The organism is Pleomorphomonas oryzae DSM 16300 (assembly GCF_000422965.1).
GTDB lineage: Bacteria > Pseudomonadota > Alphaproteobacteria > Rhizobiales > Pleomorphomonadaceae > Pleomorphomonas > Pleomorphomonas oryzae.
Genome location: NZ_KE383965.1, coordinates 48126 through 101761 on the forward strand (window position 1 = coordinate 48126; position 53636 = coordinate 101761).

61 protein-coding genes and 1 pseudogene (1 of these 62 only partly in view) are annotated in these 53636 nt (G+C 63.5%); 31 read left to right on the forward strand and 31 right to left on the reverse strand.

All coding sequences use genetic code 11. From position 1 onward, the window contains the following. Positions 1 to 106 precede the first annotated feature (106 nt). Positions 107 to 1585 (forward strand): hypothetical protein, encoded by a 1479-nt coding sequence (locus tag G522_RS0124345; protein WP_026793244.1) that lies wholly within the window; start codon positions 107 to 109, stop codon positions 1583 to 1585. A gap of 6 nt (positions 1586 to 1591) precedes the next feature. Here the strand turns inward: G522_RS0124345 and G522_RS0124350 are convergent, their stop codons facing one another. Genes G522_RS0124350 through G522_RS0124365 form a run of 4 tightly spaced genes read right to left on the reverse strand, consistent with a single transcriptional unit; the run spans position 1592 to position 2910 of the window. Beyond that, positions 1592 to 1885 carry a 1-deoxy-D-xylulose-5-phosphate synthase gene (locus tag G522_RS0124350; RefSeq protein ID WP_245586731.1) on the reverse strand — a complete coding sequence of 98 codons (294 nt, stop codon included), beginning with the start codon at positions 1883 to 1885 and terminating at the stop codon, positions 1592 to 1594. A gap of 27 nt (positions 1886 to 1912) precedes the next feature. Next, the gene (locus G522_RS28620; protein ID WP_245586732.1) at positions 1913 to 2257 is read right to left on the reverse strand and encodes a hypothetical protein; all 345 of its coding nucleotides are present in this window, start codon (positions 2255 to 2257) and stop codon (positions 1913 to 1915) included. A gap of 45 nt (positions 2258 to 2302) precedes the next feature. Continuing rightward, positions 2303 to 2584, reverse strand: a complete 282-nt coding sequence (locus tag G522_RS0124360; RefSeq protein ID WP_026793246.1) for a helix-turn-helix domain-containing protein — start codon at positions 2582 to 2584, stop codon at positions 2303 to 2305. Further along, the gene (locus G522_RS0124365) at positions 2581 to 2910 is read right to left on the reverse strand and encodes a type II toxin-antitoxin system RelE/ParE family toxin (protein WP_210162979.1); all 330 of its coding nucleotides are present in this window, start codon (positions 2908 to 2910) and stop codon (positions 2581 to 2583) included. The genes G522_RS0124360 and G522_RS0124365 overlap by 4 nt, the downstream gene beginning before the upstream one ends. Before the next feature lie 159 nt (positions 2911 to 3069). Here G522_RS0124365 and G522_RS28625 point away from each other — a divergent pair, with 159 nt between their 5' ends. From G522_RS28625 to G522_RS29355, 8 genes are all read left to right on the forward strand, one after another. Further along, positions 3070 to 3270, forward strand: coding sequence for a hypothetical protein (locus G522_RS28625; protein WP_036840878.1), 201 nt, complete (start codon positions 3070 to 3072; stop codon positions 3268 to 3270). Then, positions 3270 to 4973, forward strand: a complete 1704-nt coding sequence (locus tag G522_RS0124375) for a portal protein (RefSeq protein ID WP_026793248.1) — start codon at positions 3270 to 3272, stop codon at positions 4971 to 4973. The genes G522_RS28625 and G522_RS0124375 overlap by 1 nt, the downstream gene beginning before the upstream one ends. Before the next feature lie 272 nt (positions 4974 to 5245). Then, positions 5246 to 5611 (forward strand): Bbp19 family protein, encoded by a 366-nt coding sequence (locus G522_RS0124380; RefSeq protein ID WP_026793249.1) that lies wholly within the window; start codon positions 5246 to 5248, stop codon positions 5609 to 5611. Then, a complete protein-coding gene (locus G522_RS28630) occupies positions 5604 to 6296 on the forward strand; it encodes a hypothetical protein (protein ID WP_156887052.1) in 693 nt (230 codons plus the stop codon). The genes G522_RS0124380 and G522_RS28630 overlap by 8 nt, the downstream gene beginning before the upstream one ends. A 7-nt stretch (positions 6297 to 6303) precedes the next feature. Further along, complete coding sequence (locus G522_RS0124390) at positions 6304 to 7353, forward strand: major capsid protein (RefSeq protein ID WP_026793250.1); 1050 nt, start codon at positions 6304 to 6306, stop codon at positions 7351 to 7353. A 166-nt stretch (positions 7354 to 7519) separates the two neighbouring features. Further along, positions 7520 to 7942, forward strand: a complete 423-nt coding sequence (locus G522_RS0124395; RefSeq protein WP_026793251.1) for a Bbp16 family capsid cement protein — start codon at positions 7520 to 7522, stop codon at positions 7940 to 7942. Further along, positions 7942 to 8259 (forward strand): hypothetical protein, encoded by a 318-nt coding sequence (locus G522_RS0124400; RefSeq protein WP_026793252.1) that lies wholly within the window; start codon positions 7942 to 7944, stop codon positions 8257 to 8259. Before G522_RS0124395 ends, G522_RS0124400 begins: the two co-directional genes overlap by 1 nt. A gap of 198 nt (positions 8260 to 8457) precedes the next feature. Beyond that, complete coding sequence (locus G522_RS29355) at positions 8458 to 10689, forward strand: glycosyl hydrolase family 28-related protein (RefSeq protein WP_051229227.1); 2232 nt, start codon at positions 8458 to 8460, stop codon at positions 10687 to 10689. A 40-nt stretch (positions 10690 to 10729) separates the two neighbouring features. On the opposite strand, the gene G522_RS0124410 is transcribed toward G522_RS29355, so the two are convergent. Beyond that, positions 10730 to 11101, reverse strand: coding sequence for a winged helix-turn-helix transcriptional regulator (locus G522_RS0124410; RefSeq protein WP_051229229.1), 372 nt, complete (start codon positions 11099 to 11101; stop codon positions 10730 to 10732). A gap of 106 nt (positions 11102 to 11207) precedes the next feature. On the opposite strand from G522_RS0124410, the gene G522_RS0124415 reads away from it, so the two are divergent. Beyond that, positions 11208 to 12026 carry an SDR family NAD(P)-dependent oxidoreductase gene (locus tag G522_RS0124415; RefSeq protein WP_026793254.1) on the forward strand — a complete coding sequence of 273 codons (819 nt, stop codon included), beginning with the start codon at positions 11208 to 11210 and terminating at the stop codon, positions 12024 to 12026. 268 nt (positions 12027 to 12294) lie between these two features. Here the strand turns inward: G522_RS0124415 and G522_RS0124420 are convergent, their stop codons facing one another. Next, positions 12295 to 13635, reverse strand: a complete 1341-nt coding sequence (locus G522_RS0124420) for a GAF domain-containing protein (RefSeq protein WP_026793255.1) — start codon at positions 13633 to 13635, stop codon at positions 12295 to 12297. Then, positions 13632 to 14102, reverse strand: coding sequence for a hypothetical protein (locus tag G522_RS0124425; protein ID WP_026793256.1), 471 nt, complete (start codon positions 14100 to 14102; stop codon positions 13632 to 13634). Before G522_RS0124425 ends, G522_RS0124420 begins: the two co-directional genes overlap by 4 nt. Before the next feature lie 209 nt (positions 14103 to 14311). On the opposite strand from G522_RS0124425, the gene G522_RS0124430 reads away from it, so the two are divergent. Next, positions 14312 to 15019 carry a hemerythrin domain-containing protein gene (locus G522_RS0124430; RefSeq protein ID WP_026793257.1) on the forward strand — a complete coding sequence of 236 codons (708 nt, stop codon included), beginning with the start codon at positions 14312 to 14314 and terminating at the stop codon, positions 15017 to 15019. A 680-nt stretch (positions 15020 to 15699) separates the two neighbouring features. Here G522_RS0124430 and G522_RS0124435 read toward each other — a convergent pair. The 4 genes from G522_RS0124435 to G522_RS0124450 are packed head-to-tail and all read right to left on the reverse strand — an operon-like array spanning position 15700 to position 19221. Further along, positions 15700 to 16704: a TRAP transporter substrate-binding protein gene (locus G522_RS0124435; protein ID WP_026793258.1), complete on the reverse strand. Its 1005-nt coding sequence runs from the start codon at positions 16702 to 16704 to the stop codon at positions 15700 to 15702. A gap of 24 nt (positions 16705 to 16728) precedes the next feature. Continuing rightward, positions 16729 to 18009: a TRAP transporter large permease subunit gene (locus G522_RS0124440; RefSeq protein WP_026793259.1), complete on the reverse strand. Its 1281-nt coding sequence runs from the start codon at positions 18007 to 18009 to the stop codon at positions 16729 to 16731. Between the two features lies 1 nt (position 18010). Beyond that, positions 18011 to 18610: a TRAP transporter small permease gene (locus tag G522_RS28640; RefSeq protein WP_084633390.1), complete on the reverse strand. Its 600-nt coding sequence runs from the start codon at positions 18608 to 18610 to the stop codon at positions 18011 to 18013. 23 nt (positions 18611 to 18633) lie between these two features. Then, on the reverse strand, positions 18634 to 19221 hold the full coding sequence (locus G522_RS0124450) for a gluconokinase (RefSeq protein WP_036840886.1): 588 nt from the start codon (positions 19219 to 19221) through the stop codon (positions 18634 to 18636). Positions 19222 to 19328: 107 nt separating this feature from the next. On the opposite strand from G522_RS0124450, the gene gntR reads away from it, so the two are divergent. From gntR to G522_RS0124460, 3 genes and pseudogenes are all read left to right on the forward strand, one after another. Beyond that, entirely contained in the window at positions 19329 to 20372 is a 1044-nt protein-coding gene (gntR, locus tag G522_RS0124455) for an HTH-type transcriptional regulator GntR (RefSeq protein ID WP_026793261.1), read from the forward strand. Positions 20373 to 20387: 15 nt separating this feature from the next. Next, a pseudogene (locus G522_RS30225) lies at positions 20388 to 20553 on the forward strand (IS5/IS1182 family transposase); the annotation flags it as partial. A gap of 866 nt (positions 20554 to 21419) precedes the next feature. Further along, positions 21420 to 22001, forward strand: coding sequence for a DUF805 domain-containing protein (locus G522_RS0124460; RefSeq protein ID WP_156887053.1), 582 nt, complete (start codon positions 21420 to 21422; stop codon positions 21999 to 22001). 261 nt (positions 22002 to 22262) lie between these two features. Here the strand turns inward: G522_RS0124460 and G522_RS28645 are convergent, their stop codons facing one another. Beyond that, positions 22263 to 22610, reverse strand: coding sequence for a Dabb family protein (locus G522_RS28645; RefSeq protein ID WP_036840889.1), 348 nt, complete (start codon positions 22608 to 22610; stop codon positions 22263 to 22265). A 397-nt stretch (positions 22611 to 23007) separates the two neighbouring features. On the opposite strand from G522_RS28645, the gene G522_RS28650 reads away from it, so the two are divergent. Together G522_RS28650 and G522_RS0124475 are read left to right on the forward strand one after the other, a co-directional pair. Then, on the forward strand, positions 23008 to 23547 hold the full coding sequence (locus tag G522_RS28650; protein WP_156887054.1) for a transglutaminase-like cysteine peptidase: 540 nt from the start codon (positions 23008 to 23010) through the stop codon (positions 23545 to 23547). A gap of 83 nt (positions 23548 to 23630) precedes the next feature. After that, positions 23631 to 24440, forward strand: coding sequence for a hypothetical protein (locus tag G522_RS0124475; protein WP_026793263.1), 810 nt, complete (start codon positions 23631 to 23633; stop codon positions 24438 to 24440). A 13-nt stretch (positions 24441 to 24453) separates the two neighbouring features. On the opposite strand, the gene G522_RS0124480 is transcribed toward G522_RS0124475, so the two are convergent. Further along, on the reverse strand, positions 24454 to 25422 hold the full coding sequence (locus G522_RS0124480; RefSeq protein WP_026793264.1) for a quinone oxidoreductase family protein: 969 nt from the start codon (positions 25420 to 25422) through the stop codon (positions 24454 to 24456). Positions 25423 to 25517: 95 nt separating this feature from the next. Between G522_RS0124480 and G522_RS0124485 the strand changes: the two genes are divergently transcribed. Both G522_RS0124485 and G522_RS0124490 read left to right on the forward strand, forming a co-directional pair. After that, the gene (locus G522_RS0124485; RefSeq protein WP_026793265.1) at positions 25518 to 26363 is read left to right on the forward strand and encodes a LysR family transcriptional regulator; all 846 of its coding nucleotides are present in this window, start codon (positions 25518 to 25520) and stop codon (positions 26361 to 26363) included. Positions 26364 to 26558: 195 nt separating this feature from the next. Further along, positions 26559 to 27077 carry a GNAT family N-acetyltransferase gene (locus tag G522_RS0124490; RefSeq protein ID WP_026793266.1) on the forward strand — a complete coding sequence of 173 codons (519 nt, stop codon included), beginning with the start codon at positions 26559 to 26561 and terminating at the stop codon, positions 27075 to 27077. 118 nt (positions 27078 to 27195) lie between these two features. On the opposite strand, the gene G522_RS0124495 is transcribed toward G522_RS0124490, so the two are convergent. Continuing rightward, entirely contained in the window at positions 27196 to 27573 is a 378-nt protein-coding gene (locus G522_RS0124495) for a hypothetical protein (RefSeq protein ID WP_026793267.1), read from the reverse strand. A gap of 207 nt (positions 27574 to 27780) precedes the next feature. Between G522_RS0124495 and G522_RS0124500 the strand changes: the two genes are divergently transcribed. After that, entirely contained in the window at positions 27781 to 28089 is a 309-nt protein-coding gene (locus G522_RS0124500; RefSeq protein ID WP_026793268.1) for a HigA family addiction module antitoxin, read from the forward strand. 30 nt (positions 28090 to 28119) lie between these two features. On the opposite strand, the gene G522_RS0124505 is transcribed toward G522_RS0124500, so the two are convergent. Genes G522_RS0124505 through G522_RS0124515 form a run of 3 tightly spaced genes read right to left on the reverse strand, consistent with a single transcriptional unit; the run spans position 28120 to position 30123 of the window. Then, a complete protein-coding gene (locus G522_RS0124505; RefSeq protein ID WP_026793269.1) occupies positions 28120 to 28773 on the reverse strand; it encodes a class I SAM-dependent methyltransferase in 654 nt (217 codons plus the stop codon). Positions 28774 to 28775: 2 nt separating this feature from the next. After that, a complete protein-coding gene (locus tag G522_RS0124510) occupies positions 28776 to 29669 on the reverse strand; it encodes an NAD(P)/FAD-dependent oxidoreductase (RefSeq protein WP_026793270.1) in 894 nt (297 codons plus the stop codon). Next, positions 29659 to 30123 carry an Rrf2 family transcriptional regulator gene (locus G522_RS0124515; protein WP_026793271.1) on the reverse strand — a complete coding sequence of 155 codons (465 nt, stop codon included), beginning with the start codon at positions 30121 to 30123 and terminating at the stop codon, positions 29659 to 29661. The genes G522_RS0124510 and G522_RS0124515 overlap by 11 nt, the downstream gene beginning before the upstream one ends. A gap of 134 nt (positions 30124 to 30257) precedes the next feature. Here G522_RS0124515 and G522_RS30600 point away from each other — a divergent pair, with 134 nt between their 5' ends. Further along, entirely contained in the window at positions 30258 to 30749 is a 492-nt protein-coding gene (locus G522_RS30600) for a hypothetical protein (RefSeq protein WP_245586733.1), read from the forward strand. 380 nt (positions 30750 to 31129) lie between these two features. Here the strand turns inward: G522_RS30600 and G522_RS0124525 are convergent, their stop codons facing one another. Together G522_RS0124525 and G522_RS0124530 are read right to left on the reverse strand one after the other, a co-directional pair. Continuing rightward, positions 31130 to 31744, reverse strand: a complete 615-nt coding sequence (locus tag G522_RS0124525; RefSeq protein ID WP_169453610.1) for an SEC-C metal-binding domain-containing protein — start codon at positions 31742 to 31744, stop codon at positions 31130 to 31132. 435 nt (positions 31745 to 32179) lie between these two features. After that, positions 32180 to 33295, reverse strand: coding sequence for an NADH:flavin oxidoreductase (locus G522_RS0124530; protein ID WP_026793273.1), 1116 nt, complete (start codon positions 33293 to 33295; stop codon positions 32180 to 32182). A 101-nt stretch (positions 33296 to 33396) separates the two neighbouring features. Between G522_RS0124530 and G522_RS0124535 the strand changes: the two genes are divergently transcribed. Beyond that, positions 33397 to 33771, forward strand: a complete 375-nt coding sequence (locus G522_RS0124535) for a winged helix-turn-helix transcriptional regulator (protein WP_026793274.1) — start codon at positions 33397 to 33399, stop codon at positions 33769 to 33771. A gap of 19 nt (positions 33772 to 33790) precedes the next feature. Here the strand turns inward: G522_RS0124535 and G522_RS0124540 are convergent, their stop codons facing one another. From G522_RS0124540 to G522_RS28660, 4 genes are all read right to left on the reverse strand, one after another. Continuing rightward, positions 33791 to 34114 carry a helix-turn-helix domain-containing protein gene (locus G522_RS0124540; RefSeq protein ID WP_026793275.1) on the reverse strand — a complete coding sequence of 108 codons (324 nt, stop codon included), beginning with the start codon at positions 34112 to 34114 and terminating at the stop codon, positions 33791 to 33793. Between the two features lie 370 nt (positions 34115 to 34484). Further along, positions 34485 to 35474 (reverse strand): Gfo/Idh/MocA family oxidoreductase, encoded by a 990-nt coding sequence (locus G522_RS0124545; RefSeq protein ID WP_026793276.1) that lies wholly within the window; start codon positions 35472 to 35474, stop codon positions 34485 to 34487. 323 nt (positions 35475 to 35797) lie between these two features. Next, complete coding sequence (locus tag G522_RS0124550; protein WP_084633391.1) at positions 35798 to 36331, reverse strand: RES family NAD+ phosphorylase; 534 nt, start codon at positions 36329 to 36331, stop codon at positions 35798 to 35800. A 1-nt stretch (position 36332) separates the two neighbouring features. Continuing rightward, complete coding sequence (locus G522_RS28660) at positions 36333 to 37112, reverse strand: TetR/AcrR family transcriptional regulator (protein ID WP_084633392.1); 780 nt, start codon at positions 37110 to 37112, stop codon at positions 36333 to 36335. A 102-nt stretch (positions 37113 to 37214) separates the two neighbouring features. On the opposite strand from G522_RS28660, the gene G522_RS0124560 reads away from it, so the two are divergent. Next, entirely contained in the window at positions 37215 to 37946 is a 732-nt protein-coding gene (locus G522_RS0124560) for an SDR family oxidoreductase (RefSeq protein ID WP_026793278.1), read from the forward strand. 78 nt (positions 37947 to 38024) lie between these two features. Here the strand turns inward: G522_RS0124560 and G522_RS0124565 are convergent, their stop codons facing one another. Together G522_RS0124565 and G522_RS0124570 are read right to left on the reverse strand one after the other, a co-directional pair. Beyond that, the gene (locus G522_RS0124565) at positions 38025 to 38771 is read right to left on the reverse strand and encodes an NADPH-dependent F420 reductase (RefSeq protein ID WP_026793279.1); all 747 of its coding nucleotides are present in this window, start codon (positions 38769 to 38771) and stop codon (positions 38025 to 38027) included. Beyond that, entirely contained in the window at positions 38768 to 39211 is a 444-nt protein-coding gene (locus G522_RS0124570) for a MarR family winged helix-turn-helix transcriptional regulator (RefSeq protein WP_026793280.1), read from the reverse strand. Before G522_RS0124570 ends, G522_RS0124565 begins: the two co-directional genes overlap by 4 nt. 212 nt (positions 39212 to 39423) lie before the next feature. Between G522_RS0124570 and G522_RS0124575 the strand changes: the two genes are divergently transcribed. Beyond that, a complete protein-coding gene (locus tag G522_RS0124575; RefSeq protein ID WP_026793281.1) occupies positions 39424 to 40086 on the forward strand; it encodes a nucleotidyl transferase AbiEii/AbiGii toxin family protein in 663 nt (220 codons plus the stop codon). After that, positions 40083 to 40379: a hypothetical protein gene (locus G522_RS0124580; RefSeq protein ID WP_026793282.1), complete on the forward strand. Its 297-nt coding sequence runs from the start codon at positions 40083 to 40085 to the stop codon at positions 40377 to 40379. The genes G522_RS0124575 and G522_RS0124580 overlap by 4 nt, the downstream gene beginning before the upstream one ends. A 15-nt stretch (positions 40380 to 40394) precedes the next feature. Here G522_RS0124580 and G522_RS0124585 read toward each other — a convergent pair whose 3' ends face one another. Continuing rightward, positions 40395 to 41039 (reverse strand): dihydrofolate reductase family protein, encoded by a 645-nt coding sequence (locus G522_RS0124585; protein ID WP_026793283.1) that lies wholly within the window; start codon positions 41037 to 41039, stop codon positions 40395 to 40397. Positions 41040 to 41130: 91 nt separating this feature from the next. On the opposite strand from G522_RS0124585, the gene G522_RS0124590 reads away from it, so the two are divergent. Next, a complete protein-coding gene (locus tag G522_RS0124590) occupies positions 41131 to 41649 on the forward strand; it encodes a winged helix-turn-helix transcriptional regulator (protein ID WP_026793284.1) in 519 nt (172 codons plus the stop codon). A gap of 48 nt (positions 41650 to 41697) precedes the next feature. Here G522_RS0124590 and G522_RS0124595 read toward each other — a convergent pair whose 3' ends face one another. Continuing rightward, the gene (locus tag G522_RS0124595) at positions 41698 to 42621 is read right to left on the reverse strand and encodes an NmrA/HSCARG family protein (protein WP_026793285.1); all 924 of its coding nucleotides are present in this window, start codon (positions 42619 to 42621) and stop codon (positions 41698 to 41700) included. 183 nt (positions 42622 to 42804) lie between these two features. On the opposite strand from G522_RS0124595, the gene G522_RS0124600 reads away from it, so the two are divergent. Beyond that, positions 42805 to 43209, forward strand: a complete 405-nt coding sequence (locus G522_RS0124600; protein ID WP_026793286.1) for a winged helix-turn-helix transcriptional regulator — start codon at positions 42805 to 42807, stop codon at positions 43207 to 43209. 19 nt (positions 43210 to 43228) lie between these two features. Here G522_RS0124600 and G522_RS28665 read toward each other — a convergent pair whose 3' ends face one another. Then, positions 43229 to 43603, reverse strand: coding sequence for a helix-turn-helix domain-containing protein (locus G522_RS28665; RefSeq protein WP_084633393.1), 375 nt, complete (start codon positions 43601 to 43603; stop codon positions 43229 to 43231). Between the two features lie 289 nt (positions 43604 to 43892). On the opposite strand from G522_RS28665, the gene G522_RS30230 reads away from it, so the two are divergent. After that, positions 43893 to 44063: a hypothetical protein gene (locus G522_RS30230; RefSeq protein WP_156887056.1), complete on the forward strand. Its 171-nt coding sequence runs from the start codon at positions 43893 to 43895 to the stop codon at positions 44061 to 44063. A gap of 1541 nt (positions 44064 to 45604) precedes the next feature. Here G522_RS30230 and G522_RS0124620 read toward each other — a convergent pair. Next, positions 45605 to 46717, reverse strand: a complete 1113-nt coding sequence (locus tag G522_RS0124620) for a nickel/cobalt efflux transporter (RefSeq protein ID WP_026793287.1) — start codon at positions 46715 to 46717, stop codon at positions 45605 to 45607. Continuing rightward, complete coding sequence (locus G522_RS0124625) at positions 46717 to 46983, reverse strand: metal-sensing transcriptional repressor (protein ID WP_026793288.1); 267 nt, start codon at positions 46981 to 46983, stop codon at positions 46717 to 46719. The genes G522_RS0124620 and G522_RS0124625 overlap by 1 nt, the downstream gene beginning before the upstream one ends. 489 nt (positions 46984 to 47472) lie before the next feature. Here G522_RS0124625 and G522_RS28675 point away from each other — a divergent pair, with 489 nt between their 5' ends. The 4 genes from G522_RS28675 (at position 47473) to G522_RS0124645 (ending at position 52207) form a co-directional block, all read left to right on the forward strand. After that, the gene (locus G522_RS28675) at positions 47473 to 48264 is read left to right on the forward strand and encodes a PRC-barrel domain-containing protein (protein ID WP_036840893.1); all 792 of its coding nucleotides are present in this window, start codon (positions 47473 to 47475) and stop codon (positions 48262 to 48264) included. 107 nt (positions 48265 to 48371) lie between these two features. After that, positions 48372 to 49241 (forward strand): ADP-polyphosphate phosphotransferase, encoded by an 870-nt coding sequence (locus G522_RS0124635; RefSeq protein ID WP_026793289.1) that lies wholly within the window; start codon positions 48372 to 48374, stop codon positions 49239 to 49241. Between the two features lie 315 nt (positions 49242 to 49556). Further along, entirely contained in the window at positions 49557 to 50123 is a 567-nt protein-coding gene (locus G522_RS0124640; protein WP_156887057.1) for a hypothetical protein, read from the forward strand. A gap of 332 nt (positions 50124 to 50455) precedes the next feature. Beyond that, the gene (locus tag G522_RS0124645; RefSeq protein ID WP_026793291.1) at positions 50456 to 52207 is read left to right on the forward strand and encodes a sigma-54 interaction domain-containing protein; all 1752 of its coding nucleotides are present in this window, start codon (positions 50456 to 50458) and stop codon (positions 52205 to 52207) included. A gap of 484 nt (positions 52208 to 52691) precedes the next feature. On the opposite strand, the gene G522_RS0124655 is transcribed toward G522_RS0124645, so the two are convergent. Further along, positions 52692 to 53636 carry the 3' portion of a tetratricopeptide repeat protein gene (locus tag G522_RS0124655; RefSeq protein ID WP_169453612.1) on the reverse strand. 978 nt of this gene lie beyond the right edge of the window, so the window shows 945 of its 1923 coding nt (coding positions 979-1923); the start codon falls outside the window, past its right edge; its stop codon occupies positions 52692 to 52694.

A 53636-nucleotide genomic window follows, 5' to 3' on the forward strand; every position in this document is an offset into this window, starting at 1 on the left:
TCGTCCTGAGATCCTCGGCCTGCGCCGAGGAAGACAGTTTTGATAGTTATGAGAATGGGTTAGGTGGTCGCGTCGCAATTGCGCGCGGGCACCGGAGCGCTCATCCATGACCACCCGGCCCGACCCCAACGAGGAGATCATCCGCTTGGCGGCCGCCTGCCGGCTCGATCCTGACAGGTGGTCGCTGGCCGCGTGGGATTGGGGCGAGGGGGATCTCACCGCGCACCCCGGCCCGCGGCAGTGGCAGCGCGACATCAACCGGCAGATCCGCGATCATCTGGCGGATCCGGAGAAGCGCTTCACGCCGCTCAGGATCGCCGTCGCCTCCGGTCATGGCATCGGCAAGTCGGCCGAGATGGGGATGCTCAGTAACTGGGCGATGTCGTGCTGGGCGGATTGCCGCATCGTCATCACCGCCAACACGCGGCCGCAGATGCAGACCAAGACGGCGCCGGAGGTGGGGCTGTGGTTCCGCCGCTCGGTGACGGCGCATTGGTTCGACATGCAGGCGCAATCGATCCGCAGCCGCGACCCCAAGCGGGGCGAGAGCTGGCGGCTCGATTTCGTCACCTGGTCGGCCGAGAACACCGAGGCCTTCGCCGGCCTGCACAACCAGGGCCGCATCATCCTGTTGCTGTTCGACGAGGCATCGGCCATCGCCGACAAGGTGTGGGAGGTGGCCGAGGGCGCGCTGACCGACGAGAATACTGTGATCCTCTGGGTGGCCTTCGGCAACCCGACGCGCAACGCCGGCCGCTTCCGCGACTGCTTCCGCAAATACCGCCACCGCTGGCAGACGCGCCACATCGACAGCCGCTCGGTGGAGGGCACCAACAAGGCCTATCTGCAATCGATCGTCGACGATGCCGGCGGCGAGGACAGCGACGTGGCGCGCTATCGCGTGCGCGGCGAATTCCCCAGCCAATCGCCGATGCAGTTCATCAGCGAGGCCGACGTGGAGGCGGCGCGGGCGCGGCATCTCCGGCCCGAGCAATATCGCTTCGCGCCGAAGATCATCGGCGTCGACCCGGCCTGGACCGGCGCCGACACGGTGGAGATCGTGCTGCGCCAGGGGCTGACGGTGAAGAGCCTCGCCAGCCTGCCGAGGAACGACAACGACGTGGAGGTGGCGGGCCTGATTGCCCGCCTGGAGGACGACGAGGGGGCCGACGCCGTGTTCGTCGACGCCGGCTATGGCACGGGCATCGTCTCGGCCGGGCGGACGATGGGGCGCAACTGGCGGCTGGTGTGGTTCGCCGGCAAGCCCATCGACCCCGGCTATCTCAACAAGCGGGCGGAGATGTGGGGCACCGTCAAGCGCTGGCTGAAGGACGGCGGCGCCATCGACCCCGACGACCGCATGCTCTCAGCCGACCTGATCGGCCCGGAAACCGTGCCGCGCCTCGACGGCAAGATCCAGCTCGAAAGCAAGGCCGACATGAAGGCGCGCGGCATTCCGTCGCCCAACAGGGCGGACGCGCTGGCGCTGACGTTTGCCGAGCCGGTGGTGAAGCGCGGGGCGGGGCAGGGCGGAGGGGCGAGGCGAGGCGCGGAGGAGCGGTACGATCCGCACGCGGGGCTGTGAGTGGTCTCAACCCGGCGGATTGGTCTTCCTGATGTCGCGCCAATATTCCTCTGCAACATCCTCATCGATTTCAATGGGCTGGGAGCTGCTCGGGTAGAGCCTGTCTTTGCCGTCCTGTCTTGGTCCGGAAATCCAGAACCGCTCGCCGTTATCAATGTCGACGTAGTTCGCTTTGAACCCCTGCGTCGACCTCAGAAACGTTCTTCCGCCATAGCTGACGGATCTGCCCGTTTTCGAGAATGTAACGCGGCCGATCCTGGCGGGGCCGTTCAACCCTGCCGACTTGTCTTCGATGTACATGATACGCGTTTTGGACATTGGTCACGATCACCCGAGGTGCGGGGTGTTCGCCTCCTTGGTGCTATTGGTTTGCGGGCGCCCGCGTCCACGCTTGAGGTGCTCCGCCAGTTCAGGAAGAGTCATAGCTAGCGGAACGGCCTTCGCGAGTTCCTCGGAGGTCATGGGGCGTTCGATGTCCGGGTCCGGGCCGATAAGCTCGCCAGTCGCCGTGTGCACCCACCAACCGTCGTCGTCCTGATGGACGCCACCAGCGGCGATCAGGGCTTTCATCTCGCGATCGTAGACCTGCCAGCGACGCGTCATCTCCGCGTCGTCCGCAGGGCTGTCGCCGAGATCCTTGGTGACGAAGCTCGGCCATTTCTTCTCAGTCATGGATCAGGCTCCCGCGATCACGCCTGAATACTCGTATCTGAAAATTCAAGCCGCTACGCGGATCTGGATATCTACCTTGAGGCCAAGCGCGGTCAGCATGTTGATCAGGCTGTCGAGGCTGAACATGCTGATCTTGCCCCGCATCAGCGCGGAGACACGCGGCTGCGTGACGCCGAGCTGCTTGGCGGCTTCGGCCTGGGTCCACCCCTTCGCCTTGATCGCATCTTCGATCGCATCCATGAGCGCGGAACGCAGCTTCATGTTCTCGGCTTCGGCGGGCGTGTCCTCGATCGCGTCCCAGACGCTTGCAAATCTCTGACTGGTCATTTGCGCAGTCTCCGTACCAAGTCGTTGTAGCGATCCGTCGCTAATCTCAAATCAGGCAGGCTCGTCTTCTGCGTCTTCTTCTGGAAGCAATGCAGAACGTAGATCGCATCCTCAAATTTCGCGATGTAGATCACGCGAAACTGCCCGGCGGCGTCGGTAATGCGTATCTCCCTGACGCCGCTGCCGATCGAGGTCATCGGCTTGGAGTCAAATGGCTCTTTGCCGCGTTGCACCCTGTCGAGCTGCCGCCCTGCGTCTCTTCGCGCCTCCTCGGGAAATGCGCGAAGATCGTCGAGCGAGGTCTTCTCAAACACCACGTCTTTCATGAGGATTATATACATTCCGATATAATGGTTTGCAAGATTGACGTTTGCATTTGCAGTTTTGCAAATTCCTGGCGGTCGCCCGAACCCCGCCAACCGCAGCGTGGAAACCTCACCCGCCTTATTCCCTAGGAGATACGATCCACACGTGGGGCTTTGAGCATGTGCCTTTCGAGATCGACCCCCAAGGTTGAGCAATACAAGACGTCCGCCCAGTCGCAGGAGCCGGACAACGGCGCCGTGCAGACCTCGGCGGCCCGCCGCGCCACCGACAAGCTCCGGGCCGGCGCCTCCACCATTCTGACCAGCGCCAACGGCGTGCTGCAGGATGCCGCCACCCAGAGAACCGTCCTGGGGGTGTGATGGAAAAGCGCAATAACGAAACGCAGGTCCAGTATCACCGCCGCCGGGCCGAGGAGCTGAAGCGGGTTCGCCAGCCGTGGGAATCCACATGGACGGGCCTCGCCGATTTCATCGCACCGCACCGGCTGCGCCTCGAGGCCACCGACGAGCGGGCGATCTCGAGGAAGCGCATTCTCGATCCGTCCGGCACTTTTGCCTGGCGGACGCTCGCCTCGGGCATGCACTCGGGCCTCACCTCTCCGGCGCGGCCGTGGTTCCGCTTTGCCACCACCGATCCGGAGCTTCGCGAATGGGGGCCGGTGAAGCTGTGGGTGGACGAGGTGGAGAACATCGAGCGGCGGATGTTCCAGCGCTCCAACGTCTACCCCGCCTTCCACGAGGGCTATGGCGACATCGGCCTGTTCGGCCAATCCTGCGGCATATTGATCGAGGGCGGCGATGATCCGCTGCACATGATCCAGCTCTTGCACGGCCGCTTCTGGATCGCCCGGGACGCCGAGGGCCGGGCGACGACGCTCTACCGCATGCTCCGCTGGTCGGTGGAGAAGATCGTGCGGCGCTTCGGCCTCGAGACCCTCTCCACCTCGATCCGCTCGGCCTATGACGCCGGCCGCTACGACCAGACCTTCGACATCTGGCACGCCATCGAGCCGCGGCATAGCCGCGACCCGCAGAAGATCGACAAGCGCAACAAGCCCTTCCTTTCCAACTACTGGGAGCACCAGGGCGGCGCCGGATCGAGTGGCGACGGCCTGCTGGAAGAAAGCGGCTTCGACAGCAATCCGATCATCTGCCCGCCGTGGCTGATCTGCGGCGATGATGCCTACGCGCAGTCGCCCGGCATGGATTCGATCGGCGACGTGAAATCGCTGCAGGCCATGGTGCGCGACAAGCTGGAGGTGATCGCGAAATTGGCGCGGCCGCCGCTGCAAGGGCCGACCAGCCTCAACGGCAACCCGACGTCGCTGCTGCCGGGCGCCATCACCTTCGTCGACGATCCGACGGGGAAGGGCCTCAGGCCGGTGATGGAGGCGAGCCCACAGATCGGGCCGCTGTTGCAGGACATCAACGAGACACGGCAGCGCATCAATTCCGGCTTCTATGCCGACCTGTTCCTGATGCTCAGCAACATGGAAGGCATCCAGCCGCGCAACCAGTTCGAGATCGCCGAGCGCAAGGAAGAGAAGCTGCTGGCGCTCGGGCCGGTGCTGGAGAACATCTACAACAACCAGCTGGAGCCCTGCGTCGACCGGGCCTTCGAGATCGGCCTGAAGCGCAACCTGTTCCCACCGCCGCCGCGCGAGATCCAGAACCAGCGGCTGGCGGTGGAATACATCTCGACGCTGGCCCAGGCGCAGAAGGCGGTGGCGACCGGCGCGGTGGAGCGGCTGGTGTCGTTTGCCGGCCAGTGGGCGGCGATGAAGCCGGAGGTGCTCGACAAGCTCGACGCCGACCAGTCGATCGACGTCTACGCCGACATGATCGGCGCGCCGGCGGCCATCGTGGTGCCCGACGACAAGGTGCAGGAAGCGCGGCAGGCGCGGGCGCAACAGCAGCAGCAGGCGCAGATGGCCCAGATGGCCAAGACGGTGGCGCCGGCGATTTCCGCCGGGGCCAGCGCGGTGAAGGCCGGCAAGGACGCGGGCATCGATCCAGCCGCCGCGCAGCAGCTGATGGCCCAGCTGGGGATCGGTGGGGCTTAGGGGGGCTGATATGGGCCGCCCGCTCTACCTTCCTGAGGTCCCCGCCTTCGCGGGGATGACAGGAAATTGATATTTGGGAGCAAGCGGATAGGTGGCGTCGGTCACTATCAAGCTGCCGGATGGATGGGCGCCCGTAACCATCAAGCTGTCATCCCCGCGAAGGCGGGGACCTCAGGCAGGATGGGGCGAGCGGGTAATATAGAGCTCCTCCGAGCGGCTTGGACACCGGATCGCGTGAATAAATCGCGTAAAATCAATAGGATATCTAGCTGATGCTCGATGAGTTCGAAGCGCGCGAGGCGCGCGATGCCGAGGCGGTGAAACGCGCCGCGCAGGAGGAGGCGGATCTGCGCGATGCCTTCCGCCTGCTGATGGACAAGGCCGAGGGCAAGCGGGTGGTGTTCTGGCTTTTGGGACGGGCCGGGCTCTACGCCAACGCCTTCGATGCCGGCAGCGAGGCGGCCGAGCGCTATCGCCTGGGCCGGCAATCCCTAGGCCTGGAGATTCTGCAGAAGCTCGACCTGGTGGACGCGCGGCTCTACCCGCGCCTGCTGTTGGAACGCGGCGAGGCGAAGGAATTGGAACGGGCCGCTCGCAAGGACGGCGCAACCGAGGATGGGGACGATCAATATGCTTGAGCGATGGATGTATGGTGCGGCGGTGTTCGCGCCCGAAGGCGACGGCATGGGCGGCGGCGCCCCGGAAGGTGGGGCGGCGCCTGTCGGCGGAGTACCGCCTGAGAGCCTGATGTTCCCGAGCGAGGCGCCGGCTGACGACGCGGGTTCGCCGCCTGAAGGCGCCGAGGGCGACGCGCCGGAGACGGATGCGGCCGACCTTGCCGACGAGGTGCCGGAAGACGGCCGCTATGACTTCAGCCTGCCCGAGGGCATGGCGATCGACCAGAAGCTGGCCGAGGCGATGTCGCCTGTCTTGAAAGACATCGGCCTGACGCGCGGCCAGGCGCAGGCGCTGGCCGGGGCTCTCGCCGCCCACCGCCAGAGCGAAGCCGCCAATGGCAGCCGCGAATGGGCGGATATCCAGACCGGCTGGGTGAACAGCGCCAAGAAGGACAGCGAGATCGGCGGCGGCCGCTGGGACACTTCGGTGGCCACCGCGCAGGGCGCGCTTGCCCGCTTCGGCACGCCGGGGCTGCGTGCCTTCCTCACCGAAAGTGGCGGCGGAAACCACCCCGAAGTTATCCGGTTCATGGCGCGCGTCGGTAACGCGATCGCTGAAGACCGACCGGAGAGCGGCGGGGCTGGGGCAGGGCGCAGTCAAGAAGCCGCCCACCTGCTGTTTCCGAGCGACAAGCCCAAGGGGTAAATGACACATGGCCACCGTTGGCACCTACTACCCGAACCTGATCGACGCGCAGAAGCAGAGCGCCGAGGGCACGGTTCTCGAAATCCTGTCGCAGCAGAATCCGGTGCTGGACGACGCGATGGTGACCGTCTGCAACCAGCAGGCCACCCACCGCCATATGATCCGCACCGGTCTGCCCTCCGTCGCCTGGGGCCGCCTCTACAAGGGCGTGCCGCAGTCGAAGGCCACCGTGCAGCAGGTGGACGACACCACCGGCTTCCTGGAAGCGCGCTCGGAGATCGACGTACGCCTTCTGGCGCTCGCCAAAGACGCCGCCAAGCAGCGGCTCGTCGACAGCGCGCCGTTCCTGGAAGCGATGAACCAGGAGATGGCGACCGGCATCTTCTATCACGACGTCGCCACCACGCCGGAGAAGTTCAAGGGCCTCGCCGCCCGCTACAACGCCTATTACGACGGCCCCAACGCCACCAAGCCCAACGTCGCCGCCGGACAGGTGATCGACGGTGGCGGCCGCGGCGCCGACAACACCTCCATCTGGTTCGTCACCTGGGGCGACCACGCGACGTCGCTGCTGACGCCCGAGGGCATTCCCACCGGCGTTCAGGTGTCGGACAAGGGCGAGGAAGTGACGCTCGATGCCGCCGGCAACAAGTTCTACGTCAAGTCGACGCTGTTCTCCTGGCATGTCGGCATGTTCGTGAAGGACTGGCGCTACAACGCCCGCATCGCCAACATCGATGTGAGCGACATGCTGTCGGGCTCGGTGGACATCTGGAAGCTGCTGCGCGAGGCCTACTATCGCCTGCAGTCGCGCCGGCTCAACGCCACCTCCAGCCGCATCGCCATCTACATGAACCGCGACGTGCTGGAAGTGCTGGACGCCCAGTCGTCCGACCGGTCGCTGGTCAGCAACGCCGGTAGCTACAACTACAACGCCCCCGGCCTCAAGCGCGACAACATGGAAGGCAAGGAAGTGCTTACCTATCGCGGCATTCCGATCCGCGAGACGGATGCGCTGCTGAACACCGAGGCTGCCCTCCCTGCCTTCGCCGGTTGAAATCCTACTGGGGTGGACAGCTAGCTTAGTCTTCTGCGCTTCCGGTGCTCACGGACAGGAAGTCCGCTCCGCTCCGGTTCTCGAAGCCGTCGCCATCTGCCTCACCCCAGCGAATTTCAAGGTGCCCTTTCTTGCGGGCGCTCACTCTTTCCAAAGGGACATTCCCATGATCCTGGACACTCAGGCGCTGTTTTCGGACGCTCAGCCTGTTACCGCGACGGTTGCCTCCACCAACACTATCGACTTCGGCCCGATCTCGCCGGCCATCAAGACCTTCGACGCCGGCAAGGGCAGCGAAGTGGCCCTGCTGGTGCAGGTGGTGGAAGACTTCAACAACCTGACGTCGCTGCAGATCGACCTCGAGCTCGACACCAGCGCCACCTTCACGCCCGACAAGGTGATCCCGCTCGCCACCTGCACGCTGGCCCAGCTCAAGGCCGGCATGCAGATCGCCCGCGACGACCTGCCGCGCGGCATCACCATGCAGTACGGCCGCCTCAAGTACACCGTCACCGGCACGGCGCCGACCACCGGCAAGATCACTGCCGGCATCGTCGCCGGCGTGCAGTCGAACGGCGTGGCCCTCTGATGCGCGTCACCGCCGTCCGCAAGGGCTACTTCGGCGGCAAGATCCGCGACGCCGGGGAGGTCTTCGACCTTCCCGACGCGCTGATGAAGATGAAGCCGTCGTGGGTGGAGGCGGCGGGCAGCGCAAGTGTCGCTGCTTCCGACGAACCCGAGCCGGAGGCCGAAACGCCGCCACCGGCCGACGCCAAGCCGGAAGCCCGCAAACGCGGCAGGAAGCCGAAGGCAACAAGCGCACCGGAGTCTCCCAAAGGCAACGGCCTCACCGAAGCCCTCGGCGGCCCCCCGCCGGATTGGATTCCCGGAAATATCAGCGAATGAGCAGGCGGGCTTCGGCCCGCCTGAGTTTTTATGGGAGCCGGATAGGAGCCGCCGCGCCTTCTCGTCCTGAGGTCCTTTGTCTCCGTAGAAACCCTAGGTCTGGCAGAGTCGAGAGGCCGATATTGGCGCCTTCCGTACCCAAGCCAATCGAGCGAGAACGAGCCTTCGCAGGCTCTGTTTATGTGAGGGAGCTACACCATGGGCGATCAAATCTCAGTAAAAGACTTCGGTGCTTTAGGCGACGGGGTGCATGACGATACGAGTGCGTTTGTCGCCGCATTGGCAGTCTGTGAGGGGTCCCAAACGGCCCTGCATGTCCCACCTGGGACTTATAAACTCTCAACTTGGGCAACCCGCCTTTCGACATTCGTTTTCATGCGCGGCGACGGGGCTGGCGTAACAACATTGGTTGGCCCGAAGGTTATCGGCACGCATTTCGTAAAACTGACGGGTGGGATACTCGATTTGGAAGGCTTAGCTTTTCAGGAATTCGATAACGTCGGCTATTCGGATGTATCTGTCGACGCAGTCCGTATAGTAAAATGCAAAGCAAAGTGGAATAGATCATATTTCTATCGGCAGGCCGACGTAACGGACTTTCCTTTATCTTCCGTTGGGCGGGCTATTCTCGACAACAACGAGGTTGAAAATTCTGGTGGGTTCATGCTTCATGGGGCGCTTCCGCAAGGCGGCCTAGCCTGCAATAACGTCATGAAGAATGTTGGACGTGACGCCACGATCTGGACTTCGGACAACCCTCTCTGGCAGACTTTCGGGATTTCCTTTGGTGATACAGACAACAATAACAGTATAGTATCTCAGTCCTTGGTCGGCGCCGTAAATATTATCGGAAATATTGTCGACGGCATGGGCAACGCGGCAGCGCTCGGAAACTTTAACACGACGAACGCGATCCAGGTGTCGGCTATTTCAGCGGTCGTCACCGGGAACCTGATTCGCGGGATGGATGCTACCGATGGGACCAATTGCGAAGCGATATACTGCAAGGCTCAGAACTATAACATCTCATCAAACACCGTTATTGATGGGACAAAGAATAGCGCCTGCATTGCGGTAAAGGGTACACTGAATAATTATGGGCCGATGCAAAAGAATGGACTTATCTCGAACAACGTTATTGTAGCCAGGAACAACTATAGCGAAAGCGGCATCATCGTATTCGCGGGCGGTGAATTTGACATTATAAACAATCTCATCGATGGCATGGGGAAAGATAGCATCAAGCTATACAATGATCCATACGACGCCAGAGTCTCCGGCAACCATATCTATAACAATGGTGGGGCCGAGGCCATAACGTTACTCGCTGGCAGTGTCTCAAATGTCCAAATACATGATAATACGATCGACCACCTATTGGCGACGACGGGCAATCTTCTGCCTATCCGAGTGACCGCCAATCCTAAAACCTTAAGTACAATCTTGGTAACTAGCGGAGGAGGCGGCTATACGTCGACCCCGACAGTTGTGATCAGTGGCGGCGGAGGCACAGCGACCGCCCAGGCGACAATCAAGGATGGGGCTGTCATCGGAATTATCGTCGACAGTAGCAACACAGGTTTTACGTCGATCCCGACGGTGACAATCTCCGGCGGTGGCGGCTCTGGCGCAACTGCCACTGCCGTCTTGTCGACGGGCAAGGTGAACAACCTGTCGATTCAGCGGAACCGTATCAATTGGTCACCAAAAAGCTCTCTGACGTCTGCATGTAGTATTTACATTCAGTCGGATAGTTTAGAGGCGGGGTCGTGCGGGGGAATCTCGATCAAAGACAACCGGGTATTTGCCGACAGCGACACCACGCATACCAGCATCCAAGGAATAAATATCTATTCGGCAACCGCCGGCTGGTTCCGCGATGCAGAAATTGATGGTGTGCACATGAACGGTCCAGATCCGAGTGTCATCAAGCCTGTGAACTTCAATTCATCTGCCTCTCTTTATGCTCAGGCCGCACACTATCAGAGCTTGCAGATTAACAATATAACGGTGAATGGCTTGCGACGGAGGACGCTAACTAAAGCTCAGATCGACGAGAACCGTGCAACCTTTGTGGTGGCAATGGCGGGGACCGCAGTTGGCTCGAAGCTGATCGGCTATATACCCAACAGTGTGATGGTAACGCGGGCGCTGGTCTTCACTAACGCCGCGCCGACCTCTGGAACTGGTGCCGGTAAGGTTGCTTTTTCGCTCGGAGGTTCTGGCGTGAAGCAAATCCTAAATGATACGCCGGTTACCGGTTTCACTGGGAACACTTTCACCGCTTGTATACCCGATGGTTCCGCTGCGAACGCCAAGCGTGCTTTCGCATCTGCTGGCCTCGTTCCCGTGTACATGGATGTGGCTGTCGAAGCGCTTACTGGCGGTGTATTGACACTGATCCTCGAAACGGAGGCGATTGCTTCCTAGAATCTCTTGTTTTGTGTATGGCCGGTTCAAACACCCCCACCTACCTCGTCTCTCTCCCATCAAACCGCTCCTGCGCATCCCTCAAATCCCCCTGGTGCTCCACTCCCCAGTCGTAAAGCGCGGTGAACGGGTCCTGCAGGGTGCGGCCGAGCGGGGTGATGGAGTATTCCACCGCGATCGGCGAGCTGACGGTGACCGTGCGCTCGACCAGGCCGTTGCGCTCGAGTCGGCGGAGCGATTCCGTCAGTGCCTTCTGGGTGATGCCGTCGAGGCGGCGCTTCAGGGCGTTGAAGCGCTGGGGCTTATCGCAGAGGAAGGTGAGGATCAGGATTGCCCATTTGTGGGCGATCTGTTCGAGCACCGGCCGCACGCCCGGCAGCGTCTCAAGGACTTGTTCCTCGGTGTAGGCCATTGGGTCTCCTCGGGGATACCTAGGATATGAGAGGTGCGTAATTGACACCTAGTACATGTCGTATACCTGTAAAGCTCCCTTTCGTCATCAGGTATAGGAGCATCCCTTGGTACAGTCCCAAACCACCCGGCCCGGCACGGCCATCGTCACCGGTGCCTCCTCCGGCATCGGCAAGGTCTACGCCGAGCGGCTGGCGTCGCGCGGCTATGACGTGATCCTGGTCGCTCGCCGGCAGGATCGCCTCAGGGAGATCGCCGGCGACCTTGGCGCGCGGTTCTCGGTGAAGGCCGAGGCGCTGGTGGCCGACCTTTCCACCGAAAGCGGCGTCGCGGCGGTGGCGACGCGCCTTTCGAGCGATGCCTCGGTGTCGCTGCTCGTCAACAACGCCGGCTTTTCAACGATGAAGCCGCTGACCGAGACGCCGGATGACACCGTCCGCAGCATGATCGCCCTCAACATCACGGCGCTGACGGTGCTGTCGAAGGCGGCGCTCATCGCCTTCAAGGGCCGCAACGCCGGCACTCTCGTCAACGTCGGCTCCGGCGCCGGCTTCAGCCCCTATCCCAACATTCCGGTCTACGGGGCGACCAAGGCCTATATCTTCCTGTTCACCCAGAGCCTGCAGAACGAGGTGGAGGGAACGGCCGTCCGGGTGCAGCTGGTGCTGCCGGGCGCGGTGGTTTCCGAGGGCTGGGACGTGGCCGGCGCCGAGCTGGAGGCCTTGCCCGAGGGCATCGTCATGACGACGGAGGATTGCGTCGACGCGGCGCTGGCGGGGCTGGACCTTGGGGAAACGGCGACGGCGCCGTCGCTGCAGGATGCGGGGTTGCTCGAGGATTATGTAGCGCTGTCCGGCAAGGTGCTGCAGTCGGTGTTCGATGCCAAGCCGGCGGAGCGGTATGGGGTGGGGAAGGCCGCGGAGTGAACGGGCGGGCTTCGGCTTCCTAAGGTTGATCGGGAGACCGATATCGGCCGCAGCATCTTCTCGTCCTGAGGTCCTCGCTTTCGCAAGGATGACAGCTTGATAGATAGGGGGGCTAGCTGGACGATCGACCTATCCGTTTGTTTTCATTTATATAAATCTGTCATCCTTGCGAAAGCGAGGACCTCGGGCAGGATGGGACGAGGGGCCGATATAGGGCGCCTCTTCATAGCCGATCCAGCCAAGGAAGATCGGTTCGGGACCTGGACGCCTACTCCTCCACCACCCTGATCTCCGGCACGCCCTCGATCACCAGTCGAATTTGTCCCCGATCCGGGCGCTCGATGCGGATGGGGCCGCCGCGTTCTTCGAGGCGGCGGCGCAAGAGGATCAGGCGGGTCTCCAAGTTGTCCTTGAAGTCGGGGAGGTTGAAGGCACGGTCGCGGCGGATTTCGCGGTTGGAGAATTCGCATCGGCCGGTGTCGGCGTAGCAGCGCACGAAGTGGTAGAGCAGGCGCCCCGGCACGCCGCGGATGACATAGTCGTTGTCGATGAAGATGCCGCCGTCGCGCGGGAAGAACTGGAAGCCGAAGGCGCGTTTGGCCTCCTTGGCGCCGGCGGCGGACGTGCCGCGGGTGGCGACGTCGCTTGCGGCATCCGTCAGTTCGAAGATCGCCAGACTTGCCGCGATCTGGCGGGCGATGATCTCAAGCGCCGCCTCATCGGCATAGGAGAAGGCGAAGCTCTCCTCCGATTCCGCGAAGATCACGCCGGAGAGCCGGCCGCCGGCCATGAGCGGCACGGCGATCTGGCATTGCGGCTCGGCGATGGATGGCAGCGGAATGTCGGCGCTGTAGAGGCCGGTGGCCAGGGCGACGGCCGACACATAGCGCTGGCCGCGGCGCATGTCGGCGATGCGCAGCGTGAGGCGGCGCTCGGCGGCGACGCCGATGATGCCGTCGCCAAAGGCGATTTCCGCGCCGAAGCCGAAATGCGGGTAGCCGCGGCTCGCCACCGTCTGGAGCTTGCGGCCCTCATCGTCGGCGATCAGGATCATGGAATGGCGGAAGCCGCAGCGCTCGTCGAGGATTTCCAGACTGCGGTCGAGCAGCGTTTCGGCGTCGGTGATCGCCGAGAGCTCGGCGGTGGCCGCCGCCGCCTCTGCCAGAAGATCGCGGTTGGCGACCGGCTTGGGCGGCAGCTCTTCCAGCGGCGCGACGGGGTCGATGCGCCGGCAATCCTCCACCCGGTATATGTCGACGGCGCGCAGCTTCAGCATATGCGACTTGCCCTGCAGGCCGGCCATGACGTCGAGCTGGGCCGACACCCGGTCGAAGATCGGGCCGGACTGGGAGGAGCTTTCGAAGACGAGGTCGAGCACGTGCTGGAGGCTGGTGCGCCCGTCGATGACGACCACGGTCGCCCGCCCGTGCAGCCGCACGTTGGCGGCCGTCTTGGAGAAGAACTGGTTCGACAGCGCCACGTGCTGACTGTCGACGTAATAGACGTGCGACAGGTAGGATACGTTCGGCATGCCCGCGGCGTCGGTGGTGGCAATGACCGAGGGCATGATGCCCTCGAAGCTGTCGCGAATGGTTTCGAGCGGTGTCATGCCTCTCTCCGCAGCCGCTCGCCGGCCTCCGGCCCCGGCGTCTGGATGAACAGATCGGCCGGCCAGAAGCGAATGGCCACCAGATCGGCGTTCGAGAACACGGTCGAGAGCTGCAGCCGGCTGATGCCGAGCGGGGCCATGACGGCCAGCATGCTGTCGATGTAGCGCTGGGCGCGCTCTGCCTGATCGTCCGTCGCCAGGGTGACGCCGGCGATCTGTCCCTTGATCTGCAGCGACTGGTAATTGTCCGGCCGGCACACGGTGAGGGCGATCGGGGCGCCGCTTCTGGCATTGGCGGTGAAGTCGGGCCACTGCGTCGAGGAGGCCAGGAGGGCGACGTCGCCGACTTCAGGGTCGAAAGAAGCGCCGCAGCCGCGGCCGATGTGAGCGCGCATCGCATCGTCGCGTGTGGCGGCGATCATCATGACGGTGTCGGAGATGAAGGCGGCGACATCTTCCTCGAGCATGGGACAAGCTCCGGTCAGGTCCGGGGAACCGTACGTCTTGTAACACGACGGCCCTCGTCCGATCCACGCGTCGGAGCGATAGGAAATATTTAGGAAGGTGAGGCGCCGCTTAGCAAGCTTTTAGGAAGCCCGGCTGAGGGGGCGAAGGTATCTCCTCGTCACCGCACCGATGAACGGCGCGGCTTTGACATAACCCCTGGGGGATCATCATGACGCACGCCGACCTTTTGCAGACTATCCCCGCGCTCAACGGGCGCTACGACATCTACGGCAATATCCACAAAGGTCTTCGCCGGGCGCAGTGCCTGCTGCTGGCCCGCCTGGGCAGCAACGACTTCGAGGATGTCACCACGACGGACAAGCTGCTCGGCGACCTCCGCCGGCTGCTGTCCATGGCGGCTGCCCACGTCAAGCACGAGGACACCGAGATCCATGCCGCGCTGCGGAGCCGCGGCATCTCCACCGACGGGGTCGACGAGCAGCACGACGATCACCGCGCCGCCTTCGAGGCTCTCGAAGCCCGGATCGCCGATGTGGAGACGGCAGCCGCCGCGCGCCGCACTGAAGCCGGCCGCGCGCTCTACCTGGCCTTCGCCGCCTATATCGCCGACGATTTCGCCCACATGCATGAAGAGGAAACGGTGATCGGCCCGGTGCTCTGGCAGACCTTTTCCGATGCGGAACTGCACGCCATGGAGATGCGCATCGTCAGCGCCCTGCCGCCGGAAGAAAACATGGCATTCACCCGCATGATGCTGCCGGCCATGAACCCGGAGCAGCGCACCATGATGGTCGGTGGCATGCTCCAGGGCATGCCGCGGGAGGTGTTCGCCGCCGTGGTCGAGTTCGCCATCCGCCCGTCGCTGAGCGAGGCGGAGTTCCAGGCGCTGCGCTCCAGCCTGAGCCTTGCGGCATGACCCCGCCGGCAGAGCCTCTCTTTTCATCCGGCTGCCGGCCGGCCCGCTGCCAGCGCTGTGGCCGAGGCTGCCGGATGATCTCACCCGACAGCCAGGCGAGCTTCAGCCCGCCCGAGCTTGATGTGGGCCTGCCGCCTCACCGTCCCCAGACGTGGACGAGCAGCGCGGGGGCGGCGGGGCGTATAGGGCGCCCGTGAAGGCTGGCGGGATGCTGGGACTGCCGGATGGGAGCCCTGATATGGGCCGCCGCGTCTTCTCGTCCTGAGGTCCCCGCCTTCGCGGGGATGACAGATTTATATTTAGGGAACAATCGGATAGCGGGGTGCGCCCTCACATAGGTTGCTGTTCCGCGTGGGCGCCGAATGCTACCGCAAGGGGACCTTGCGGGCGGGTAACCGCTTCTCCCCCTATATCAAGCTGTCATCCCTGCGAAGGCAGGGACCTCAGACAGAATGGGGCGAGGGGGTGGTATGGGGCGCCCTCTATGTGCGATCCAATTGAGCGGGTGCGTGATATGGGCCACTGCGCCTTCTCGTCCTGAGATCCTCGCTTTCGCAAGGATGACAGATTTATAAAGGAATCAATAAGATAGCGCCGGCGCGGGGTTTCGCGGGCGCTATCTTGCAGCTTCATAGAGAGCCACGGCCGCGCTGGGCTGACCGTGGCTCTGGCGTCTGTGCTTACTTCACCTCTGCGATGGCGGCCTGAAGATCTTTCAGGACTTCGGCGCCGCCGTCGGCGGCGAACTTGTCGGCGGCGGGCTTGGCTTTTTCCTTGAGGCGGGCGAGTTCCTCGGGCGACAGTTCGGTGACCTGCATACCGTGGCTCTTCAGGGCATCGATGCTCTTCAGCGAGGCTTCGCGGCTATCCTTGCGCTCGAAGTCGCGCGAGGCAACGGCTGCCTCAAGCAGGATCTTGTGTTCGTCGTCGGAGAGCTGGTCCCACCAGGACTTGCTGGCCAGCACGATCCACGGGCTGTAAACGTGGCGCGTGATGGTGAGATACTTCTGCACCTCGTAGAACTTGGCCGACTCGATGGTGGTGACCGGGTTCTCCTGGCCGTCGACGGCGCCGGTCTCCATGGCCGAGAACAGTTCGGAATAGGGCAGCGGCACGGCGTTGGCGCCGAACGAGTTGAACATGTCGATGTAGACGGGGTTCTGCATCACCCGGAGCTTGATGCCGGCGAAGTCCTCCATCTTGGTGACGGGGTGCTTGCTGTTGGTCAGGTTGCGGAAGCCGTTCTCCCAGTAGACCAGACCGACGAGGCCCTGCGCTTCCAGCTTGTCCATCAGCTTGCGACCGAAGGGGCCGTCGAGCACGGCGTCGGCCTGCTTGTTGTCGGCGAACAGGAAGGGCAGGTCGTAGACGCCGAAGTCCTTGACGATGCCGACCAGCGTGGCGGTCGAGCCGACCATCATCTCCTGCGCGCCGCCGATCAGCGCGTTCTGCATCTGCACGTCGGAGCCGAGCTTGGCGTCGCCGAAGGTGCGCATCTTCAGCTTGCCGTCGGAGAGGCGGCCGACTTCCTCGGCGAGGAACTTGGCGGCGCGGCCCTGGTTACTGGCTTCCGGCAGGCCGAAGCCGAAGCGGATGATGCGGGCGCTGACGTCCGCCGCGGCGGAGGCGGTGACGCCGGCCGCCAGAAGCGCGGCGGCGACGGTGGAGGCGAATGCGAGTTTCATGGTCTTCTCCCTTTTCCCTTTTGGTTATGGATGGAACAGGTGCGACGGCACCGTGATGATCTCGGGGAAGATGATCATCAGGACAAACAGCACGAGGTAGACGAGCAGGAACGGCCAGATGCCGACGGTGGCGCGCTCCAGCGAGATCCGCGCGATGGCCGACACGGTGTTCAGCACCGTGCAGACCGGCGGGTGGATCAGGCCGAGCGTGCCGATCAGTACGAACATGACGCCGAAGTAGAGCGGGTCGATGCCGGCGGTGGTGGCGATCGGCATCAGCACCGGGCCGAGCACCAGGATGGTCGGCGTCAGGTCCATGACGGTGCCGACGGCGAGCAGCAGCAGGCAGATCATCGCCATCAGGAGGCGCGGCTCGTGCATCACCGGCTGCAGGAGGTCGGTGAGCTGCGAGGTGAGGTCGGAGAGCGTGATCATGTAGGCCGACACCAGCGCGGCGGCGACCAGGAACATGACGGTGGCGGTGGTGCGCGCCGCCTGGACGAACACCTCGACCACCTCGGCCACGCCGATCTCGCGGTAGACGAACAGCGTGACGAAGAGGGCGTAGACAGCGGCGACGACCGCTGCCTCGGTGGGTGTGAACAGGCCGCCGCGCAGGCCGCCGATGATGATGACGGGCAGGAACAGCGCCCACAGGCCCTCGCGCAGGGCGGTGAGGCGTTCCCGGCCGGTGCGCTTGGGCTGGGCCACCACATCCATGCCGCCGACGGCCCACTTCCAAGTAAAGACCAGCGCCAGCCCCATGAGGAGGCCAGGGACGATGCCAGCCATGAACAGGCCGGTGATCGACACGTTGGTGGTGACGCCGAAGATGATGAACGGCATGCTCGGCGGAATGATCGGGCCGATGATGCCGCCGGCGGCGACCAGGCCGGCCGAGCGCGGCACGGGATAGCCGTTGTCGCGCATCATCGGGATCAACAGCGTGCCGAGGGCGGCGGTGTCGGCGATGGCCGAGCCGGACAGGCTGGCGAGCAGCACGGCGGCGCCGATGGCCACATAGCCGAGGCCGCCGCGGATGTGGCCGACCAGGGTGACGGCGAGGTTGATGATGCGCCGGGAGATGCCGCCGGCGTTCATGATCTCGCCGGCCAGGATGAAGAAGGGCACGGCCATCAGGGGGAAATTGTCGGCGCCCGACAGCATGTTCTGGGCAACGAGCTGGGCGTCGAAGAAGTCGAGATAGAACATCAGCGCCACGCCCGTCAGCATCAGGGCGAAGGCAATGGGCATGCCGAGGGCCATCAGGCCGAACAGCGAACCGAGGAAGACGGTGAGCGTCATGTCAGATCTCCCCGAGGCTGGGCTTGGCGGCGCCGGGAAGGTCGCCCAGGGCGGTGCGCTCGACCTCAGGCACCTCCGGCCGGCCTACGTCGTCCAGGATGTGATCGGGGTTGGGGTCGCCGGGCATGTGGCCGCCGGGCGAGCCGGTGACGATGCGGTAGAGGTTGATCAGCGTGAGGCCGATCATGACGATGGCCGAGAAGACGCCAGCTGAGGCGAAGAAGGCCATCGGGAAGCGCAGCACGGTGGAATAGGTGGAGAGGCCAATCTTGGTCTGCGTCCAGCTGCCGGAGAGGAACAGCCAGAGCGCATAGAGGATCAGGAGGTGGCTGAGAACCGCGCAGACCCGGCGAACCGGCACCGGCAGCCGCGCCTGCACCAGTTCGAGGCCCAGGTGCTTGTGCTGGCGGAGCGCCAGGATCGCCCCGAGGAACACCAGCCAGACGAACATCAGGCGGGAGATTTCCTCGGCCGAGGCGATGCCGCTGCCGAAGGCGTAGCGCAGCACCACGTTGCCGAACACCATGACCACCATGACGGCCAAGAGCGCCGCCATGGTGTATTCGAGGATCCTCTCGAGGACCGTCTTGACCCTATCCATGGGCTTTCTCCGATTTTCTGCGGTCAGGGCGTCTCGGCTCTGGCGGGTTCTGAGGAATGTGAGGCGTCGGCCGGCACGGGCTCGCTGGCCTCGCCGAGGGCGAGCACGGCGGTGGCGACGATGTCGTCTGGGCTCAGCTCCACCGAAAACGTCAGGGCCTCCTCGTCGGCGCCGGGTGGTTCCAGCGCAGCCAGCTGGCTGTCGAGCAGGGCCGGCGGCATGAAGTGCGAGCGGCGGGCCTCGAGGCGCTGCGTGAGAAGCGCGGCGGGGCCGGCGAGGTGGAGAATCGCGATGGGGCCGAGCCGCTCGCGCAGCCGGTCGCGATAGCGCCGTTTCAGGGCGGAGCAGGCGATGACCACCGGGCCATCCGCCTCACGCCGCGCCTCGACGGCCGCCTCGGCGACGGCGGTGAGCCAGGGCCAGCGCTGCTCGTCGGTGAGCGGCCGTCCCTCGGACATGGCGCGGATGTTGCCGGCCGGGTGGTGGTCGTCGGCCTCGATCAACCGGCCGCCGGTCGCGGCCGCCAGCATCGCGGCGACCGTCGACTTGCCGGCGCCGCAGACGCCCATGACGAGAATATAGTCGGCTTGAATGGCAACGGATGCAGCCATCGGTCGTCCTCCCCAACCGTGTCTGTTACTCGCCATACAAATGTTAGCGCTGTCATTTGTCAATGCGACGAACTGCGATATACTCCCCGCCCGGGGAGGCCTCCGGTATGAAGAGTGACAGGTCCGCTGGGAAAGTGACGCTTGCCGACGTTGGGCGAGTCGCAAATGTAAGCGCTATCACCGTGTCACGGGCGCTGCGCAAACCCGAGATGGTATCGCCCAAGCTCAGGCAGCGGATCGAGGAGGTGGTGGCCGAGCTCGGCTATGTGCCGGACCCGGTGGCCCGGGCGCTGGCCTCCGACCGCACCGACGTCATCGGCGTGCTCATTCCCTCGGTGACCAACAGCGTGTTCGCCGACGTGCTGCGCGGCATCTACAGCGGCGTCGAGGGCTCGCCCTTCAGCGTCCAGTTCGGCAACACGCGCTATTCGGTGCTGGAGGAGGAACGGCTGCTCCGGGTGTTTCTCAGCCAGCGTCCGGCCGGGCTGATCGTGTCCGGCATCGACCAGTCGGAGACGTCGAGGACGCTGCTGACGCAGGCCCGCTGTCCGGTGGTGCAGATCATGGAGATGGGGCCGGCGCCTGTCGACATGATGGTCGGCTTCTCCCATTGCGACGCCGCCTATGACGCGACGCGGCATCTCATCGCCAATGGCTACCGGCGCATCGCCTTCTTCGGCGCCCGCATGGATCCGCGCACCCAGCGGCGTCTCGAGGGCTATCTCAGGGCGGTGAAGGAGGCCGGACTGTTCGACGAGGGGCTGCTGATCACCACGCCGCGCGCCTCGACGGTGGAGCTGGGCTGCCAGCTACTCAGCGACCTGTTGGCACGCACCCAGGCGGTCGATGCGATCTTCTGCAACAACGACGACCTGGCGCTCGGCGTGCTGTTCGAATGCCAGCGGCGGCGCATCGCCGTGCCCGACGACATCGGCCTCTGCGGCTTCAACGACCTGGAGATGATGGCGGTCGCCAACCCGCCGGTCACCAGCGTGCGCACCTTCCGCCAGGAGATGGGCCGGCGAGCGGTGGAGATGGTGCTGGCCCGCGTCGCCGGCAAGGATGTGCCGCAGCCGGTGGTCGATCTGGGGTACGAGTTGATGGCGCGGCAAAGCACGCGCGGGCAGGAGCGCATGCGCCGGGGGGCGTGAGGCTCCAGGCACATAAATCGCATCTGGAAGAGCTGCTTCTCGCCCTATCAATACCGCGACCAGAACGCCATCGAACGCATACTGCCGCCTCAAGGACTTCATGCGCATCGCAACCCGTTGCGACCGCCTTGCAACCTACTTTCTGGCCATCCACATCGCCGCAACCGTATGTTATTGGCTATGCTGCCGGATAGGAACATTCCGCCAGCGTAGTCGCAGCCATAACAATGGGGCAGTTATGATCGCTTTTCGAACGAGATCTATCATCGCATTTGTTTTTGCCATTGCATTATATGGAAATGCTCACGCCGGAGAAGGCATATATGGATGCTGGGATAATATTCATCTGGCACCGGTCGATCCAGAATATTCACCGCAGCACATAACTGAGGCGTCTGAGGGTGATATGCTTTGTTTCAATAAAGACGGAACAATCGTCACGGAGCATTTTGGTGGCTTTGAGTTTCTGGGTACTCAAGGTAATTTTTCCTACAAAGCTGGACGTCTTGTGCTGACTAAGAAGGAGCGAGTCGACGGATGGCCTTTTGCATTCAAAGCCGATCGATGCAAGGCCACTCTATCTTCTGATCAACTTACGATTACCGGCTGCAAAGGTTGGGAGGCATCCAAAACCCTCATACTTCAAAGGCAGACCAATCCACCTGACCTGAAAGGTATCCAGTCAGGACTGTTCATGTAGGCCGTGCCGGCAATGGCGCGTGATGAGTCTGAACCCTAGGGGGAGTTGGAGACCGATATCCCCCGCTCGCTCTACCTTCCCGAGGTCCTGCGCCTGAAGCGCAGGATGACAGGGTGAATTATATAAAACAATCGGTTAGCCGCGCGCCCGTATCCATCAAGTTGTCATCCTGCGCTTCAGGCGCAGGACCTCAGGCAGCAAGAGGCGCAAGGCTGTTATAGGGCGCCCTATCCAAGTCTTCGGAGGCCGGCTCGGGATGCCAGACAAGTCCTTCAAATTGTCACAGCTCGCTTCATCAACCTGAAAGGATTGGGCAGCATTCTCCTGGAGGTTGTGGGGAGCTCGGCATGCTCGGATACTTGTTTCTCTTCTACGGACGAATGGGGCGTCTCCAATATTTCCTTTGGAGCTATATCTTCGTTCCGGCGATCTTTTTCATGGCATTGGTCGTCCTGACACCGGTGTTCGCTTTCAGTCCATTTCTCAACAAGTCTCCTGTCGCCTGTTACTCGCTCGTCGCGATACCATTCGTATGTTTTCTTTGGGCGGAGTTCAGCCTTCAGGCCGTTCGGATTCGCGACATCGGTTGGAAGCCCGGCGTCGTCATGCCAGCATTCGTTGCGATCAATCTGGTCGACTTTGCTGTTGCCTATGCCGTCCCCACCTTGGCAGATGGCACCGGAATGCACACCATCGTTTCAACCATCCTCGGCATTCTCTCTACCCTGGTGCTGCTGTTCACGCCGACCGACGGCCAGGAGATCCTTCCCTTCATCATTCCCGGGTTGTCGCTGCCGAGGGTGAGCTTGGGCTTTCTTCACAAGAAACGTTCTGCCTCTCCGATCGTGCCCAAGCCGCGCCAGCAGTCCTTTGAAGAGCGCCACTATCCGCGCGAGAAGGTGCCCTTCGGCCGCCGCGGTGTGACCTGACGGGGCGCATCTTCGGCCTGGTCTGCGATGGCATATCATCGTCAGCTGGTTCTTCGTGTGAGCCCCATATGAGCCGCGGTGCCCTCTCGTCCCGAGGTCCTCTGCCTTCGCAGAGGAAGACAGAATTATATATTCGAGACAAAAGCTTGTCGGCGTGCGCCTCTATCATGTTGTCTTCCTCTGCGAAGGCAGAGGATCTCAGGCAGGATGGAGCGAGGGGCCGATATAGGGCTCCGGTTGCCTCCGCCGGTGTCTCCCTGTTCACCCCCGTACCCCTGCTGCACCGATCGTCTCCAGATCTCCCACCACCCAGTCGGCGATCTCCCTGAGTTCTTCGCCGGCTTTGATGTGCTCCGGGTGCTGAGAGAAGCGGCTGAGGGCGGCGCGGTCGCGGAACAGGGAGAATTGGACGGCGTGCCAGGCCTTGCGCTGGTCGAGGTTTTCGCTGACCTGCCAGTAGACGATGCCGGCGGCGAGGCCGCCGCAGCGGGCGCCGAGGGATTGGTGGTGCTCCAGGAACCGGCGGCGGATGTCCGCCGGTGTCCCGTCGCGAAACGAGATGAGCACGACGTGGACGAGCAGTTTGGACGTGGCGAGGTCGAGGCCCATCGGGAGCTCCTGATCGGGGTGCTTTCCTAGCAGCGCTGGGGCGCGGAAAGCTACCTCTTCCGCTGGCGGGCGCCTTCATCATCTGTATCAACGGTAGTATATCCGGCCGTCTCTAGTGCAGCGGCGACACGCTCGACACCCTTTTTGAGAGAAATTCGCAAGCGGGTAAACGGCGGCGGCGGCCGTTTAACGACTTGTTAACCGATCTAGTGAGGAAATTAGGGACGACGCAAAGAAGCGCTCGCGGGAATACATGCCCGGAGAGGACCTCGACCATCATCGCCCCTGTGCAAGTAGTGCACCGGATGCGTTTTCTTCCCGATAGTTGGGAAGGCTGCGATGCGTCAAGTCTACTCACCAAGTCCAGATTTCTGCTGGCTTGTCTGCGAGGTGTCTCTTGACTCCTGTTCTCGCTCTTCTCGCCGGGCTTGCCACGGCTCAGACATTGGGGCCCGTGGGCTTCTATGACATGTGCACGTTGCTTCAGGCGGAGTGCCAGCCCGCGGCCCAGACCGAGAGCCTCAGCTTTGCCGACATCCGACGGATCAACCGGCAGGTCAACAAGGACATCCGCCCGCAGCCCGAGCCGCCGGGGGTCGATATCTGGCTGGTCGGCCCCAAGGAAGGCGACTGCGACGACTACGTGATGACCAAGCGCCACGACCTGATCGCCGCCGGCTTCGGCAGCGACCGGGCGCGGGTCGCCGTGGGCGTCGCCCCAAACGGACAGCTCCACGCCGTTCTGATCGTCAATTTCGGGCCGCACTTCTATGTCCTCGACAACCTGACCAACGAGGTACTGCCGGTGGAAAGATCGGCCGTCCAGATCCTCACCGTTCAGTCGACGGACAATCCGCGTATCTGGCTGAAGGCGCCGGGAAGCGACGGTGGTGGCGAGCCGGTTGTCGCCGCTTCAAAGGTGCCGCCGCGACGGTGAAAACCAGCCGCGCCTAGTTTGTCTCCATAGAGTCCCGGACGCGCTCGACGAGTGCCGTCCGGCCATCCTTGCAGGAGACAGACATGGTGCAGTCCATTGCCGAAACCTACATGGGCGCGCGCGGGTCGCTGCCGTTCGAGGACATGGCGCAGGCCGGCGCGGTGAGCGGGGCGATCACGGCCAGCGGCCAGTCGGTCGTGGTGCCGATCAGCGCCTATAACGGTGCCGTCTTCGCCTGGTGGGGCACCTTCTCCGGCATCAACCTCAGCTTCGAGGCGGCCTACGAGCCGAGCCTTGCCAACTGGATCGCCATCTCCGCGCTGCCGGCGTCTGGCGGCTCGCCGGTGACCAGCCTCAGCAACCTTGCCTCGGCCAATGCCTATGAGGTCTACGCTCCCGGTGCGCTGGCGGTCCGCATCCGCGCCACGGCCTACACGTCCGGCACGATGAACGTGCGGGCCATTCCCGTGGCGATGATGCAGGATATCGCGCCGGCTCTCTCCGGTGGCGCGCTGAGCTCGATCGGCCTCGCCTCCGCCGGTTCCGGCGCCCTGACGACGGTGGCCCGGCTTGTCTCCGCAGCCGCCTCGGTGAACGCCACGGTGGCCAAGGCATCGACCGGCCGGCTCTACAAGATCTACGGCTACAACGCGGCGACGACCGTCCGCTTTCTCAAGCTCTACAACAAGTCATCCGCGCCGACCGTGGGCACCGACGTGCCGGTGGTCACCATTCCGCTGACCCCGTCGCGCGAGTTCGACATCGACCTCGGCCTGATCGGCCAGTATTTCTCCACCGGCATCGCCTACGCGCTGACCACGGGGGCCGCCGATACGGATACCGGTGCGCTGACGGCGGCCGACGTGGTGGGGCTGGCGATGTGGGTGGCGTGAGGGTGGAAGCTCATCACGGTCGCAGTAACGTGCTCCCCGCCGTCTTGCCGCCTTCGAGATCGGTGTGGGCGGTGGCGGCGTCTTTCAGGGCGTAGGTTTGGCCGATGGTGGCGGTGATGCCGCTTGTCATGGCGTCCAGTACCGCGCGGCCTGCCGATCGATAGATGTCCGCCTCCGCCGAATAGGCCATGACGCTGGGGCGGGCGAGGGCGATGGAGCGGTTGCCGCCGAGAGCGGTAACGTCGATGAGGGGGATGGGGCCAGCCGCCTGGCCGATGCTGGCCACCGTGCCGAATTTGCGCAGCACCGTGAAGGTCCGCTCCAGCACGCTGCCGCCGAGGCCGTCGATGGCGAAGTCGACGCCCTTGCCGCCGGTGAGATCGGCGATGAAGGCGGGAAAGTCGCTGCCGCGCCCGGCGATGACGTGGTCGGCGCCGGCGGTCCGCGCCAGCTCGGCCTTGGCTTCACTGCCCACCGTGCCGAACACCTCGGCGCCGAGAAGCTTGGCCCAGCGCGTCAGGATCAACCCGAGACCGCCGGCGGCGGCATGGACGAGGATGCGCGTGCCAGCCGTCACCGGGAAGACGCGGGTCAAGAGCATGTGCGCCGTCATCGCCTTGAAGAAGGTGGCGGCCGCGACGTCATCGGACAGGCCGGCCGGCAACAGGTGCAACCGCTCGGCCTTGAGTATCCGCCTCTCCGCGTAGGCGCCGACCGGCGGACCGCCGTAGACCACGCGGTCGCCCGGCGAGACGGTGCTGACGCCTTTCCCCACCGCTTCGACGACGCCAACCGCCTCGACGCCGGGAACGCCGCCGGGCAGGGGGTAGAGGCCGGAGCGCTGATAGATGTCGATGAAATTGACGCCGATGGCGGTCTGCCGCAGCAGAACCTCATCCGGGCCGGGCGACGGCAGCGCGACCGTTTCCTCTCTCAGGCACTCGGGACCGCCCGGTTGGCGCACGACGACATGCATGGTCATGGTGGGAAGCTCCTTTGGTTTTCGGGAGCAGGTTGGCATGACTTGGCTTGGTCATTAATTCCCTATATTCGATCATCGAATGGGAAAAAATTGACATGTACGACTGGGAGAACCTGCGCTTTCTGGCCGTTCTGGCGCGCGAGAGAAGTTTCTCGGCGGCGGCGCGCAAGCTGGGTGTCGAGCATGCGACGGTCAGTCGACGCCTCACGGCGCTGGAGGCCGAATGCGGCCTGCGTCTCCTCGATCGGCGCGGCAAGAAGGTGACGCTGACCGCCGATGGCGAGCGCATGGCCGCCGTGGCGCTACGCATGGAAGAGGAGGCCCTCGGCGCCGCGCGCCTCGCCTCGGCGTCGCACATCGGCCTCTCCGGCAGCGTCACCGTCAGCGCGCCGCCTGCCTTGACGGCCGCGCGGCTGATCGGCCCGTTGGTGCGGCTCCGGCAGCAGCACCCCGACCTGACGATCCACGTGGTGGGCGAGACGCGGGCCGCCTCGCTGGATCGGCGCGAGGCCGATGTCGCTGTGCGGCTTAGCCGCCCCGACAAGGGCGATCTGACCATCAGCCGCATCGGGGAAGTGACCTTCCATTTCTATGCGACGGAGCGCTATCTCAAGGCGACCTCGCCGGAGACTTGGCAGTTCATCGCCTACGGCAGCGGCTCGATGGACGACACGCCGCAATCGAGGCGCCTCAAGGAATTCGCCGCCGGCCGCCCCGTCGGCTTCTTCGCCAGTTCGCTCGAGCTTCATATGGTGGTGGCCATCGAGAACGGCGGCGTCGCCATTCTCCCCGACTTCATCGCCGAGACGGAGCCCCGCCTGGTCGCCATCGATGAGGGTCGAGAACCGCTCCGGCGCGACATATGGCTGGTCACCCATCGCGACCTCAGCCACGCGCCGGCCGTGCGGGCGGTGATGGAGGCGCTGAAGGCGGCGGTGTGAGGTGTCGCCGAGCCAACGGTCAACGGGGATGGCGTCAAGGACGGCGCGAGGAATCAGTGCCGAAAGGCGCCTGATATCTGCCACTCTCCCTCTCCCAAAGGCGACGGAGCCGATATAGGATGCCATTCACGGCCATTGCCGTCCTGTCTGGCGCTGCCGATAGCGGCTGCCGACCCGCCCCCACGGAGGCCTTGAATGGAATTGCGCTATGGCGTGGCGGGTGCCGCCGACGCGGCCAATCTGGCGGCGCTGTCCATCGAGGTCTGGCTGCATACCTATGCGCGGGACGGTATCCGGCAGGCTTTCTCGGACTATGTGCTGAGCGAGTTCACAGCTGCCAAGTTCGAGGCTCATCTATCCAGCCCCAGCCAGACTTTCGTGAAGTGCGAGCGAGGCGAGCACCTGCTCGGCTATCTCCGGATGAACTTTGCTGCCGTCTGCCCGACGGTTCCCGAGCTGACCACCGAGATCGCGACGCTTTACGTTCGGGCCCGCCACGCGCGGCAGGGCATCGGCACGGCCCTTCTGGCCCATGCATCGGACATCTGCCGGCGTCGCGGCGTCATGGGCGTCTGGCTCATGGTCAACCACGAGAACGCGCCGGCCATCCGTTTCTACGAGGCGCAGCAGTTCCAACGGAACGGCTCACGCACTTTCGAGCTGGGGGCGGAGCGGCACGAGAACTTCATTCTCTGGCGCGGGCTCACGCCTTGATGGTGCGGCACCGCTGACGCGCGAAGCTGTAGCTCGCCGTCCACCTCGACGGGCACGGTCGCGTGGTCGGTGTTCGAGGCGCTGAATGCGGCGAGGCGAGGATCTGAGAGAGGACCCTTCATGGGGCCGTGGTTCGCAATTCCAGAGTCGCCGTACCTTTGATGAGCTTGGCAATGGTTTCCCGCCACTCCGCATCAGTCATCGACAGCATTATCGGAAGCTCACGTCCGTGTATGGGTTCGCGAATTATGCTCGATACCATAAGTGTACCGGCAACAAGAATGTCAACTTTCTTGCCGACGTAGCGTTCGGTAAAACTATAAAGGTCACGACTGCTTTGGCTGGTGATGGACACATAAAAGTGGCCACCTTGGTTCCCTGTGATGTCGGTTATTGAACCGCTTTCAACCTGGAGCTTGAGGGATTCTGCCATTGCCGGCGACGCCAACAATATCGCAGTCCAGAAGGCTGCCTGTATGCAACGCATCATTACCATTCGGAGGAGCTCCCCTTGCTCGTAAGTTGTCTCTGCCTCGAGGACAACATATAAGCGAAAGCAAGCAGGGTATGCACGCTCTATGCGATCTCTTGGGAAAGAGACCCTTTCGGTTGCTCTGGAGAGGCTGATCTTCCGGTGGGACAGTGGGCGCGGCGAAGCCTCGGATCTCTATCTCGACGACCACAGCTATCGGTGAGGTGACCCATGCTGATGACCAAGCGCAAGCCGGTGACCGTCGGCGAGATCCTGATGGAAGAGTTCATGCAGCCGCTCGGCCTGACCCAGGCGGCGCTGGCCGAGGCAATGGGCGTTCAGCGCAAGCATGTCAACGAGCTCTGCAACAACCGCCGCACCGTGACGGCGGCGACCGCACTCATCCTGGCGCGGGTGTTCGGCAACAGCCCCGATTTCTGGCTGAACATCCAGCGCCGCAGCGACCTGTGGGAGGCCATGAACAGCCCCAAGGAACTGGCACGGATCGAGCGGGCGAAGCCGCTGCCGACGGCGGCATAGACGGCGAAGCTATGGCTCCGCCTTCCCATGTCACGCCAGCGCCACCCAGCCGCGCAGCGAGAAGCCGGCGTAGAAGAGGGCGATGCTGGAGAAGCCGGCCTCGCGGAGGAGGGCTTCGTCGTCCGCTGTCGTCAGCACCGGCAGGTGCGTCGCCATGGTGGCGGCTTCCGTCTCGGCGGTGGACTTGCCGGCGAAGGCGAGGGAGCGGGTGAGCCAGCGGTGGAGGTCGGCGCCGTCCGGCGCGCTGTGGTGGGCCACCACCAGCGCCGCGCCGGGTTTGAGGCGGCGGTGGATCTCTCGGAGCGTGGAGAGCCGCTCGTCGCGCTTCAGGAAGTGCAGCGTCAGCAGGCAGGTGGCGCCGTCGTAAGGGCCGGAGGGGGCGGCATCGACGATGCCTTGATGGAGGTCGGCGCGCGCCGTGAGCGGACCCAGGATGCGGCGGGCGAGATCGAGCATTTCGGCGGAGGGATCGACGCCGGTGAAGCGCCAGCCGGGCTCAGCCTCGGCGAAGGCCTTGAGCTCCAGGCCGCCGCCGGCGCCGACCACCAGGATCTCGGCAGCTGCGGGCGCGTGCTCGGCCAGGAGGATCGCCGTCATGCGATGGAGGTCGGCGTAGCCGGGCACCATTTTCCGCGCGGTGTCGGCATAGCTGGCGACGAAGGTGGGATCGTTGAAAGGTTGCATGATCATCCAAACACGAGGGTGCGGTGGGCGGAGGTGCCGGCCATCACGCCGTCGGCGACGGCGAAGCTGACGCTGTGCGGGGCGTGGGCGATGTCGCCGGCGGCATAGAGACCGGGCACGGTGGTCTTTTTCTCGGCGTTGGTTTTGAGGATCGGGCCGAGCGGGCCGTCCTCGATCAGCGCGCCGAGGTCGGCGGCGATGGGGCTCGACAGGGTGGATTTCGGCGCCACGTAGAGCGCGTCCAGCGGGCTCTCCCGGCCGTCGTCCAGTTCGATGGCCTGGAGCAAGGTGCCCTCGCCGATCAGGGCCTTTATCCTGGCCGGTTCCACCCGGACGCCGCGCGCGGCGAGGGTGGCGGCGCTGTCCGGGGCGAGATCGGCGCCGTTGAGGTAGAGCGTGGTCGGCCCCCATTCGGCGACGAGGCTGGCCTGATGGACGGACATCGGCGTCCGCCAGAGCACGCCGAGCCGGCGGTCGCTATACTCGTAGCCATGGCAATAGGGGCAGTGCAGCACCGACTTGCCCCAGCGCTCGGCAAGGCCGGGGATGGGATCGAGGCTGTCGCGGAGGCCGAAGGCGAGGATGGCGAGGCGGGAGGTGAGCGTCTCGCCGCTTGCCAGCGTGAAGGCAAAACCGCCGTCCTCGGCCCTGGCGGCGACGGCTTCGCCGTTGATCAGCCGCACGGTGGGATAGGCGGCAAGCTGCTCACGCGCCCTGGCGAGAATGTCGGCGGGGTTGCTGCCGTCGAAGCCGAGGAAGCCGTGCGACGCCGCGGCGAAGCGGTTGCGCGGCTCGCCCTTGTCGATGATGAGAACGCTGCGGCGGGCGCGGCCGAGGTAGGTGGCGGCGGCGAGGCCGGCGAAGGCGCCGCCGACGATGACGACATCAGTGGGCATGGCTGTGCTCCAGATCGGGAGAGCCACCGCGCGCCAGGTAGCGGCGGTGGAAGTCGGCGCTCAGCGCGGCGAGGGTCACTTCGCCGAACCGGCGGAGGAGGAGGGCTTCGGCCTCGGCAAACGCATCGCCCAGGGCGGCGTTGACCGCCTGCTCGACCAGGCAGCCGGGCATCTCGGTGCGGTTGCCCATGGCGAGAAGGTCCGGCTCGCCGAGCGCATCGTAGATGTCGCGCAGTGTCAGCGTGGCGAGGTCGGCGGCGATGGTCCAGCCGCCGCCGTGGCCCTTCTCGGAGCGGACGTAGCCCTTGTCGCGCAGGCCGGCCATGATCCGCCTGACAACCACGGGGTTGGTGTGCATGGCGGCGGCCAACGCTTCCGAGGTGATCGGATCGGGCGTTTCCGCCATGTGAAGGAGGACGTGCAGCACGCCCGACAATCGGCTGTCTTTTCTCATGTAACTTTATATGTTGCGTGAAAGGGCGAATGCAAGGGATCGGATTCAACTTTCGAATGGTTGAAAACCACAACGTTAAATAGACGCCTTCCGATTTTGGCTTTAGGTTCCTGCCATTCGAACTGGGGGATACCTTGAATAAGCTAACGATTGTCGGCGTGGTGGCCGTTGCCGCCGCGCTTGGCGCTTGCGCCAAAAGCCCTGAGAGCATTGCGCCATCCTATGTCAGCGAGGTCAGCTATCAGGCCTGGAGCTGCCCGCAGCTCGCAGAGGAGACGCTGCGGCTCTCCTCGGCTTACGCCTCGGCTGCCCAGCAGCAGGAGAAGGCCCGCACCAATGACGTGGTCGGCGTGATCCTGATCGGCCTGCCGGTGTCGAGCCTCAGCGGCGACAACATCGCGCCGGAGATCGGCCGGCTGAAGGGCGAGCAGGAAGCCGTGCGCAAGGCGATGGTCATCAAGAATTGCGCGCCAGCGGCCGTTCCGCCGCCCGTGACGGCGGCCAAGGCGCCGGTGAAGCCCGCTCCGGCCAAGACGCCGGCCCCCGTGGCGACCGCCCCGGCTGCAGCGCCCGCCACACCGGCGGCCGCAGCCCCGGCGACCACGCAGGCGCCGGTGAAGAAGTAAGCTGCCAGTTGCCAAAACAAGCCGCCCGTTGGTCTTCCAGCGGGCGGTTTTTCATATCAGCAGGGGTTGAAAGGCGCCTGATGCGGCCCTTAACGCCCTCTCGTCCTGAGGTCCACCTTGAATTCACGCGTGAAATCAAGCGGCCTGCGCGAAGGATGACAGTATGATGGCAGGGTTCGCGACCGTCTAGGTGTTTGTTTCCTAAATATAAATCTGTCATCCTTCGCGCAGGCGAAGGACCTCAGGCAGGATGGAGCGCGAGGCGGATATAGGGCTCCCGCACGCGTGGGACGCGACGAGGGAAATTGGAGTTGGCGTCGCTGGTCGCGGCTTCAAATCGAGCTCGCATTCCTTCGTTCAGCATGGAACGGCCCGCCGAGTTAAGTGCCCCTGGCCCCATGGCACTGTTTGAATTTCTTGCCGCTGCCGCAGAAGCAGGGGTCGTTGCGCGAGGTGTAGCGCATGGAGACTTCGATAGAGAGCTGCACGTGCTTCTGCCCGATGAAAGACAGGGGTTGTCTGAGCGCGGGCGGAACGTGAGCCGCGGCGACGCCGGGGATCATGTTCATCAGACGCGTCTTTTCCGCCGCGACCTTGAAGAGCTCGGCAATCAGCGGGTCGTCATTGTGGGCTTTCCGGATGTTGTCGCGGCGAACGCCCGGGTTGGCCGCGTCGTGGGTTGCGGTTTCATCGGGGAGGAAAAGCCGGTGGCTTTCGCCATCGACGGCCGGCGTGACATCAACCCAGGCGGCTCCGTTGCCGGGATCATAGACAGCGTGATGCTCGGCCTCGATGTAGGCACCCGGCCAGTCCCTGATGGACCAGCCGGTGCGCATGTCTCCGCCGAACCGGTCGACCTGCTTCTGAACATTGCCAAAGCTGTCCTTCGGCGTGCAATCTTCCCTGGGGGCGATCTTCACGAACAGAGGGGATGAGGGCGAAATGGCCCGGCAGAACGCCTGGACATCAGCGTTCTCCGGATTGGCTGTTTTCATCGACATGGCTCACCCCGCTTTGGCGAAACTCCGCTCTGTATAGCTGGTTCAGGAGCGAGAGACGACCTACCACAAGACGGCCCTCGCATAGGAGCACCGCGTCGCCCTTTTTAAACAAGAACGCGATCAACTGTCATTGACCATGAGCAGGATTGGGCGATGGGTGGCTATTGGGCGCCTTGTCCAATCCGCGAGAGCGGGCTTCGGCCCGCCTAATTTTTTCTGGGAGCTTGATATATCCCTTCCCACCTTCTCCTCCTGAGGTCCTCGCTTTCGCAAGGAGGACAATCTATATATTTGTTTTATATATATAATTCTGTCTTTCTTGCGAAAGCGAGAACCTCGGGCAGAATGAAGCGGGCGGTTGATATAGGGCGTCCCTCGATGCAAGGCGCACCGAGGGACGTTAGGTTGAGCTTGTTGCCTTACCGATCCTCAGGCGAGCTCTTTGAGGGCGGCGGGGTCGAAGCCTTTCAGGCTGTTGGCATCGCCGCGCTGCACCTTCGAGACCCACAGCGGGTCGGAGATCAGGGCGCGTCCCACGGCGATCAGGTCGAACTCGTCGCGGTCCATGCGCTGCAGCAGATTGTCGAGGCCGACCGCCGAGGAAGCCTCGCCCTGGAAGGCCTTGAGGAATTCGCCGGATAGCCCCACCGAGCCGACGCTGATGGTGGCGGCGCCAGTCAGCTTCTTGGCCCAGCCGGCGAAGTTGAGGCCGTTTTCGCCATCGACCTCGGGGAACTCGGGCTCCCAGAAGCGGCGCTGCGAGCAGTGCAGGATGTCGACGCCGGCTTCCACCAGCGGGGCCAGCCAGTCGGTCATCAGCGCCGGCGTCGGGGCGAGGCGGGCCGCGTAATCCTGCTGCTTCCACTGGCTGACGCGCAGGACGATCGGATAGTCGGGGCCGACGGCGGCGCGGATGGCGGCGACCACCTCGCCGGCAAAGCGCGAGCGCTCGCGGATGCTGGCGCCATTATAGCGGTCGGTGCGCTGGTTGGTGCCGGACCAGAAGAACTCGTCGATCAGGTAGCCGTGGGCGCCGTGGATCTCGACCAGATCGAAGCCGAGCCGTTTGGCTGCCGCCGCCGCCTTGGCGAAGGCCGCCACGGTGTCGGCGATGTCTTCCTCGGTCATGGCGACACCGCGCGGCGTGCCGGGCGCCAGCAGGCCGGACGGGCTTTCCACCGGAGCCTCGGGCTGCCATTCGCCGGCGCGCGTCGAGCCGGTGTGCCAGAGCTGCGGGCCCATGCGGCCGCCGGCGTCATGCACGGCGTCGATCACCTGCTTCCAGCCATTGAGCGCCGCTTCGCCATGGAAGAAGGGGATGCCGGGCAGGTTGCGCGAGGCGGGCCGACCGACCACCGTGCCCTCCGACAGGATCAGCCCGACACCGCCTTCGGCGCGGCGGCGGTAGTAGGCGGCGTTGGCGGCGCCGGGGATGCCATTGGGCGCCATGCCACGGGTCATCGGCGCCATGACGATGCGGTTGGGCAGGGTCAAGTTCTTGATGGAAAACGGGCGAAACAGCGTATCGGACGGGGTGGAGGTCATGGGCAAGGCTCCGTTGCAATCAATAAACGCTAAGGTATAATTCGTATACGTGGTGTCAATGAGGCACCTTAAATCGCCCAAGTATACTGGAGGAAACCGCGATGCCGGATTGCCGGGTTACCCTCTTCGCGTCCGATTGCCCCAGCCGGGTGCTGTTCGACCAGATCGCTGACAAGTGGTCGATGATGGTGCTGACGGTGCTGGGACGCGGCCCGACCCGCTTCAACGCCATCAAGCGACAGCTGGAAGGCGTGACGCAGAAGGCGCTGACGCAGTGCCTGCGCAAGCTCGAGCGCAACGGCTTGATCGTCCGCCGTGTCCTGCCGGTATCTCCGGTGGCGGTGGAATACGAGATCACCCCGCTCGGCCGCACCCTGGTGGAGCCGTTCGGCGCGCTCTACGCCTGGACCATGGAGAAGCTGCCCGAGGTGGAGAAGGCAAGAGAGGCGTTCGATCGGCGGATGGAGGGGGTGTGAGGGCGCGCAAACGTGAAGATCAAGCGAGCATCTGCAGTCCGTGCTTCTGGATGATTCCCAGCAGCTTCAGCGCCGGACCGCTCGGACGTTTGGCGCCGGTTTCCCACTTCTGAACTGTGGACTCGCTGGTGTTGAGATAGCGAGCAAAGACCGGCTGGCTGACGCGGTTACGCTCTCTCAGTTCCTTGATCTCTTCCGGCGAGAGCGAGGCTGGTACCGAGAGGCATGTGTCGTCGAAGGTTCTCATCGTTTCCTTGTCGATGGTGCCCGCTTCGTACATGCCCTGAACGGCGCTGTGGATGGCCTCGAAGGCGTCGCTCTTATATTTACGCTTCGCTGTCATGGCTAATCTCCACCAATGCGCCGATCTTCAATTCGGCTTCCAAGTCCTTTGATGTCTTCCGGCGGAAGAGTTATGCGAGCCTACAGTCGCAGCGAGAGATACCTTTTCACAGGTACATGGCGGCCTCAATCAAATAGCTCTGATTGATCGCAAGCGGGCGGCAGCACTGGCGGCGCTCTATAGGGGCGTTGCGATTTCTCGTCCTGAGGTCCCTGCCTTCGCAGGGATGACAGCTTGATAGAAAGCGGCGCCAAGCTATCTTATTGTTTTATATATAATTATGTCATCCCCGCGCAAGCGGGCTTGAATTCACGCGTGAATTCAAGGTGGACCTCAGGCAGGATGGGGCGAGGGGGTGGTATGGGGCTCCCTAGGTGCAGCTCATGGCCGGCTGCCGCGCCGCCTCGATCGCCTTGTGAACAAGGGCGAGCGCCGCCGTTGCTGCTTCTGGGGTGAAGGCGAGGGGCGCTTTGCCGCTGATGGCATCGGCGACGTTGGCGTAGAAATCGTGGGTACGGGCGGGTTCGAGCGGCACGCGTTCGCGGATCACCTTGCCGCTCAACTCGGTGTGGAGGAGGGCGGTCGGCGGCTCGTCCTTAGGCTGGGCGCTGTCGTGCGGGATGACCAGCGAGCCCTTCTTGCCGTGGGCGACGATCACAGGGCCGAGCTCGCGGACGAAGGTGCTGGCGCAGAGGTGCACGCGGTGGCCGGGATAGCGGAAGCGGACGTCGAAGAAATCGGTGGCGGCGCCGGGGCGGCGGAGCGAATCCATGTCGGCGGCGACGGTAAGCGGCGGGCCGAACAGGGCGAGCATGCCGTCGACCAGATGGATGCCGAGGTCGAACCAGGTGCCGGCACCGGGCAGGTTGTCTTCCTTCCACTGCTTGTGGGTGACGATGGCGCGGTAGCGGTCGTAATGCCATTCCAGCTCGACGAGATCGCCGAGGTCGCCGCTGTCGAGGTGGCGCTTCAGCGTCAGGTAGTCGGCGTCGAGCCGGCGGTTGTGGAAGACGGCGAGGATGCGGCCGGCATCATGCGCCTGTCGGGTCAGGGCACGGGCGTCGCCCTTGGTGATGGTGATCGGCTTTTCCAGCACCACGTGCTTGCCAGCGGCGAGCGCCGCGTTGGCCATGGAGAAATGCAGCTCGTTGGGCGTGTTGACGATGACGAGCTCGATGGCGGGATCGTCGAGGATCGCTTGGAAGTCGGAAATACAGGTGACGCCCTGGGGTTCGCTGCCATCGGGGCCGGAGCGACGCAGCAGGGTGGTGAGGCGGAGGTGCGGCTCGGCTTGGAGCAGCGGCGCGTGGAACTCCCGGCCCGACATGCCCCAGGCGCACATGGCAGTGTTGATGGTCATTGGCTGTCCGTTCGTGGAGCGATCGGCCGGCAGTATGGAGGTTTTGAGAGGGGGAGGCCAGAGAGGGAGAGCGATATCGGCCGCTGCGTCTTCTCGTCCTGAGGTCCTCGGCCTGCGCCGAGGAAAACAGCTTTATATGATTGAACAAGCGGATAGGTGGCGGCGCCCCGCGCCCGAGGCAAATTCCCGAGCAAGCTTGTTCCGCCCTATCCCGCCGCTCCAATTCTCAACCCGTATCCTGCTGTTTCCCTTTCCTTCAGTCTGTCTTCCTCGGCGTAGGCCGAGGACCTCGGGCAACATGGGGCGAGAGGTTGATATAGGGCCTAAAGCCCCCACTTCGGCCCATCGGCCGTCAGCGCCACCGGCATGGGATCGCCGACGATTTCCACCTTGGGGCCGCCGAGCTCGTTCCAGCGGAAGAGATTGAGGTGCCAGCCGCCGGCGATCTGGCGGGAGCGATCGATGATGCCGTCGGCGCCGGCGGCGCGGGCGAGGTCGGCGCTACGCCAGGAGGGGGGCTCGCGGCCTTCGGTGAGGGCGACGCGCCAGGAGAGGTTGGAGTGGTCGCGGTCGATGCCCAGCGCGGCGCAGACCGCCTCGTCGTGCTGGTCGATCACCCGGGCCTCGCTGATCTCCAGCGGGATGACGACGCGGGCGCGGCCATCCTCGCGCATGTAGCCAGCCGTTGCCATGATCGCCCATGCCGGCTCGGGGCTGGTGTAGAGCGCCGGCTGCCCCAGGCGATGATAGCGGCCGGCGCTGGTCGGCCCTGGCGGATCGAGCACCTGAGCTATGCGGTCGACGGTGACCGTGCGGTAGAAGCGGCCGGAGAGGGTGCGGAAAGGGGCTCGCGTCACGTCAATGCCTGCCGGATTGGGGCGGATTGGCTTCCGTCATCCTCTCGCTGGGTGGCATCTTTGTGACGCTCTCCGGGGAGGAACGCTTGGCGCCGGCGATGCGGTCGAGCCATTCGGCCATCAGCTGGCGTTCGCCGGGGGTGAGGGCGCTGAGGCTGTCGAGGTTGGCGCGTAGCGTAATGGCGGCGACCTCGGGGCCTTCGGTGGGCGTGGGGGTGGTGTCCGTGTTGCCTGGAGTGATGGCGGCGATCAGCGCTTCGCGGGCGGTGGCGGCGAGGCTCATGTCGCGGGCGTCGGTCGGCATGGCGTTGAGCGTCAGCACGGTGCCGGTGGCGACGGCCGTAATCAGCGCCGCCGCTCGGCTTTCTTCCATCCTGAGGCGACCGGCGGCAGCCAGCGCCCGCACGAAATGGCGGAGCACGCCGAGGCCGGTGTCGCTGGCCGGCGCCTCACGCGGCGCGGCGAGGATGGCGTAGAGGGCGGGGTTGTCGACGCCGAAGGCGACGTGCAGGTCGAAGGCGCTGCGGAAGTTTTCCAGCGGATCGGCCGATTGCTGGCGCGTCGACTTGGCCGCCACGTAAGCCCAGAGGCCATGTTCGGCGGCGGCCTCGAGCAGGCCCTGCTTGTCGCCGAACAGCCGGTAGAGGGTGGGCGCCTGCACCCCGGCCGCCGCCGCCACGGCACGAGTGGTCAGCGCCGCCGGTCCGCCGGAGCGGAGTAGCGCCTCGGCCGCCGCGAGAATGCGGGCACGGGCGGATTTGTCGTCGGATTCGCTCTCCATGGCCCAAGATTATCACTGGCAGCGGAGGACGGGTAGCGTTGATAGCGTCCGCATGTTATCGTTGATATCATATTCAGGTTATCAACGATATGGAGTGAAGCCATGACCATCGCAAACAAGGTCGTCGTCATCACCGGCGCGGGCACCGGCATCGGCCGCGCCACGGCGGTCCATCTGGGCTCCCTAGGCGCCAAGGTGGTGCTGGGCGCGCGGCGAGAAGCGCAGATCGCCGAGGTGGCCGAGAGCATCCGGGCGACCGGCGGCGAGGCGGCTTATCGCGCCACCGACGTGACCAGCGCGGAGGAGGTGAAGGCGCTGGTGAGCCTTGCCATCGAGCGGTTCGGCCGGCTGGACGTGATGATCAACAATGCCGGCGTGGCGCCGCTGTCCCGTCTCGACGAGGGGAAGGTGGGCGAGTGGGAGGCGATGATCGACGTCAACCTCAGGGGCGTGCTGAACGGCATCGCCGCCGCGTTGCCGGCCTTCGAGACGGGCGGCGGCCACATCGTCAACGTGGTGTCGACGGCCGGGCTGAAGATCGTGCCGACCATGGGCGTCTACGCCGCCACCAAGAACGCGGTGCGGACGATCAGCGAGGCGCTCCGGCAGGAATCGCAGGCCGGCCTCCGGGTGACGGAGATCTCGCCGGGCTTCGTTGCCACCAACCTCGGAGATTCCATGCCGGAGGGGCCGGCGAAGGAAGCGGTCGCCGCTCGGATGAAGGATATCGCCTTGCCGCCGGAAGCGGTAGCCAAGGCGATCGCCTACGCCCTGGAACAGCCGCCGGGGGTGGAGATCGGCAGCATCGTCATCCGGCCGACAATGCAGGATTGAGGGGGACGGATATCGACGGCTGAGATTTCTCGTCCCGAGGTGGAGCGAGACGCCGATATCAGGCCCCGCCTCCTGACCTCACATGTAGATCGCGCGGGCCAGGCGGACGCGGTAGTCGGAGTCGGCATTGGTGACGATGCCGCCGAAGCGTTCGGCCATGATGGCGAGCGTCAGTTCGCGGCGCTTGGGCAGGCGGTGTCGCTCGGCCGCGGCGAGGGCGGCGGGCAGTTCATTGAGGGTGAGGTCGGTGCAGTAGGCCGGCGCGCCGGGCTGCTGGCGCCAGGAGGCGGCGAGGGAGCCGGCGTCGAAAGCATCGAAGCCAGTGTCCTCGACCAGCGCCATCGCCACCTTGCGATCGGCGTCGCGGTCGGCGGAAACCGGCAGGGCGATGCGGCCGGGGCTGCCGGCCGGCTGGCCCTTGCTTGCGAATGAGGATGTGCCGATGCAATTCCAGGCCTTGGCGATCGGCCGGCCCAGCAGCCTGGACGCCCAGACGCTTTCGGCCTCGCCGGCCTCGATGGCCTCAATGGTGCCGTCGCGGTGTGGGTAATAGTTGGAGGTGTCGATCACCACCGTCTCGGCCGGCAGCGGCGAGATGAGCGGCGCGACGTCGCGCAGGCTGGCGAGCGGCATGGTGAGGATGACGGCGTCGACATCCTTCACCGCGTCGGCGGCGGTGACGGCGCGGGCGCCGTTGGCGAGCACGCTGGGGTCGATGGTGTCGGGGCCGCGCGAGTTGGCGGCCTTCACGTCATGGCCGGCGGCGGCGAGCTTGAGGGCCAGGGTCTTGCCGATGTTGCCGGTGCCGAGGATGCCGATTTTCATGGGGTGTCTCCTGTTGATGCCGGGCGGGCGAGCGCTTCGAGCGTCTGGCGCAGATCGTCGACGCCGCGATCGGTGAGCTGGCAGGCGGTCTTGATCCTGGTGGTGACGCCGCGGATCGCTGGCTCCAGCGAGCGGCCGTGGGGGGTGAGATCGACCAGCACGCGGCGCTCGTCGTCGGGGTCGCGGCGGCGGGTGACGAAGCCGGCGCTTTCCAGCCGCTTGACCAGCGGCGTGATGGTGCCAGTGTCCATGTCGAGCCGGGCGCCGAGGGCGCCGACGCTGAGTGGCGCGCCATCGAGCAGCGCCAGGATCGCCAGATATTGCGGGAAGGTGAGGCCGAGCGGCTCGAGGATCGGCTTGTGCAGCCGCGCCAGCCGGTTCGCCGCGCCGTAAAGCGCGAAGGAGAGCTGGGTGGCGATGGTCTGGCGTTCCGGGGTCATCTCTAGCGTCCTAGTATCTAGTGCACTAGAGAATGAGAGGGGATGGAAGTCAAGGAGGGGGAGGGACACGAAGGAGTGATGGGGGGGTGGGACAAGGGCCTATATCGGGCGCCCAACGCCGTGCGACCAGGAGTAAAAGCTTCGACGCAAAACGCGACGCCCCAGGTTCAATCCGGCTTTTCACTCGACTGCATTCCAGTTCATAATGAACCATGTTCCGACCGCGCCTCGAAATTCTTCCCGAACCGCAGCAACGGCTATGGCCGGAGCTGGTCGCAACGCCGCCTGCCTTCACCCTCTATGGCGGAACGGCGATCGCCTTGCGGCTTGGGCATCGGTTTTCAGTCGATTTCGATTTCTTCTCCACCGCGCCCTTCGTTCCGGCAGAGCTCTATGACGCTCTGCCGTATCTCAAGGGCGGCATTCTCCAGCAATCCGCCGCCAATACGCTGACCGTCTCGGTCGACCGGGGAGGGCCGGTACAGCTGTCCTTTTTCGGCAGGCTTCGCATCGGGCAGGTGGAGGCCGCCGATCCGGTCGAAGGTCCGGCGTTTCCCGTGGCGTCTCTCCTCGATCTTTCCGGCATGAAGGTGGCCGTCATCACCCAACGGGCGGAGGTGAAGGATTATCTCGATCTTCATGCCCTGCTGACGGTCGCCCGCATCGATCTGCCGACCATGCTGGCCGCCGCAACCATCATTTACGCAGAGGGTTTCAATCCGCTCATTGCGTTGAAAGCGATCAGTTATCACGACGATCCAGCCTTGACCGATCTGCCGACCGGCATTCGGAAGGATCTTGCGAAGGCCGTTCGCGCGGTCGATATCCACGCCCTGCCGCGTTTGGCGGCCGTGAGGGAGCGGCCCCTGCCATGAAACCGCTTCCCCTCAACGCCGACCTGCTGGAAGTTGCCCCTCGCGTGGTCTGGTTCGAGGCGCCGGAGAAGGCGTTGGCCGACCCGGTGCGTTTTCTCGCTTATGTCATGACCTACGGCAGCCCAGACGATCTGGCCGTTGTGCGCCGCTATGTGGACGACGACGGGTTCAAGGAAGCCTTGGAACAGGCGCCGCCCGGCATCATGGATGTCCGTTCCTGGGCCTACTGGAACGTCATGGCCGGCAAGGACGACATTCCGCCCATGCCCAGCCGGAGGTTCCCGGCCGGGTGATCGCGTCCTGATTTCCTATCCCTTTGTCAGCAGGACATGCGTGGCGAGTTCCGTCGCCTCCGAACTTGCCACGCGGAAACCCAGGGCGGGGATGTCGATGCCGGCGAACATGGCTTCGCCGCGGCCGAGCAGCACCGGGGAGATGGCGAAGTGCATCTCGTCGATCAGGCCGGCTTGCAGGTATTGCCGCACGGTGCTGACGCCACCGCCGATCTTGATGTCCTTGTCGCCGGCCGCCTCGCGTGCTCGCTCCAGCGCCTCCCCGATACCGCCGGTGACGAAATGGAACACCGTGCCGCCCTCCATCTCGATGGATTTGCGCGGGTAATGGGTGAGCACGAAGGTGGGGGTGTGATAGGGCGGATTGTCGCCCCACCAGCCGCGCCAGGCCTCGTCGGGCCAGTCGCCCCGGACGGGGCCGAACATGTTGCGTCCCAAGATGAAGGCGCCGAAGCCGGCCATCGCCCGCGCGGCATAGCCGTTGTCCACGCCCTCGGTGCCGCCGTCCTTGCCGATCATCGCCTGGAACATCCGCGTCGGGAACATCCACTCATGCAGTTCCTCACCGCGCTTGCCCAGCGGGTTTTCCAGGCTCTGCTCCGGTCCGGCGCCGAACCCGTCGATCGACAACGCAAAAGCTGCAACGCGCACTTTTCCCATGTCAGCCTCCTACTGATTGCGAATTAAAACCAGTTGTAAGCTGACATGACTGATCCTAGATTGCAAGCAGTTGTTTTGTAGGAGAGTCGAAGTGGATATCGAGCGGCGCTCGGGGTGCCCGATCAACCTGACGATGGAGGTGCTGGGCGACCGGTGGAGCCTTGTCATCGTCCGCGACATCATGTTCGGCAACCGCCGACATTTCCGCGAGTTGCTGGGCCGATCGGAGGAGGGGATCGCCTCCAACATCCTGGCGGCGCGGCTGAAGCGGCTCACGTCGCTCGGCCTCATCAGCAAGGTTGACGACCCAAGCCATAGCCAGAAGGCCATCTACAGCCTCACCGAGCCGGCCATCCAACTGGTGCCGGTGCTGGCGATGATCGGCGCCTGGGGGCGGCGGCACCTGCCGGTGAGCGAGGACCTCAGCATCCGCGCCGAGCTGCTGGAGGTTGGCGGCCCGGCGCTGTGGGACGAGTTCATGGGGGACCTGAGGCGCATCCACATCGAGGACCCGATCGGCGGCGCTCAGGGAACCGTGACGTCGCCGGTGCTGAAGCGGCTGACCGAGGCGTTCCTCGAGGTGAGGGCAAGGATGACGGCGGCGGGGTGAGAAAGGCGACCTATAGAGGCTGCTGAGGTCCCCCGCGTTTCGGGGATGCTAGTTCCCGTAGGCCCAGGCGCCGCCGGTCTTCTGCGCCGCTTCGAAAGGCGCGCGGCCTGTGGTGGCGAGCCAGGCGGGGAAGGGGCGGAGGTCGGGGACGAGTTGCCTCAGGGCGACGAGATCGGCCTTGCCGGTGAGGCGGCCGGCGTCGAACAGGGCGGTGAGTTTGGCGAGGAAGGGGTTCGCGGTGAGCGTCTCGTCGGAGAAGCGCTGATAGGGGATCGGGCGGCCGGCCACCTCGCTGAAGGCGGCCTCAAGGTCGGCGCCGGTTACTTCGTCGCTGGCGATCTCCAGGGTTGCGCCGCCGAAGCGGGTGGGGTCGGCGAAGGCGAGGGCGACGAACTTGCCGATGTCCTCGACGGCGATCAGCTGCATCGCCTGGTCGGGCCGGACGAAGAAGGTGAAGCGGCCCTCGCTGAGGCCGAAGCCCGGCATCAAGAGCATGTCCATGAAGGCGGCGGGGCGCAGGATGGTGGCGGTGACCGGCAGGGTGCGGATATGCGCCTCGATCCGCGCCTTCATGTCGAAATGGCCGACGCCGGTGGGCATGTCGCCGACGGCGCCGGTGGAGCTGTAGACGAGATGCTGGACGCCGGTCTCAACGGCGAGGTCGGCGATCAGCGTGCCGTAGCGCAGCTCCTCCTCGTCTGTCAGCCCCAGCTCCGGCCCCTGGCCCGAGCTCGGCTGGACGCTGAACACGCCATGAGCGCCGGCCATGGCGGCGCGGAGCGAGGCGGTGTCGGCAAAGTCGCCGCGCACCAGTTCGGCGCCGGCTTCGCTGAGCGCCACGGCTTTCGGCGAGGCCGGATTGCGCACCAGGGCGCGGACGCGCCAACCGGCTTTGAGCAACGCCGCAGCGGCCGAACCGCCTTGCTGGCCGGTTGCGCCGAAGACCAGAATGGTTCGATTGGTTTGGTTCATGTCGACCCTCATCTTCACTAGGGCTTTTCGTTGAAAAGCCCCAGGACTGTTAAGACGCAATTTCGGGCGCAAAACCGGTTCCCGCTTTTGCTGAAATTGCTTAGGAGGGGTCTTCATATATACTTGAGCGAAAAAGCCCGGAAGACGGCACATTTTTGCGCCTGGGGCACAAGGATGATACCCATGGACCAGCTCATACATGGCCGCCCGTATCATGAGGGCGAAGACGGGCCGATCTTCCGGCCTTGCGCGCCGCACAGCGTTCTCGAGCGGCTGGGCGACAAGTGGACCATCCTGGTGATGAGCCATCTGGCGATCGCGCCCGGCTACCGGCTGCGCTTCTCGGCGCTGAAGGGCGGCATCGAGGGCATCACTCAGCGCATGCTGACGCGCACCTTGCGCAACCTCGAGCGCGACGGCCTTCTCAAGCGCCACTATTTTCCGGAGGTGCCGCCGCGCGTCGAATACGAGCTGACGGCCATGGGCGCCAGCATGCTGCCGGCACTGGAAGGCTTCACCGCCTGGATCCGCGACAACTGGCCGGCCATCGAGGAAAGCCGCAGCACCTATGACGGCGCGAAGCGGTGATCGGTCGTGAGAGAGGCTTTCACACCTCCTCGCGCAGTTCCCTGACGCCACGGCCGAGCCGGCGGCGCAGCAGGTGGCGCAGCGTCGCAGGGTCGGCGTAGCCCACCTCGGCGGCGATATGGTCGAGGTCGTGGCCGAGGGCGATCAGGTGTTCGGCCCGCCGCACGCGCAGATCCTGGACGAAGGCGAGCGGCGACTTGCCGAGCACCGCCTCGGTGCGGCGCTGCAGGGTGCGCGGCGTCACCGACAGCGCCTTGGTGGCCGCCTCAAGCGAGAAGCCCTCGGCGAGATGCTCGCGCGCCCAGCGCTCGAAGCGCTCCACCAGTGGGTCGGCGTGGGCCAGGAAGTCGGGAATGATGTATTTGGCCTGCGACGGCCGCTTGTCGATCAGCATAAAGCGGGCGACCAGCGCGGCGAGCTCAGGGCTTTGCTGGCGCGGGAAGGTTTCGGCGTCTGGATCCGCGGCAACCGGCCGACCATCGAAGAAAGCCGCAGCATGTATGACCGCGGGGCAAATTTGCCTTTAGGGTTCTATGAGCGCATCATGAGCGCAGAGTGATCGTTGAGTTATGGCTATTTGCTCGCAATCCCCCCTATTTCTGGTTACCTCTTGAATTGAGCGGTTTATGAGCGTATATTGAGCATGAAAATAACATTTCTCTCGTCTGAGAGGAGAGTCCTTCATGGATGACGACAACAGCTTCCCCGTGAGATCAGGCGAGCGCCTGCTGATCCCGAGAGAATATGTTGACGGCATTTATGATGAGGACCCTGACCCGCCACCGAAAACATCGCCGCCCAAGGTAGGGAGGTTCCAGTTCGTTCTGGTTACCAATGGCGGCTTAAAACCCTAGGAGTATGGGGAATGACCCCTCTAGTCACTAAGAACAGCAGCAGACTTCAGGTTGAGGTTACCGCTCCTCAGCTGGCCCACATCCAGGCTCTTATGTCTGTCTGCGGCTTTAAGACGCAAAAAGAGCTAGTGAATAATGCGCTAACTCTATTTGAGTGGGCCATAGAAGAAGTCCAACGTGGAAAGGAAGTTGCGTCTTTCGATAAGGCGAACAATTCCTACGAGGTCCTACGCATGCCTGCCTTTACGGAGGCGGCACGCTCAGGAAATAGCAGCAGGCAGGCTGCCTCAGCGGCAGCGGCTGTATCCGTATCTCCGGCGCCAGCAACTGTTGGCTGAACTACCTAGCGTACCTATAGCGGTTATCCGCTATTGTAGGCATATATGGCTTAGATTATAAAATTCTACCAATTCTCGGAATTGGGAGGTGCCCGACGCATCACCTGGTGCGTCGGGCATTGTTTTATGACAAAGCGCCACCTTGTTTCCAAGTCTTTTATTGCTGGGGATATAGATCTAGCAGAAGATTACGAATTCATACCTGCTTCTGGCTCAGAGGAGCATGTAATAATTACTATTCATGGGATAAGGACCATCGGGTCTTGGGCAGATGATTTTATTGCCAATAATCCTCTAAGAGGTATTGTGCGGATAGATAAAATATCTATTGGGTGGGTGGATATAGTCACGTTTTTATTTTGGAATTGTAGATCAATTTTCCAGAGAGCTGCTCAAGATCTAGATTATATAATAAAAGAAAACCCTGACAAAAAAATATCTGTGATATGCCATAGTTTTGGCACGAAGGTTCTAAGCAAAATAATTAATGGTATTGATTGTAAATTCCATCATGTTTATTTCATAGGGGGTGTAGCTAACAAAGACGATTATATTTCGGTCGCCAAGAAAGCGTCTTGTTTCGTAAACGATTGTGGGCGAAGAGATTATTGGCCCTGTGTCGCTCACTTCATTAGGCCCAAGAAATATGAGGCGATCGGATATTATGGAACGCAGCCAGTCGGCGTGAATAGAGATTTTGATTCGGATCATTCTGAGTACGCATCAGCATCGCATATAAATAGTAACATTATTCCAAGTATTATAGATGCCAGAAATGGTGTGTACAGGCCAAGGTATAATTTTGTTAGAACGATTCCGACATATTGTTATAATGGTTTTCTAAGAATTGGTATAATTGCGATGTTATTTTTGTTCTTATCTATATTGTTATTTGGGATATATTGCGTCTTTAATATTTCGTGTTCTTATTTATTCGGCGTCTAGGTTTGGTGTCGCCATCTTCGTCTAGCTGCGCGCCGAATGGGCGAAGTCGATCGGCGAGGAGTGTCTCGATGCCCTCGAAGACGATCTTCAGAAGTTGGTCGGTGCTTCGCTGCCGCGCTTCGACACGGCCGGCTGGATGACGTGAGCAGTTCCAGCAAAAGTGGGAACCGGTTTTGCGCCCGGAATTGCGTGGAAACAATGAGTCAGAGCATGTTGGCGAACCGGAGTTCGCCGGACATGATCTAGGGATCAATAGGATCAGGCGTGCATCAGCCCCATCCAGCCTGACACGCCCATGTACAGGCCGATCAGCAGCATCAGCGCGCCGGAGGCGTAGGGGGCGCGGCGGGCGAAGGTGGAAAAGCCCTTCCAGTGTTTCTGCACGTGATGGACGCTGAGCGAGGCGGCGACGCCGGCGCCGACCATGGTCACCGCAAGGCCGATGGAGAAGCAGGCGACCAGCACGACGCCGAGCGTCAGTTGCTTGAGCTGCAGGCACAAGAGCAGCACGGTGATGGCGGCTGGGCAGGGGATCAGCCCGCCGGTCAGGCCGAACAGGATGATCTGGCCGGTGGTGACGCTGCCGGCGCTGCCGAAGCGGCGGCTGATATCCTGGGCATGGGCCCGGGCGTGGGCATCCATCGCCTCGCCGTCGCCGAGATCGAGGCCCCCGTGGGAATGGCTGTGGGAGTGGTCGTCTTCGCTGAAGGTGAACTCGTAGTCGTGGCTGTGGCCGGCGTGGCCGAGCGACAGGCGGGCGGCGAAGGCGTGCGGCTCGGGGATTTCCTCGCGGCTTTCCAGGACGCCGTCGAGGGCGAGGAAGGTGAAGAACTGGCGGGTGCCGTCGGGGCGGGTGGTCGTCAGCACCACGTCGTCGGCCGGCCAGCCGGCGCCGCTTTCTGCGCGCAGGCGCCAGCGCGGCGGCACGCCATCCTCGTGGATCTCAAGGGTGAGGCGGCCGTGGCCGGTGTCGATCTGGTGCGGCGTGTCGTCGTGGTGGTGATGCTCATGCGCCTCGGCCTCACGCTCCTCCTGCCGTGTGCGCCAGAACATCCACAGGGCGATGGCGACGATGATCACCGCCGAGGCGAGCTGCAGATAGGGCTCGATGGCCTCCGCCTCGACGCCCCGGCCAAGATACTGGCCGCCGAGCGCCACCGCCCAGACGACGGCGGTGTGCGACAGCGCCGCCGACAGGCCGAGCAGCACCGCCTGCAGGATGGTGCCGCGAATGGCGATGATGAAGGCGGCCATCATCGTCTTGGAATGGCCGGGTTCCAGGCCGTGCAACGCGCCGAGCAGGATGGCCGTCGGCACGAACAGCCATGCGTGGGCCGTTCCCTGCTGGAGGAGGGTGGTGAAGGAGTCCATTACAGGTACTTCGAGAGGGACTTGAATTCGTTGAGCGCCTGCCTGGCGCTCTCGGCGTCCTCGACAGCCGCGTCGGCGATGCAATGTTCCATGTGGTCCTGGATCAGCGTGCGCTTGGCAGCGTGGATGATGCTCTCCACTGCCTGAAGCTGCTGGGCGAGCTCCAGGCAGGAGCGCTCGTCCTCGAACATCTTGATGACCGAGGCAATCTGGCCGTTGGCCTGCTTGAGGCGACGGATGATGTCGGGGTGCGAGGCGTGCTTCATATGGGTACCCTACTCCCTAGGGGGTAGGGGGTCAACACGGGCAGGACGCGCCCCGTCCATCGGCGAGTTGAACGCCGCTCCTCGCGAAAATTTCAGCCCGGTCGGAACAAACGCGTCCGGGGTGGCGTTACCTCCTCAGTCCTAGTGGTTCGACTCCGACATTTGCATCCGCCTGATACGAGCCTTGGGGCAAATGTCGGAGTCATCAGAACCACTAGCAAGTTATTGGTTCTAGTGGAGCTTTTGAATTTGACATTTGAGCGCGAGCCCTATGTCACGTGGGACTCAAATGTCAAATTCGCTCCACTAGTGATTGCGACCTGTCCCGAGGCGGTCGCGTCATCTCGCCCCGGACCGGGGAGGGATAACCGGATTTCGCGTCGCTGCCGTGGCCGGACCGCCAGGCGACGCATCGGACGGCCGCACCGCGTCACCCGAGAGGGGACGACGCGGACCAAAGGGCCGTCGCACACTCAAGGGAGCGCCGACATGTTATGGAATGCGTCCAAGATCAAGGGTTACACCGTCGCCGCCAGTGATGGCGATATCGGCACCGTCAGCGATCTGCTGTTCGATGATCAAAGCTGGCACATCCGCTGGCTCGTCGTCGATGCCAGCACATGGTTCACCGAGCGCAAGGTGCTGCTGCCGACCTCCGCGCTGGGCCACGCCGACCTCGAGGCCGAGACATTCTCCGTCAAGCTGACCCGGCAGCAGGTCAAGGACAGCCCGGATGTCGATATCCACCGGCCGGTGTCGCGGCAGTCGGAGAGCGACATCTTCGGCTACTACGGCTGGAGCCCCTACTGGGGAGACGACCTCTATGTGGGTGGCTACGGCAGCGGCATGGCGGCGGCGCCTGTCATCGCCTCGGCGCCGGACGCACTGCGCATCGAGAGGGAGACGGTGGAGGCGCAACACCGCAACGACGATCCGCACCTCAGAAGCATCGACACGGTGGAGGGCTACTATATCCAGGCCACCGATGGCGATATCGGCCACGTCGAGGACGTGCTGGTCGAGGAGCAGGACTGGAGCATCCACTACCTGGTGATCGACACCAAGAACTGGTGGCCGGGCAAGAAGGTGCTGATCTCGCCGCATTCGGCGCGCGACATCAACTGGGCCAACAAGACCGTTTCCCTCAACGTCAATCGGGAGCGGGTCAAGAACAGCCCGACCTACGATGAATCGACCATCGTCGACCGCGCCTACGAGGCGCGGTTCGGGGCCTACTACAATGACGACGACTCCGATCCTCGTTTGAGGCGGCATGGCTGATCGGCCTGCCTGACCGATCCCGAAGCAGGAAGCCGATCCCGGTGGCATCCAACCCGCCGGGGTCGGCTTCTTCGTGCCCCATTGCCGAGGAGCTTGCGGACGACATCATGAAGATCAAGACCAAGGACTTTCAGGTTGCCGAGGGCGACAAGGTGGATCTCGGCAAGTGGCCGACGCGCATCGAGCCGGTCTATGACTCCAAGGACGACTACAAGAAGCTGCTGAAACACGCCGTTCGCGAGCTCAGCCGGCAGCAGCGGATGCTCTATGCCGGCAACCAGCACGCCGTTCTCTTGATCTTCCAGGCGATGGACGCCGCCGGCAAGGACGGCGCCATCCGGCACGTGATGTCCGGCATCAACCCGCAGGGGTGCCAGGTGTTCAGCTTCAAGCACCCGAGCGCCGAGGAACTCGACCACGATTTTCTCTGGCGAACCACGCGCAACCTGCCGGAGCGCGGCCGCATCGGCATCTTCAACCGCTCCTATTACGAGGAGGTGCTGATCGTGCGGGTGCATCCGGAGATCTTGATCAGCGAGGGGCTGCCGGATGCCCTGAAGAAGGAGAGCCACATCTGGCGGGCGCGCTACCGCTCGATCACCGACCTCGAGCGGCATCTCCACGAGAACGGCACGCGCATCATCAAGTTCTTCCTGCATCTTTCCAAGGACGAGCAGCGCAAGCGCTTCCTCGACCGCATCGACGATCCGGAGAAGAACTGGAAGTTCAGCGTCGACGACATCAAGGAGCGGCAATACTGGAGCGCCTACCGGACGGCCTATGAGGAGTGCCTCAGCGCCACCAGCACCGACCATTCGCCCTGGTATGTCGTCCCCGCCGACGACAAGAAGAACGCCCGGCTGATCGTGTCCGAGATCATCCTCGACACCTTCGCCGACCTCAAGATGAGCTACCCGAAGGTGGATGCGGCAAGGGTGCAGGAGCTGCAGTCGATCCGGGCGCAGTTGGTGGAGTGAGGGCGACCGCCGCGCGCCTCGGGGCGTGCAAGGCGATGATCTGCCGAATCCGGCGAGCAGGCAAACTCAACCAAGGGAAGCTTCAAGGCCCGCTCCTGATATCGCATGCCTTCCATGACGGGCTTGGCACTCCTGTTCGTCGCTGAGCGACGCTTCGTAGAGCGGGCGAAAAAAACTTCAATGGCCGGACGCGTTGGTCTTGAATCTGTTGTGGGATGGTCACCTTTCCGCAGTCCAATAACGCCAGATACGTATTGATTTGTTGGGCTTCCTTAGTAATCTACTTGTTCTGTGCGGCTTGAGGTGATGAATATCATGAATATTTCTCATTTTGTTCGAATCATTATTATAAGTATTTTCAGTCTTGTGGCGGTTCCTGTCCATAGCGAGCCCATACTCACGCAACGTCAAGTAGAAATCGTTCAGCAAGTCGTGGCTGTGAACGGCTCAATTGATAAAAAGGCCCATGATGAATTCTGGGCGTTATTGCCGTCCGGCATTCGCGACGACCCATATCAGGTCAAGGAACTACAGGAGGGGTTTCGCGAAACGAGCGAAAGTGGATTTATTGTCCTCCGGGAGATTTGGGCTAGCGCGAAGCTTTCGGCGCAAGAGAAGAGGGCTATAAAAACGGATGCGTTTGAGCTTAATGTTAAGAAAATAGCGTCTTTTGGTGGAAATAATGTGAAGTATGCAGAACTGTATAATGCTTTTATTGATAAAGTTCTGGAGGCGGCAGTTACCGGGGAACCTTTGCAGCTTGCAACCGGTAGAGAAAACATCACTCCCGAGTTTTGTGATCGGATGATCGAGCAAATGGATAAGGTCGTTGCGAGGATAAGGTTATTAATGGAGCCGACTTGGGTGGACGGAAGCCAATGAGCCGGCAGGGCTGCTGAACCAGATGCCGAATTGTATTCGGCCGGTTTGTTTGCGTTGCCCATCGACCAGAGCTTTTTGGGCAGCGGGTGAGGCAGACCCAGGAGGCCACCTGCTCGATGCCCCTGCTGCGAGGACGCCGCCGCTCCTTGTTGCGGGCGGCGTGGCTTCGTCGCGGTCGGGCAAGGTGGCACCGAAAGGAACGGAGTGATCATTGAGCACACCCGCGGGGTGCTCTGTCAGGACGTGTCTGAGCGTCGTCTCGTCCATCGGCGAGTTGACCGCCGCCGCAAAAGGCATTGATGTGTCGCCATAAGGCGCGGCACGGGTGGCAGATGGTCGGGTTGGTCGATATCAACGAGGCGGTTCAGAACGTGTCGGAGGCGATCTCCAGCGTTCTCGATGTCGACGTCATCATTTCCGACGCCGAGTTCCGCAAGGTGGGCGACACCAAGCGGCACTTCAACCGGGAAGTGACGGAGATCCGCGACACCTATGTGATCGGCCACGTGCTCCGCACCGGCGAGACCGCCACCATCGCCAGCAAGGCCGACAGCCCGCAGTGCATGGCCTGCAAGGAGCAGGCGGAGTGCAATCTCCGGGCGATGATCTGCGTGCCGATCGAGCGCGAGGGCGCGCGCGTCGGGGCGATCGGCCTCATCGCCATCACCGACGTGGCGCGCGCCAAGCTCCTCGACAACCGCGACAACCTCGTTGTGTTCACCAACCGGATGGCTGACCTGATCGTCAGCAAGCTGATCGAGCAGGAGACCGCCGAAAAGCTGACGATTTCCAAGAACCGCCTGACGCGCATCATCGACTCCATCGAGGAGGGCATCGTCGCCGTCGACGCGGCGGGGCGCATCATGCACACCAACGCCGTGGTCGAGGAGGTGCTGGGCGCCCGTAGCGAGGAGCTGGCCGGGCAGCTGGTCGAGACCTATTTCAGCGGCGCCTATGTCGGCGCGCTGCTCAGAGACGGCACCGCCTTCACCAATATCGAGCTCCGCATCGGCGACCAGAGCCGCAGCACCCACGTGCTGATTTCCGGCAAGCCGGTGGGCGAGAAGAACGCCGGCTCCATCCTGGCGCTGAAGAAGATGGACGACGTCTACAAGGTGATCAACAACCTGACGACGTCGCCGCTCGCCACTTCGTTCGACGAGATCGTCGGCGCCAGCCCGCAGATCGGCCAATTGAAGCGGCAGGCGCTGCGCGTGGCGGTGAGCAGCTCCAACATCCTGATCACCGGCGAAAGCGGCACCGGCAAGGAACTGCTGGCCCGGGCCATCCACCACGCCAGCCCGCGCGCCGCCAAGCCCTTCGTGGCGCTCAACTGCGCCGCCATGCCCGAGACGCTGATCGAGAGCGAGCTGTTCGGCTTCGAGGAGGGCGCCTTCACCGGCGCGGCGCGCGGCGGCCGGCCGGGCAAGTTCCAGCTCGCCCACGGCGGCACCATCTTCCTCGACGAGATCGGCGACATGCCGCTGCACCTGCAGCCCAAGCTGTTGCGCGTGCTGCAGGAAAAGACGGTGGAGCGGCTCGGCGGCCACAAGTCCGTCGCCGTCGACGTGCGCGTGATCGCCGCTACCAACCGCGACCTCGAACAGCTGGTGGCGCGCGGCGAGTTCCGCGAGGACCTCTACTACCGGCTCAGCGTCATACCCCTGCACATCCCGCCGCTGCGCGCCCGGGTGGGCGACGTGCGCCTCCTGATGACCCACCTCCTGCGCCAATATGGCGGCAAGCTCGGCAAGTCGATCAAGGGCTTCACCGGCAACGCCGAGGACGCGCTCCTCGCCTGGCCCTGGAAGGGCAACGTGCGCGAACTCGCCAACGCCGTGGAATACGCCGTCAACATGGAGCAGACGCCGTATATCTCCTTCGAGAGCTTGCCCGTGAGGATCCGCGAGGGGGCGATGAGCCCGGCGGCGATGCCGGCGGTGGGGGTGCTGCGGAGCACGGAGACCGACGCGATCCGGCGGGCGCTGGGGGAATGCGGGGAGAGCCTGGAGGGGAAGAAAAGGGCGGCGGCGATGCTGGGGATTAGTTTGGCGACGCTGTACAGGAAGATCAAGGAGATGTGAGGGGAGGGAAGTAGTGGTTCGTGTGGGGAAGCTAGAAAGGGAAGAAGCGGGCGGCGGCGATGCTGAGCAGCAGCTGGCTGTGTTGTACGGGAAGATCAAGGAGATGGAAACTGGGGGCGGATCTTGGCTGGTCGCGCCAATAAAGTTGGAGCGGGAGGCTTTGTGATCTCCCACTGGCGGCAGGTTTCGGTAAGGTAGGTCCGTGCCGTTTTCCGTGCTAACAGGATAGCGGCGATGCGTTTGGTGGCCTCTAAATAGCGATAAGCCGTCAGAGCCGACGTCGGACAGCGCCAATATCAATCTCCGCAAGAGCTAGATCAGGCTCGCCCTAAGCTGTGAGCGCCCGTGCCAGACGATAACGTGCACGCAGTGTGGCGCATTGATGGGATAGCATCCGTGACGTCGGATGCTCAGAGAGCCACGCCGCAACCGATTTCATCGCCTTTGTCTAGGGTGCGGCTCGAAATGACCTCGGCCAGCTCACCTAGCGAATCTTTCTCGCGTTCGTGTTTACGAACACGGTGCTCGCAAGTATTTCTTTTGTGGTCAACGTGTCGGGATTCTCTGCCCCTCGCACTTTTATCTCAAGTGGTAGCAGCACGTCGTATTCTTCCAAAGCCTCGTTCGCGCGTCCGAGTTCGAGCAGGGCGCGCGCAAGCATTTCTCTTGTGGCCAACGTGTCAGGATGCTCTGCCCCTCGCACCTTTATATCGAGCGGCAGCAGTTTGTCGTACTCCTCCAAGGCTTCTTTCGCGCGTCCGAGGCTGAGCAGGGCGCGCGCGCGCATGTCTCTTGTGGTGAGCGTGCTTGGGGTCTCTGCCCCTCGCACCTTTATCTCAAGTGGCAGCAGCTTGTCGTATTCCTCCAAAGCTTCTGTCGCGCGTCCGAGTTCGAGTAGGATGCTCGCATGTGCATATCGTGTAGTGAGCGTGCCGGGATCCTCTACCCCTCGCACGCTTATCATAATCGGAAGCAGCTTATCGTATTCCTCCAAAGCCTCTGTCGCGCGTCCGAGTTCGAGCAGGGTGCGCGCACGCATTTCTCTTGTGGCCAGCGTGTTGGGATGCTCTGCCCCTCGCACCTTTATGTAGAGCGGAAGGAGTCTGTCGTATTCCGCTAAAGCCTCTGTCGCGCGCCCGAGGTAGAGCAGAGCGCCCGTACGCGTGGCTCTTGTAGCTAACGTGTCGGGATCCTCTGCCCCTCGCACCTTTATGTCGAGCGGCAGTAGCTTGTCGTATTCCTCCAAAGCCTCTGTCGCGCGTCCGAGTTCGAGCAGGACGCGCGCACGCATGTCCCTGGTGGCCAGCGTATTGGGATCCTCTGCCCCTCGCACCTTTATGTCGAGCGGCAGTAGCTTGTCGTATTCCTCTAAAGCCTCTTTCGCGCGTCCGAGTTCGAGCAGGGCGCGCGCACGCATGTCTCTTGTGGT

Coding starts and splice junctions, on each gene's coding strand:
- G522_RS0124350 (WP_245586731.1), bottom strand. CDS start 1,885: ATGTACATCGAAGACAAGTCGGCAGGGTTGAACGGCCCCGCCAGGATC.
- G522_RS0124565 (WP_026793279.1), bottom strand. CDS start 38,771: ATGAAAATCGGCATCCTCGGCACCGGCAACATCGGCAAGACCCTGGCC.
- G522_RS0124510 (WP_026793270.1), bottom strand. CDS start 29,669: ATGCCCACTGATGTCGTCATCGTCGGCGGCGCCTTCGCCGGCCTCGCC.
- G522_RS0124460 (WP_156887053.1), top strand. CDS start 21,420: ATGCTCGGATACTTGTTTCTCTTCTACGGACGAATGGGGCGTCTCCAA.
- G522_RS0124535 (WP_026793274.1), top strand. CDS start 33,397: ATGCCGGATTGCCGGGTTACCCTCTTCGCGTCCGATTGCCCCAGCCGG.
- G522_RS0124345 (WP_026793244.1), top strand. CDS start 107: ATGACCACCCGGCCCGACCCCAACGAGGAGATCATCCGCTTGGCGGCC.
- G522_RS0124530 (WP_026793273.1), bottom strand. CDS start 33,295: ATGACCTCCACCCCGTCCGATACGCTGTTTCGCCCGTTTTCCATCAAG.
- gntR (WP_026793261.1), top strand. CDS start 19,329: ATGAAGAGTGACAGGTCCGCTGGGAAAGTGACGCTTGCCGACGTTGGG.
- G522_RS0124505 (WP_026793269.1), bottom strand. CDS start 28,773: ATGCAACCTTTCAACGATCCCACCTTCGTCGCCAGCTATGCCGACACC.
- G522_RS0124360 (WP_026793246.1), bottom strand. CDS start 2,584: ATGACCAGTCAGAGATTTGCAAGCGTCTGGGACGCGATCGAGGACACG.
- G522_RS0124410 (WP_051229229.1), bottom strand. CDS start 11,101: ATGGCCTACACCGAGGAACAAGTCCTTGAGACGCTGCCGGGCGTGCGG.
- G522_RS0124425 (WP_026793256.1), bottom strand. CDS start 14,102: ATGCTCGAGGAAGATGTCGCCGCCTTCATCTCCGACACCGTCATGATG.
- G522_RS0124600 (WP_026793286.1), top strand. CDS start 42,805: ATGGACCAGCTCATACATGGCCGCCCGTATCATGAGGGCGAAGACGGG.
- G522_RS0124390 (WP_026793250.1), top strand. CDS start 6,304: ATGGCCACCGTTGGCACCTACTACCCGAACCTGATCGACGCGCAGAAG.
- G522_RS0124575 (WP_026793281.1), top strand. CDS start 39,424: ATGTTCCGACCGCGCCTCGAAATTCTTCCCGAACCGCAGCAACGGCTA.
- G522_RS0124635 (WP_026793289.1), top strand. CDS start 48,372: ATGAAGATCAAGACCAAGGACTTTCAGGTTGCCGAGGGCGACAAGGTG.
- G522_RS0124625 (WP_026793288.1), bottom strand. CDS start 46,983: ATGAAGCACGCCTCGCACCCCGACATCATCCGTCGCCTCAAGCAGGCC.
- G522_RS28660 (WP_084633392.1), bottom strand. CDS start 37,112: ATGGAGAGCGAATCCGACGACAAATCCGCCCGTGCCCGCATTCTCGCG.
- G522_RS0124595 (WP_026793285.1), bottom strand. CDS start 42,621: ATGAACCAAACCAATCGAACCATTCTGGTCTTCGGCGCAACCGGCCAG.
- G522_RS28665 (WP_084633393.1), bottom strand. CDS start 43,603: ATGCTGATCGACAAGCGGCCGTCGCAGGCCAAATACATCATTCCCGAC.
- G522_RS0124395 (WP_026793251.1), top strand. CDS start 7,520: ATGATCCTGGACACTCAGGCGCTGTTTTCGGACGCTCAGCCTGTTACC.
- G522_RS0124525 (WP_169453610.1), bottom strand. CDS start 31,744: ATGAAAACAGCCAATCCGGAGAACGCTGATGTCCAGGCGTTCTGCCGG.
- G522_RS0124540 (WP_026793275.1), bottom strand. CDS start 34,114: ATGACAGCGAAGCGTAAATATAAGAGCGACGCCTTCGAGGCCATCCAC.
- G522_RS0124430 (WP_026793257.1), top strand. CDS start 14,312: ATGACGCACGCCGACCTTTTGCAGACTATCCCCGCGCTCAACGGGCGC.
- G522_RS28620 (WP_245586732.1), bottom strand. CDS start 2,257: ATGACTGAGAAGAAATGGCCGAGCTTCGTCACCAAGGATCTCGGCGAC.
- G522_RS0124440 (WP_026793259.1), bottom strand. CDS start 18,009: ATGACGCTCACCGTCTTCCTCGGTTCGCTGTTCGGCCTGATGGCCCTC.
- G522_RS0124380 (WP_026793249.1), top strand. CDS start 5,246: ATGCTCGATGAGTTCGAAGCGCGCGAGGCGCGCGATGCCGAGGCGGTG.
- G522_RS0124365 (WP_210162979.1), bottom strand. CDS start 2,910: ATGAAAGACGTGGTGTTTGAGAAGACCTCGCTCGACGATCTTCGCGCA.
- G522_RS0124435 (WP_026793258.1), bottom strand. CDS start 16,704: ATGAAACTCGCATTCGCCTCCACCGTCGCCGCCGCGCTTCTGGCGGCC.
- G522_RS28625 (WP_036840878.1), top strand. CDS start 3,070: ATGTGCCTTTCGAGATCGACCCCCAAGGTTGAGCAATACAAGACGTCC.
- G522_RS0124640 (WP_156887057.1), top strand. CDS start 49,557: ATGAATATTTCTCATTTTGTTCGAATCATTATTATAAGTATTTTCAGT.
- G522_RS0124495 (WP_026793267.1), bottom strand. CDS start 27,573: ATGGTAATGATGCGTTGCATACAGGCAGCCTTCTGGACTGCGATATTG.
- G522_RS0124620 (WP_026793287.1), bottom strand. CDS start 46,717: ATGGACTCCTTCACCACCCTCCTCCAGCAGGGAACGGCCCACGCATGG.
- G522_RS0124570 (WP_026793280.1), bottom strand. CDS start 39,211: ATGACCCCGGAACGCCAGACCATCGCCACCCAGCTCTCCTTCGCGCTT.
- G522_RS28640 (WP_084633390.1), bottom strand. CDS start 18,610: ATGGATAGGGTCAAGACGGTCCTCGAGAGGATCCTCGAATACACCATG.
- G522_RS28630 (WP_156887052.1), top strand. CDS start 5,604: ATGCTTGAGCGATGGATGTATGGTGCGGCGGTGTTCGCGCCCGAAGGC.
- G522_RS0124585 (WP_026793283.1), bottom strand. CDS start 41,039: ATGGGAAAAGTGCGCGTTGCAGCTTTTGCGTTGTCGATCGACGGGTTC.
- G522_RS0124450 (WP_036840886.1), bottom strand. CDS start 19,221: ATGGCTGCATCCGTTGCCATTCAAGCCGACTATATTCTCGTCATGGGC.
- G522_RS29355 (WP_051229227.1), top strand. CDS start 8,458: ATGGGCGATCAAATCTCAGTAAAAGACTTCGGTGCTTTAGGCGACGGG.
- G522_RS0124560 (WP_026793278.1), top strand. CDS start 37,215: ATGACCATCGCAAACAAGGTCGTCGTCATCACCGGCGCGGGCACCGGC.
- G522_RS0124400 (WP_026793252.1), top strand. CDS start 7,942: ATGCGCGTCACCGCCGTCCGCAAGGGCTACTTCGGCGGCAAGATCCGC.
- G522_RS0124545 (WP_026793276.1), bottom strand. CDS start 35,474: ATGACCATCAACACTGCCATGTGCGCCTGGGGCATGTCGGGCCGGGAG.
- G522_RS0124375 (WP_026793248.1), top strand. CDS start 3,270: ATGGAAAAGCGCAATAACGAAACGCAGGTCCAGTATCACCGCCGCCGG.
- G522_RS30230 (WP_156887056.1), top strand. CDS start 43,893: ATGGATGACGACAACAGCTTCCCCGTGAGATCAGGCGAGCGCCTGCTG.
- G522_RS0124490 (WP_026793266.1), top strand. CDS start 26,559: ATGGAATTGCGCTATGGCGTGGCGGGTGCCGCCGACGCGGCCAATCTG.
- G522_RS0124580 (WP_026793282.1), top strand. CDS start 40,083: ATGAAACCGCTTCCCCTCAACGCCGACCTGCTGGAAGTTGCCCCTCGC.
- G522_RS0124500 (WP_026793268.1), top strand. CDS start 27,781: ATGCTGATGACCAAGCGCAAGCCGGTGACCGTCGGCGAGATCCTGATG.
- G522_RS0124420 (WP_026793255.1), bottom strand. CDS start 13,635: ATGACACCGCTCGAAACCATTCGCGACAGCTTCGAGGGCATCATGCCC.
- G522_RS0124475 (WP_026793263.1), top strand. CDS start 23,631: ATGGTGCAGTCCATTGCCGAAACCTACATGGGCGCGCGCGGGTCGCTG.
- G522_RS0124515 (WP_026793271.1), bottom strand. CDS start 30,123: ATGAGAAAAGACAGCCGATTGTCGGGCGTGCTGCACGTCCTCCTTCAC.
- G522_RS0124480 (WP_026793264.1), bottom strand. CDS start 25,422: ATGACCATGCATGTCGTCGTGCGCCAACCGGGCGGTCCCGAGTGCCTG.
- G522_RS0124645 (WP_026793291.1), top strand. CDS start 50,456: ATGGTCGGGTTGGTCGATATCAACGAGGCGGTTCAGAACGTGTCGGAG.
- G522_RS28645 (WP_036840889.1), bottom strand. CDS start 22,610: ATGGGCCTCGACCTCGCCACGTCCAAACTGCTCGTCCACGTCGTGCTC.
- G522_RS28675 (WP_036840893.1), top strand. CDS start 47,473: ATGTTATGGAATGCGTCCAAGATCAAGGGTTACACCGTCGCCGCCAGT.
- G522_RS0124485 (WP_026793265.1), top strand. CDS start 25,518: ATGTACGACTGGGAGAACCTGCGCTTTCTGGCCGTTCTGGCGCGCGAG.